Below are 43,425 nucleotides of genomic sequence, written 5' to 3'. Positions count from 1 at the left end.
CAGGCCCAGGAGGAAAAAATCACAAATCTACATTCCTATAACCGCGTTTCAAAGACGGATTGGTTGCTGAGTCAAACAGGGAAAAATAATTGTCGTCGAGGGGGAAGAATAATTGTCGCTTGACAGACGTACTTATAATCGGCATATTCCTTTCCATATCCTGTTTCCGGGTAATATTTGTTTCCATCGTAATTAATATTGTGATCACCCGTTGCGCCATCAATATCTTTGAAATGATCTTCCGCATTGTAAAAGGCGTGAAGAGTTTTAGTACTATCAGACAGAGCCATTGATCGAACAGAAGAGATTCCTACCCAATGATCGTCGAAATTTCTCGAAGAGTCTCCGCTTGGTTTAAGTACGGCAATGGCATTACCGGCCGCATCCTTCTGTAAATAACCTTGAATCTGGCTAACGGAAGCGCTATTTAGTTTAAGAGTCGATTCTGTGCAAAAATCGATAACTCTTGAACAAGCGCCATAGACAGAATCTTCGGATATTGCAGATGCAGCATCAATATAACCATAGGCCCCATGATCCGTATGGCCATCCCATCGCCGCGCCGTCAAATAGCAGACGTAACGGGCTGCAACATTATGTTGACCTTGACCATCCGTGTACGAATACGCGGGAATCTGTTCAGAGCATAATGGAAAATCGCTGGGATTTGCCAAATATCCATGAGAAGACTGCGATCCGTCGAGTACGGTTTCAAGAGTATTCGTTGTTAAATCGATTGTCGCATTGCTTATTAGCGGTTTATTAATGCCTTGTGAAGATGTTCTACCAACTCGCTTTCCAGGTTGGACAGTTCCGGGAGAGGGGTTTTCTTCTTCCATTTTCCCCAGCGTCACCTTAAACGTGCAGGCCATAAGCTCGGCGGAGAAAATATTCGCCGAGATTTCCGACGGATCCCAGCGTTCGGCGGTGCCTACTTTCGTGTAGGACGGTTCGATGCTTAGGACAAGGGAGAGGCGCACTTCCTGGCCTGCCCATTGCGTCAAATCTTCCATGAACCAGCACGAGCCGGGACTGACGGCGTGGTTGGAATCGAGTCCGCGGGCGGGGAAGGCGGCGTCAGCCTGCCAGGGGCTGCCGGCATCCTTGCGCGTTTCGACCAGGAGATGGAAATCGACGGGATATTGCGCTCCGCTGAGGATTTCAGCTCCCCCTTGGAACTGGATGTATTTCCGGTTGGGTATCTGGACGATGCGCTGGCCGAACACGCCGTAGTTCCCCTTTCCCGCCACGGGCTGAGCTTTCATGTAGAGCGCGGCGCCCATGACGACGCCGATCTTGGGATCGCCGGTGCGCATGACGGCGGGACGCATCTTGACGACGCTTTGGTTTTCGTCCTCGGCATCAAGGGCTACCAGGGAGCGCTCCAAGTTGAGCCATTCGGTTTGGTCTTTATTCTCGACGAAATCAAAGACCTTTTCAATAGCTTTTTCCTGTGAATTAGCGGCGAGTGCGAATATGGTCATAGAGAGAGAGAGAGAGAGAGAGAGAGAGAATAGCGGATTTTTTCAACATGATTTCCTCCTTTTTCCCCCATCGCCGATGCGAGAGGAATGCGTAATGCGTTTGTTATATTTGTTTATGCGAATTATTATATGGTTAGCATTGCGGAGAGAAGAGAGATCACCCCCTATATAAACAAAAATATATATTAATTATCTATAATACGCCGTTCACCAATACAATAGCCCAATATGCGACATCTGTCAAGATAAAATGATTAAAATTTCATTATGCTTAAAAAAGATAGGCAAGTAATAATAATCGGAACGAAGGTAAGTTGTTTTATGAAGAACCCTTAAATTGCTTAAACCATGATAGAATAGGAATGAATCGTTGAAGAGATTATCGTCTATCTATAAAAATATGATCGTGGGAATGATAAAAGATATGAACGAACCCTCCATTCTTATTACCGGAGCCTCTACCGGCATCGGACGGGAGTGCGCCTTGCAGCTTGACGGCATGGGGTATCGCGTTTATGCCGGCGTGCGCCAACCAAGCGATTATAAAGCGTTGGGACAAGGAATGTCCCCCCGGTTTTCCCCCATCTTTCTCGATGTCGCGAAGCCGGAACAGATCGCCGAGGCGGTAGGAATCGTCAAATCCCAATCGGGCGGATTCGGTTTGTCGGGATTGGTGAATAACGCGGGGATCGGCGTAGTAGGGCCGATTGAGTTGGTTCCCATCGATATGTGGCGCCGTCAGTTCGAGGTCAACGTTTTCGGCGCCGCCGCCGTGACGCAAGCGTTTTTGCCACTATTGCGCCAGGGAAGAGGGCGCATCGTTAACATCGGTTCCATTGCCGGAAAAAGCTCCATGCCTTTCGGAGGTCCCTATAACGCATCCAAGTTCGCGTTGGAGGCGCTGACCGATTCCTTAAGAGTTGAACTCAGGCCGTGGAGAATTTCGGTGTCCATCGTGGAGCCGGGGGCGGTAAAGACGCCGATTTGGGAGAAGTCGCAAAAGGAAGCGGAAGCCTTCTTCGCCCAGGTGGACGAAGAAAAAATGCAATTATACAAAGATCCGCTGGCGGTTTTTTTGCGTTTGGCGAAAGAGGCGGAGAAAAACGCCGTCCCCCCCGCCATCGTCGCGAACGCGGTTATTCATGCTCTCACGGCGCGGCGCCCCAAGGCCCGCTATCTCATTGGGGCCGATGCGAAAAAGCGAACCCTATTGGAACGTCTGCCGACATCCTGGCGCGACCGCTTTTTGGAACGCTATTTCCGTTAAGAAAATCCCAAGGAAGGCCAAAAGGGAAAGATGCGATAAATCCCCCCGGTGATTTTATACCAGCATGCGCTAGGATTATTGCTTATATATTCCCTCGCCCTCTGGGAGAGGGTTAGGGTGAGTGAATAATAAGTCTAATAATATCAACCCTCACCTAACCTCTCCCCATCTTGGGAGAGGAATTTGAAAAGCGACAATCTCAAAGCAGATTGGTATTATTCGTCGCTGGTGCACTTATCGTAAAATTCTACGAATTTGTCCTTCTTGTCTCCCGCGCGCGCGGCGATAGCGGTGCGAGGATGCTGATTCATTTGGCCGGTAACGATGTATTGCGGGAAAGGACCCCAATCCAGATTTTCGCTCAGTTTGAGGAAATGATCCTGCAACAGTTGCCATACGGGACGGCGGTCGAATTTGGGATTGCGCAGGAAACCAAGCAGCAGCTCCATCGGGCAATTGCCCGCTCCGCGTCCCATGCCCGCCATCGTGGCGTCGATGCGGTTCACGCCGTCGATAATGGCTTCGATGGTGTTGGCGAAAGCCAGTTGTTGATTGTTGTGAGCGTGAATGCCGATCTCTTTTCCCGTTCCTTCCAAGGCTTTTTGATATTTTTTAACCAGAATTTTGATCTGTTCGGAATAGAGTGCGCCGAAACTGTCGACGATTACGATGGTCGAGGCGGGCGTTTGAGCGAGCACTTCCAGCGCCTGGTCGATTTCGGCGTCCTGCGCCACGGATATGGCCATAATGTTGCAGGTCGTCTCGTATCCTTTTTGATGGGCGTCCTTAATCATCTCGACAGCTTCCGGAATCTGGTTGACGTAACACGCCACCCGGATCATATCGAGCACGCTCTCATTTTTGGGGAGAATATCGGTCTGCCAATCGCTTTTGCCGCCAGCGTCGGCCATGGCGGACAATTTCAACGGCGTTTTGTTTTCGCCGACGATGCGGCGCATGTCGCTCTCATCGCAATGCCGCCACGGACCGAATTTTTCGCGGGGAAATACGCGCTTGGAATTCTTATAGCCGATTTCCATGTAATCGATGCCTGCCGCCAGGCAAGTTTCATAGACGGCGCGCACGAGGGCGTCATCGAATTTGGAATCGTTAATCAATCCGCCGTCGCGGATCGTGCAATCCATTACTTTAATTTCCGGACGAAACGTTACCCAGGGCGCTTGATTTTGCATAATAGTACTCTTTCCAAGGAGAAATGGGATCCAACGCGCTCATGAAGTTTGGCAAGCCAGGTGTGGATTCGATAGAACGCGGGTCTGTTATGGGCGCAAATCCGTAAGCGGAATGGATAACTCCCGCCTACGGTTGCGCGGTAAAACACTTTATCTCAAGCCTTAAATTAGAGCAATACCTTGAGAAGATTCTAATGAGCCTCTTGCAAAACTCTATTATTCCTCCCCCAAGCTTGGGGAAGGTTAGGAGGGGATTGTTTTAAGTCTAACTAAATCAACCCCCCTCTAACTCCCCCCAAGCTTGGGGGGAGAATTTTAAAGCGGAAATTATGAATTTTGCACAAACCTCTAATGGATAGGATTGAAATTCGAGCAACGGCATTATCCATAATCGGTTGTTAACGCCATTCAATAAAGAAGGCGGCCAAACATTGACCGCCTTCTTTGAAATCGGCAAGCTGTTGGGATTGGAGAGCCGGGAGAACCGCTCCCGTTCGGCGCGTTATTAATTATCGCCTGCTTCGAATCCTCTTGGCAATCGAGGAAGGATGGGAGCCGATTAGCTCTCCCCACCTCCGCAGCCACCTACGCGATACGACCTACATTCATCTATCATAAGTGGACCACCTCCTTTCCGCGTTAGTGTCAATATAATTAAAACGATCGGCTTGTCAAGGAATTGATTGGGCTTATCCCATCTTTTTTTGAGGAGAATAACGATAACAATGGCGGGTCAAACGCCATTGCCTAAAAAAACGGAAAGGGTTGCGTCTTCTCTTTTAATCTTCTCTATCAACGCGTCTAGTTTCCATAAGCGCATGATGGAACGATGCACCAAATATACGCCCAGCACTACCAATCCAAGACAAAGAATCAACAAGGGAATTAGAAAATAGTAATTTTCCAAAAACGAATAATAACGCGATGTGGCGATCAAGACAGTTATAACGGATAAAGGCAGAGTAAACACGGCGATGCCCGTACGCATAACCGCTAAACTCGTTCGCTTTTCCGCAAGGATCAATTGGATGCGCGGGATATCCACGGATTCCTGAATAGAAGAAATCGAAGACGATATCTCATCGAACTCGTGCGTAAGGGTGCGCGGTTGCAATCCTTTTTTTTCATTCGTCATAGAAGGCGCCGTTTTTTTTCTCGTAATACTGGATAGGTTATGGAATATCTATATTATAGTAAAAACCGATGTCAATGAGAAATGATCTTCTCAATTGTTTGAGGAAAAAAACGCAGAGAGGAAAAAAGAAACTACGCTCCCCCCGCCGATAGTCTTCTACTATCGGAATGCAGCGCAACCGGAACCCATAATGACCTCTCGCGATTTCCTCAACCATTTTCGCCGCAAAGCGCTCTTCTGTCCCAAGTGCCATTCGCCCATGCGCCGGGCGGAGCGCGGCGGACGCGCCTTCGCCGAATGCGTTCGCGCTCCCGAATGCCCCGGCGCCCGCGGCCTTCCCGTCGAGTATGTAGAAGACCGTCAGGAATGGCGCCGGGAATACGGCGATATTCTCTCCCGGCTTGGAGAAATCCATCAAAAATTCGCGCTCGTTAACGAATACCAACCGCTAAACGATCCCACTCCCCAGCGCGTTCTCGATATGGGTTGCGCTTACGGCCACTACCTGCGGATTTTAAGAATACTGAATCCGAAAATGGAATGTTTCGCCGCCGATCTCTCGCGAGACGCTTGCGAATCGATCGAACGGGAAGGGTTGGTACAAAAGGCGTTTTGGCAGGATATTGGCGCGCCGATTCCTTTGGAAGACGGCGGCCTCGATTGGATGTACTGCTTCGACGTCATCGAACACGTCCCCCTGGAAGAATCGCTTTGCGCTCTTTTCCAGGAAGCGCGGCGGTTGTTGAAGCCGGGCGGGAGGTTCTTTCTTTTCTTCCCCAATTTCAACCAGCAGACGAAATTGGCGCTTCTTTTTCTCGGCGGCTCCGAGGGAAACATCGGCGGGGATCATTGCAACATGTTGACGGCGGGGGACGCCATGCGTTTGGCCTCGCCCCTCCTCGCCGTCGAACATGTCCGCTTCGTCAACCCTATTCTCAACCAACGCCGAGCCATCCCGCTGCTGCATGGGTTGTTTTCGCCGCATCTGCGCCTCGCCTATAACGTATTTATGGTTTTGCGCAAGAATCCCGCTACGCCACCAGGTTCTTGACTTTGCGATAAGCGCGCAACACGGGCGATCTCTCCGCTTGCGCCAGCCGCCAGCGCAATTGTTGAATATATTGATCCTTATTGATGACCGAATTGCCATCCAGGTACGTGGCGTTGTAGAGATTGACTACAATCTCCTCCAAAATGGCGGGATTCTCGCGCAGATACTGGTCGTTGACCAGTCCCATCACCTTTTCTTTGGTGAATCCTTCGAAATGCCCGAGGGTATGGATGAATTCCCAGAAAACCATGATGGGCGTGATCTTCGCCTGCCAGGCGTGCACGCCTTTGGGACGCTCCAGCTGATCCATGATGCCTTCTTCTTGCGCGATCTTCGTCAACCGGTAATTGTCGTAAAACGCCATCGGATTGAATTTGATGATTCCCCACGGCTTGGGAATGTCGCAGATGAGATCCAGCGTTTCGATGTTGTCTTCATTGTTAATTAAGGGATTGTAGCCGATGAAATCGCATAGCAGTTTAATGCCCGCGTCGAGAATATTCTGCGCCGTCTGAATCGTGCGCTCCTTGGTATGGCGCCGGTCGTAATATTTATGGAGCACTCGCTGGCTGCCCGATTGCACGCCCATGATAAGATAGCTGATCCCCGCTTCCTTGAGCAAGCGCAGGTTTTCCGGTTCGCCTACGTTGGGATGCGTATATCCGAAGAATGGCAGCGCGATTTCCGTGGAATAGACCGGCGCGAATTCCCTCAGCCATTTATTGTTGACCGGCAGCACGTCGTCGTACAATTCGATGCGATCCAATCGCCAAGGCCATGTTTTCAGCCGGTATTTCAATTCAGCGACGACGTTATCCACCGAACGGCGGCGCAATGGACGGTCACCCTTGTAAATGTCGTGGTAATGCCCGCTGCAGCAATAGGTACAGGTAAAGGGACATCCCCGCGACGCCATAATCATGTAATTCGTATAAAGATGGGTCATGGGGGGATAGGGGGCATCGAGAATCTTATCCCGGAAAATCACTGTTTTACGATCGAGTTCGTAATCCGGGAAAGGATAGTTATCCAGATGCTGTTCCAATTGCATGACGCCGTTCTTATATACGCGTCCGTCTTGCCGCACCCAGATGCTGGGGATATGGGTTATGTCTTCCCCGCGGTCCATGGCGTTGACTAGCGCCTGCATGGGATATTCTCCTTCTCCAATGCAGAGCATATCGGCGACTTGAATGTTTTCATCGGGATTGACGGTCGAATCGACGCCGCCCCAGATCACGGGAACCTTCAAAGTTTCCTGGATTTTTTTCGTCAAAAAACTAGCCAGTCCGAAACTCACGGATGTGAAAGACATTCCTACCAAGTGAGGATCCTGCTCTTTGAGCGTCTCTAAAAGCAGATCCAGTTCCTTCTCCGTCGTATAGGTGCACATGCTGTAATAACCGCCGTCGTCCTGCTTCTCCGGCGGGGGAACATCGGTGGGACTGATGTAGGAAACGCCTTTGAAAATAACAATATTCGCCTCGTGTCCATCCTGCTTCAAAATCGAGGACATGTAACGGACGCCGATGCAATATTCGTCATAGACCGCTATCATGGATACTCTTTGCATTTTCCACACCTCGCAATCCATCTAATGGAGCCTTCGTCTCGCTCCTTCGGGGGCATTATAAACGCCTCCGGCGCCGCCGTCGAAAGAAGGACGGCGCACAGCCTGTTCGTCTTGAACTATTTCGCGTCCGGAGTAACCAGAAAGCGGTGCTGCATCGGCGGAGGCGGAATCTCCTTCGCCAAAACATTGTAATTCATATACGTATTTAAATAAAAGCCGGGATTCTTGCTTTCGGGATAAACCTGTTTCAATCCGGCAATTCGCCGCAACGATATGTTATGCGTATAAGTCAAATAGGCGCATAATTGGAAGAAGGATTTTTCCTGCTCCTTATTCACCAATAGATGGTCGTAGTCGCCCAGAAATGCGATGACGATATAACCGTCCAAATTCTTCGCTGGATTCTTGAGCCAAGCCAGCCGCGTTTCCATCAATGATAGTTTTTCCATGGGAGGCCGAAACAGAAATGGATCGCCCTCGTGCAACTCCGCCGGAATGGAGGTTTCCCGCCCGGCGTATACGATGCCTTCTCCATCGATCAAAAAATGAAAAGGAATATCTCCCGACCGTCTTTTCGTTGCGTAACGTTCCAACAAATTCTGCGCGTAGGTCAACGAAACCTCGCCGTTATAGTCCGCTCCCGTATCCATCACCAGAATCCCGCCTGGCTTCTGGCTGGGAAACGGCCCCCCCGGCAGCGGTCCCAGCAAGGAGCGAAGAACCATCCGCGGCGGTTTTGGCCGTCCATGAAACATATCCACCGATCCAAAACGGTCTTCCGTATTTCCGCAAGAATAAAACAATCCCGCCGCCAAGAAAAACCCTATCGCCAATGGCATCTTTAAATTTTTATTTATCATTGCGCGTTCCATTTTATATTGTATTGACGGCCCAGGCCGTCCGAATTTTCAGTTGGACGATTCCAACCAGCCGCTTCGAATCCTATAGTATAAAATCGATCGGAGAAAGCGGCGAGCAGCATAAAGGCAGCCTCAAACCGCGCTGCGATCCGTTTCAATGCTGCGAATGGATTCCCACGTTGAATAGATCAAGCGAAAACAGCTTCCTTGGCCGGGAACGCTCTCCACCTCCACGCTGCCGCCCTGGCTGGAAACGCTCTGATGCACCAGCGACAATCCCAGACCCGTGCCGTTGTCTTTCGACGTGTAAAAGGGATCGAAAATCTGATCCAGCATTTCGGGATGAATCCCAACGCCTTGATCCACGACTTCGAACGCCACTTCCCGGCTGGATCGCGCAAAAGCCCGCAGCGTAATCGTTCCGCCGTCCGGCATGGCTTGCTGCGCATTGATCAGCAAATTCAAAAAGGATTCCCGCGTCAATCCCGGATCCGCCGCCACGGCGGGCAGTTCCGGCTCCACATCCAATTTCACATCGAATCCCTTTTCCGCCGGCGCATAGGCAAGAACCTGTTGCAGCAGCGTTTCCGGCGCCATCTCCTCCAGGTTGGGCGATGGCGGACGCGCGAACATGAGAAAATCGTTTAATACGCGCGAAAGCCGGTTGACCTCCTCGATGATGAATACCGATAAACCCTCTTCCCCTTGCATTCCGCCGAACCGCTTATTCAGCAGCTGCGCCGACCCCCGGATGATGCCCAACGGATTGCGGATTTCATGGGCCACGCCCGCCGCCATGCGCCCCAAAGCCGCCAGACGGTCCTGCCGGCGCACCTGCTCTTCCAGCCGTCGGATATCGGACAGATCGTGAAACGTAACGACCAATCCCGTCAACGCCGATTCTTCCATCAATGGAACGGCGCTGACTTGCAGCGACAAGGTCTCTCCCTCCCGGCAGCGGCAGGGAATCTCCTGTTGATAAACCGACCGAACGTTCTTCAACGCGCCGCTTACCAGGCGCAACAATTCCGGAGACGAGATCGCTTCTTCCACCTGGCTGCCTTTCCACTCCGATAGATGCAGCATTTCGACGCCGACCCTGTTGATGTGGCTGATGCGTCCTTGCCGGTCCACGCTCATCACGCCGCTGCGAATGTTGGCCAGAATGTTCTGCAGGAAATGTTGCGTTTGATCCAGCTCCCGGTTACTTTCTTCTAATTCCCGCGTCTTCTGCCTGACTTGTTCGAATTGCCGTTGAATCCTGTCCGCCATGGAGTTGAACGTCAATCGGAGCACTTGCTGCTCCTCTGTTCCCGTCACATTGACCCGCGCGTCGAAATCTCCTTGCGACATGCGGCGGGCGGCGTCCGCCAGTTCGTAAATCGGCTTCACCAGCGATCTCGCCACCAAAACCGCCAAAAATACGATGGCTAAGAGGACGCTCAATGAACCATACGCCATCTTCATAACGAGAATATCCCACACCTTCAGCGTTTGCACGCCTAGAATCATATAGGCGGCCGGCTCGCGGTTTTGGTTGAGGATGGGGATAATTCGTGCTTGCATGGGCGAGCCGGAATAGATGCCTTTAATCCTGATATCCGGTAGATTCGCAATCTCATAATACCCTTCGGCGTAATTCTCGCCGTCTTTTAAGTTGTACAGGCGCTTGTAAACGTCGCTTGGCAGATAGGGCCGCAAGATGCTCGGCGCGGGATGGATGACGATCGGTTTTACATCCAGGTTTTCATCGATGAAGATCGTCGCTTGATCTTCTCCGGAATTCTTTTCGATCAATTTGGTTTTGGCGAACAATCCCCCCACCAACTCCATATCGTCCGCCCGGCGGCCTCGAAACAATCCGCGATTGATCCAGGCGTAGATTTTATTGTCCTCCTCGTACATCAATCCCTTATCCACCCACGGCTTCATGGCTTCGTATTGTTTTTTGGGAATAATCTGTATATCCCCTTGAACGAATTTGTCTTTCAGCAGCGACTCTCCCACATAGCCTTGAACGATCTGGTCTTCGATAAATTTAATCTCTTTGAAGGATGTATCGTCGCGGCTTTCGCAGGTCGCCAAAATGTCCGCCCATTTCGGCTTTTCAAGAAACGTTTGATTTTTCAGGTGATCCGCCACTTTGAAGAGAATTTGCGTATCGATATCGTTCGTCAATTGGTAAATATATTTCTCGATCCGGTCTTGCGCGTCGTCCAGAATCTCCGCCTGTACGCTCTTCTGCGTCTCCGTCAACGTGTAATAAGGAATAAAAGCCAATGGGATCATGGCCATGAGCGCCACGGCGAGAAAAGCGATAATAAGCCGCGTCCGCAATTGCTTCATAACGCTCTCGATTCGGCGTCCTTATTCCCAGACGCCGGCGATCCTCTCTCCGCATTGAGGACAGGCGTCCTTATGCATGGAATTTTTTTTGATAAAATACCCGTTTCGTTCGATCAGCAAAGCGCCGCATTTGGGACAATAAGTATTTTCCCATTCCGGAGCATAGCCGGGAAGGTTTCCCACATAGACGAATTTCAATCCCGCTTCTTTGCCGATCCTCCCCGCCCGCAGCAGCGTCTCTCCCCGCGTACGCCCTATGCCGCGCATTTTATAATCTTCGTGAAATGCCGTAATATGCCAGGGGATGTTGCGGTCCACCGAAGCGATGAATTGCGCTATTTCCCGCATTTCCCCCTCCGAGTCGTTCAATCCCGGCACGCAGAGCGTTACGATCTCCACCCAAAACTCCATCTCCCGCAGCCGCCGGATCGAATCCAGCACGGTTTCCAACTTCCCTCCCAGTTTCCGGTATTCCTTATCGCGAAAACTCTTCAAATCCACTTTATACATATCCAACCAGGGGCGAAGGTATCGCAAAACTTCCGGCGTGGCGTTTCCGTTGGATACGTAAGAAGTGCGCAATCCTTTTTCCTTGGCCAGACGAAAAACCGAAACGGCCCATTCCGACGTAATCAGCGGCTCGTTATACGTGCTCGTAACGAAACGCGCTCCATATCGCAACGCCAAATCTACAATCTCCCGCGCTGAAATCGGGTGAAGAGACGCCGCCGCGTTTGAGTCGCGCAGAACTTGGGACGACAACCAATTCTGGCAGTATAAACAATGGAAATCGCATCCCATCATCCCAAAACTCATGGCGCTGGAGCCGGGCAGGGCGTGATAAAACGGCTTTTTCTCGATCGGATCGCATTGCAGTCCCGCCGCATATCCGAATGGAACTCTCAACTCGCCGCCTTCATTGAAACGCACCTTGCACACTCCTGGCCGTCCCTCCGGAATCAAACAGCGATGCCCGCACGCAAAACATCGCGCTTTCCCATTTGGAAGCGTTTCGTACAATTCCCCTTTTTGCGTATATTGAGCTAAAGCGCTTTCCAACGCTGTAGATTGGGCGTTCATAATCCCATCCCTTGCATCGATTGCGGCGGGCTAGCTTTCGCTCGGCGCCTTTCCTTATTTATTATATTTCCATAAACGTTTCCGTAAGAATGGACGTTTGATCTTGCATTGGATATAGTTAAAATTATTTTACATCGAAATGTTTGAGGATGCATCCGTCTTTCTTCGATCGCCTAAAGAATCCTTGGCTTTATATGGGAATGATTGGCGCGTAACATATTTTTACCCCTTTATCGGCGATATTCCGCATCCTCCTTCCCCCCAATAAAAATCGCCTGTCATTCTTCTCGCTTTTTTCATCCGCAACTATAATTTGAAAGAGCGTCGGCATTCGAAGCGGAGCGATTCCTAAAAATCCCGCTCCGATTTTCGATAGCAACGGCATCGCCATGCGTTGATGCGAATCGAAATAGGAATTCGTTATGGCGGCTGTGATTCGTTGGGTATCGCAATACGCAAACCATAGTCTCGGTTTTTCGCGTGGATTAACCGGAATTTACCCGCGCCGCCCAGTGAAGATAATTTATCTTCCATAGGGATTGCGAGCGGGATGCCAATGGGTGGACGATATGATCGATCTTATTAATCTAAAAAACTTTTCCGGGATGCTTCCTCTTTTTCCTCTTCCTAACGTAGTCCATTTTCCCCATACCTTGCTTCCTCTTCACATTTTCGAAAAACGCTACCGCATCATGCTGCGCGACGCCTTGAAAGGCGAAAAGTTGATCGGCATGTCCATTTTGAAGCCCGGTTGGGAAGAAAAATACGAAGGCAACCCCGAAATTTATCCTATAGCCTGCCTGGGAGCGATTTCCAAACACGAACCGATGAACGACGGACGCAGCAACATTCTCCTGCTGGGAATCAAGCGGGTAAGAATCAAAGACATCATCACTCCCCGCCCTTACCGCACGGCTTCCGTCGAGATTTTAGAAGATAAAAAAGACGACCTTTCTCCTCTCGAAATCAAACAACTGCGGCGCCATTTATATCAACTCTACAGCGACGTCGTCGTCGAATACGCCGGTTCCAACCAGGAATTTCCCACCTTGTCCACTCTGAATTTGAAACTCGGCTCCTTAACGGACGTTATGGCTTCCTTCCTCAGTCTGCCCGTCCCCGACCTTGTCCGGCTCCTTGAAGAAATCCGCATCGGCGCCCGCGCCGAATTTCTCATCAAACGCATGGAATCCATGCTGCAAAAAGGCGGACCTACCGTCGCCGACATTTCCCCAAGTCCCGATTATCCCAGCATAAGCCTCAATTAACGCCTCGGGCAGCGCTACAATATACGGCGCGGCGTTTATCCATCCCCGATCGTTTGCATCGTCGAGATGGACGGCGTCATTCGCCTTATCTGCCATTCCGGCGTAATGTCAAAGAGAACGAGCCTCCGAATATGATCGAAGCGTCCAACCTCGGCAAATGTTACCGCATCTATCGGCGCCCTATCCATCGCGTATGGGAAGCGCTCGGCCTGAAACGTACTCTTCACCGCCAATTTTGGGCTTTGCGCAGCGTCTATCTTTCGATCCCCGAAGGCTCCTCCTTCGGCATCGTCGGCCCTAACGGCGCGGGAAAATCGACCTTGCTCAAAATGCTTTCCGGCATCGCCCGCCCCACGGAAGGCGCTCTTAACGTCCAGGGTTCGGTGGCTTCCATCCTGGAGCTGGGCGCTGGATTCCATCGCGATTTCTCCGGGCGCAACAACATATTCCTAAACTGCGCTTTGCAAGGCTACACCCGCGAAGAGACGGAAAAACTCATCCCCGGCATCCTCGAATTTTCCGGCCTCAGCGATTTCATCGATATGCCGGTTCGCACCTATTCCACGGGAATGTACCTGCGGCTGGCCTTCGCCATCGCCACCGCCGTCGATCCCGATATCCTGATTATCGACGAAGCCCTATCCGTCGGCGACGAGCATTTCCGCAACAAGTGCCTCGACCGCATGAACGAATTCAAGGCGCAGGGAAAAACCGTCGTGTTAGTCTCGCACGATCTGGCCGCCATCCGCCATTTCTGCACCCAGGTCGCTCTTCTCGATCAGGGGCGCATCCTCGCGGCGGGAGCTCCGGAAGAAGTGCTCGACCGATATTTGGAAATGACCCACAAGAAAGACAACGTTCCCTCCATGAATCGGAATCAGGACTCCGGCAGCCCCCGCTGGGGTTCGGGAGAAATACATGTCGGACGCATAGAGATGAAAAACGCGGCGGGGGCTCCCGTCTCCATCTTCGATACGAACGATGAAGTCGTAATCGACGCCTATTTCGAAACGCGAGCTCCCGTAAAAGGCGCCGTTTTCGGCTATCAGATATTCCGTTCCGACGGCGCCTACGTGAACGGCTCCAACCATTTCTGGCATAAGCAGCCGCGCGCTTACGATTTCGACCAGGCGGGCGAAAAAGGAACGATTCGCTGCAAAATCCCATGTTTGCCCTTATTGCCGGGACAATATTACCTCACGCTTTGCTGCTACAATCGCTTCGACGGTTTTCCCCAGGCGGTCGATCATTGGGAGCGGGCTTACTCCTTTACGATCAGCAAGCGCATGACGGATCAACACGGAATCATGGCGATGGATACCAACTGGTCGCTTCATCGGCTTCCCCCAGCCTCCGCCGAAGAAGCGTCCAAGGAATAGGAGTAAAATGGCCAATCAAATCGACGCGAATGAACTCAGCCGCCTTTACGATGAAGGTTATTTTCACGGCTTGGGCAGCGGCTACGGCCAAGCCGGATACGAATGCGAACACGGCGATTGGACGCCGTGGCTGACGCTAGCCCAGGAACGCATCGCTAAGAACCTGCTCTGGTTGGATGCGGGTTGCGCCTACGGCTATCTCGTCCAGCAAGCGCAAAAACTCGGAATCGAAGCCGTTGGCGTCGACATTAGCGAGTATGCTCTGCGCCAACTGCCTGAACAGCGGGGCCAATTGCAGCAAGCCCTCTTGGAATCGCTGCCTTTCCGCGACGCCTCCTTCGACGCCGTCAGCCTTTTCGATTCCATCGAACATTCCGCCGATCCCGAATCCGTCTTGAATGAAGCGTCTCGCGTTCTCAAACCGCAAGGCTGGTTGTTTCTCTCCACGCCCGATCCGCTTTATTTCCATCGGGAGGAGCCGACCCACATTCACGAGCGCCCTCCCTCCTATTGGATCGCCCAATTACGGAAAAGGGGATACAGCGTCTGCCTGCGCTTCGGCGCCCAACCCTATGAATTGGAAATCCTCGCCGTCCGCCAACCGGACGAATCATGGGATCGCATCCAATGCGCTTTTCAAGGCCAGCGCAGCCGGCTGGCGGAGCGTCTGCGCATTCAAGGGGAAAATTTCCACCTCGCGCTGCGCAAGGGCGCCGTGGACGGTTCGTTGCAAGGCGATGCGATTTGTTATCTCCTCAATGCTTCCTCCCAACCCTTGCTATTGTCCCTCGAATTGCGCAACGGCGAAGAACGCCATCCCGATATCTTCCTAGGCGATTTAAAACTGCGATATAACGGAAACTTCCGCCAGGAAGAGGGATTTCTTCATCGTTGGAACGCCGTTCCCATCCCTCCCGGCGGCTGCGATCTGACCATCCGGATCGAAGGCGCCCCGCTCCCCATCGAACGATTGTCGGCGGCGGCGATTCCTTTGGAACGCGAAGAGTACTTGAAGAAACTCCCCTTCGATCATTTTCAACGCTGCCGCTTCGCCGCCCATATCGTAGAAGCTGCCGGTAAAAGCGAAGCGTCCATTCTCGACGTCGGCGGCGCCCGCGGCCTGCTCCCTTTATTTCTGCCCGAAGCGGATGTCTCCGTCATCGACGTAGTATGGGAAGACGCGCCCCAATCCTTGCGCTATGGCGGCGAAACGCTTCCCTTCGCGGATCGATCCTTCGACGTCGTTGTTTCGCTCGATACGTTGGAACATATCCCGCTAGACCGGCGCCAACGATTTCTCGACGAACTCTGCCGAGTGACGAACGACATGCTGATTCTCAGCGGTCCCTATAACGAATCCCATGTCTCCGAGGCGGAAACGGTTCTGCGGGAATTCATCGCGGGAAAGTTGAATGGTGAAGATCGATTTTTGGAGGAACACGCCCTCTATACGCTGCCCGACCGCGCGGAAACGCTGGACGTCATCCGCAGCCACGGTTTTTCCGCCTTCGAATTTCCCAACGGTTTTCTTCCTCGCTGGCTCTCTCTCCAACTCGCCAACTACGCGCTCGGCGTTGCTCCGGAATTGGCGGAAGGCAAAGCCAATCTAAATGCGCTTTACAATTCCCACTATTACGCCTTGGACAATCGCTATCCCGCCTACCGCATCGCCGCCGCCGCCTGCCGGGGAGAATGGTCTCCCTCGTTCAAAAAAAATTTTCAACCTCTTCTCTCCGCGCCGAAAAAAGAAACCTCGACGGATATTTGGAGCGCCGCCTCTCTTCTCGTCTCGCTCTCTTATTACGGTCTCTTGTTTGAGAAAGAATCGTTTCTTAACGCCCAAGGAATCCGTATCGACCGTTTGTTGGATCATTCCAGCCATTTGGAGACAAAAAGAGACCAATGGGACGAGCATTGTCAACGTCTTCTCGACCATATCGCCAATTTGGATAAAAGCCTCCAGGAAGAGCTCGGAGAGAGAAAACAACTGCTATCCCATTCCGAAAATCTCGACGCCGCTTTGATCCGCCAACAGGAGCAATCGCGATCCTTGCAGGAGCACGGCGGCAATCTCGCCCGCCTGCTCGAAGAATATAAAAAGGAAACCCATAATTATCTCGATCTTCATCGGGAATTGCAAAAACAAAACAGCGATCTCCACGGCCACATCGCCAACCTCGACCGCCTCCACTCCGACCGTGAAGCCTTCTTCCAGCGCTTGCAAGATCACATCGCCAATCTCGACCGTCTCCATTCCGACCGCGAAACCTTTCTTCAACGCTTGCAAGATCACATCGCCAATCTGGAAAGCGGCGAAAAAGAAACTCGGCTGCACACTAAAAACTTGGATGAATTGATGGCGCAGTTGCAGAGTCATTTAACTTCGCTTTCCAGTCATATCGCCAATGTGGAAAAAAACGCCGAGGAATGGAAGAACCATGCCCAAAACCTGGAACAGATCGTCAGTTCTCAACAGGTTCACGCCCAAAACCTGGAACAGATCGTCTCAACCCAACAAGTTCACTCTAAAAATCTTGAAAACATGCTCGACGCCCAACGCGTCCAGATCGAAAACGAACAGACTCAGACTGCGCAACTAAGCGATCGCAACGAATCCCTGCAAAATCACGCCCGCAATCTCGAAGCTATGCTCTCTTCTCTGCAAACTCATGCGGGCAATTTGGAAAAGTTACTTGCCGCTTCGCAATTTCACGCGGGCAATCTGGAACATATACTCAAGGAGAAAGACTATCATTTATCCCAATTGACCCAGCTGATGGAAAACGCCCGCCAGCAGGCGCAAATCCTCATTAACCGAATTCGCCTCGTGGAAAGTTTAAACGCTCCGGATTACGTTTCAGCGAGCAATATTTACGAGGTTCTGGCGGCGGTTAACGATTTTGTCGATAAACTGGAATCGGAAAGCGCCGAATTGATTGCTTTGACGGATATCTCCTCCGACGTAGGCCGCATTCAATCTTTGCATAATCTCAGAAGAAAATGGCTGAGCGTCATAGATGAAAAAGAGCGTCTTCAATTTCAAATGGATTCGTTTCGTTCTTCAGTGGGATATAAAATCTGTACGCATATCGGCTTTTTGCCCAAGCCGGAGGATTTTTCCGAATCATGAAAATCCTCATGGTTATTCACGATTTTCTTCCCATCCACCAGGCGGGATCGGAGTTGTATTGCTTTCATCTGGGAAAGGCGCTTCAGCAGCTCGGCCACGATGTACGGCTCTTTTACAGCGAAATCGATCACGCGGCGCCCAATTACTCCACGCGCCGGGGAACTTGCGACGGCCTCCCCTTTCTGGAAATCGTCAACAACCATTCCTTCGCCTCCTTCGAAGAGACCTATTCCAATCCCGCCGTGGAAGCGGCTTTCGCAAGTTGGTTGGATGAATTCCAACCCAACGCCGCCCATTTCCATCACTTATGGAATCTCTCGTTCGGCTGCGTCCGGCTATGCCGTGAGTGGGGCGTTCCCGTCGTTTTTACGCTGCACGATTATTGGCTCACTTGTCCCCGCGGCGGCGGACAACGTTTTCGCGGCGAAGGACGCCTTTGTCATGATGTCGACGCCCATCTCTGCGCCGAATGCATCAGCCGCTACACTTTCCCCAGCGGCCTGGGTACGCGCCTTGTCAAGAAGATACTCGCCCCGTTCGAACGCCTGCGCGATCCAACGCTTCTTTCTCTGATGGAAAAAGGCCGCATCACCGCGCCGCAATCCGATTTCGTTCACCGTGGACCATGCATCATCAACGGCGACGCCCGCGAGGCGCTTTACGCCCATCCTCCCGCTCGAATCGCTATCCGCTGCGAAATTCCGCCAGGCGCCTCTCTATCTTTCGCCGTTGCTATGCACCCCAGCGTTTATAATGAGCCAGGCGACGGCGTTCGTTTCCGCGTTTCCTGCAACGGCGCGACGCTTTGTGAGATTATTCTTCATCCCAAACAGCGAGAAGACGATCGCGGCTGGCGCGAGGCGTTCGTCGACTTGGCGCCATGCGGCGCTGGAAGGCGCGAACTCGTCTTCGAAACATCCGCTCAGCCCACTGGCGACAACGATTTCTGCACCGCCTGTTGGGCCGAACCCCGCATCGTCGCGCCGGAAGGCGAACCGTTCCACCCCAGCCTCACCCGCCGCGTCCAGGAATTCGCCGAAAACGCTCTCACCCGCTTGCAGCGCAGCCGCTTGAAGAAAATGGTGGACCGCCGCACTCTCGGCGTTCGCGTTCTCTTTAATGAAGTCGATCTTTTTATCGCCCCATCGCCGTTTCTTCGCCAAAAGTTCATCGAGTACGGCCTGCCTCCCGATAAGATCGAGTTCTCCGATTACGGCATCGCCTCCGAGGCTTATGCCGCCGAACCGCGAGTCCCTCAGATCCCCATCCGATTTCTTTACGTTGGCACCATCGTCGAGCATAAGGGGCTGCATGTATTGATCGACGCCTTCAATCGCCTCCCCCTCGCCTCAGCGATACTCGACGTTTACGGCAATCTCGACGAGTTTACCGGCTACGTCAAACGCATTCAGGCCGCCGTCGCCCATCCCGGCATCCGCCTGCGCGGACGCGCCGAAAATCGCGATATCCCGCGCATTCTTTCAAACTCTGACGTTCTCGTCATCCCATCGATCTGGTTCGAGAATTCTCCCATCACCATCCACGAAGCCTTTCTTGCCCGCGTCCCCGTTATAACCTCCCGCCTCGGCGGCATGGCTGATTTAGTGCGAGACGGCGATAACGGCCTCTTGTTCGAAGTTGGCAACGACAACGATCTCTCTCGTTGTCTTAAACGCCTTGTGGACGATCCCGCGCAAATCGAACGTTTGCGTCCCAATCCCGCAGAGGTTAAATCCATACCCGCCGACGCCCAATGGACCGCCGCCAAATACGAGGAACTGATCGCCAATAAAAACCGATAAGCCTCTTTCCATTGTCTTCATTAATCGAGTATGGATAATGGAATCATAAGGGTGGGCTTAAAGCGAAGCGCAGCCCGCCAAAATATTCTAAAAGGGGAATAAGCCATGAATACTACTCAATCGGCGACGAAAAACGTCGTTTCAAGGCGCGATTTCGCGAAATGGACGATTGCCGCGCCCGCCCTACTGGGCTTGTCTGCCGCCTTAGCGGAAGAAAAAAAATCGCTCAAGATGTATAAAAACCTCGGCGTCGGCCATATCGGCGTCAACGCCGATCAAAAGCAAGCCATCGAATACGCCGCCCGCTTCGATTTTGGCGGAGTCAGCCCCAGCCTGGGCGAACTGGAAAAAATGACTCCCGATCAACGCAATAGCGTCGCTTCTTACCTTAAGGAAAAAGGACTTCAATTCGGCGCCAGCAGCTTGCCCGTGCAATTTCGAACATCGGAGAATGCATTCCGGCAAGATATGGCTTTGTTGCCCAAACGAGCGGAAATCCTGCAAAGTGTAGGCGTTTCCCGCATCTCCACCTGGATTCTTCCTTCGCATAGAGATTTGACTTACATCCAGAATTTCGAACAGCACCGAGCGCGCCTATCGGAGGTCGCCCGCATCCTGCAAAATTACGGCATCCGCCTGGGTTTGGAATTCGTCGGCCCGCAAACTTCGCTGCTGGCCAATCGTTTTCCTTTTATACATACGCAATTGGAAATGATGGACCTTATCGGCAAGATCGGATGCAGCAACGTTGGTCTATTGTTCGATTCGTGGCATTGGCATTCTTCTAAAGGAACGGTTGACGATCTTAACTTGTTAACCAATCTCGACATCGTCGAAGTCCACGTCAACGACGCCCCCCAAGGACTCTCGCTGGGCGAACTGGTGGATTCCTCCCGCGATCTTCCCACCGCTACCGGCGTCATCGACTTGAAACGCTTCATTAATTTTCTCTACAATATCAGTTATGACGGCCCTGTAACCTGCGAACCGTTCAACAAGCCGCTCAATGAGATGGATAACGAGGAGGCGCTGAAAACCGTCAGCGACCGCATGAACCGTCTTTTCGCGCTTATCGACGGCTGATAAATTAATTCGCCACGAACAGGAAGAAAATAAGATAGCCCAGGCCAACGGCCTGGGAGCAGGATCGACAAAAACTTAAGCCCTGAAAGGGCGAAATAATAAATTCGTATTTCTTCTCTTCATACGGCTAAATAGTTACGAAATCTTTAAATTGAGTAGGGAAACCGGTGGGAGAACGGGTCATTCGCAAGAAAAACCGCGTTTAGTTATTGCCTTTACGGTCGAAGTGTGTTGAAATAGGTTATACTTCATGTTATGCGAGCCGTCTTGGGACGGCGCGATAACGACGTTTGGGGGATAAATCGATGCGCCTGGTTAAAAAAGCCTTGGGCGATGCGGTGTTACTGCAAGTTTCCGGCTCCATTATGTTTGCGGATACTTCCACGCTGAAAACGGCGCTTCACCGGTTAGCCAAGGAAGGGAAAAAAAAGATTATCGTAGACATATCGGCAATGGATAGCCTGAACAGTCAAGCTTTGGCTTCCTTTTTGTCGGGGTACAAGATGCTGCGGGATGGCACCATCGCGTTTGCGGGCGCCAATCCTCATGTAGCGCGAGTTTTTCAAGTCGCCAAGCTGGACGACCTGTTTCCCATGTTCGATTCCGTGGAACAGGCGGCGACGAGTTTGAATGCGTAAGACCCCCCTTATTCCTCCTCCGCTTTACGCCGGTTGATGATGCAGAGGAACCATCCGCAAACGCATCCGAGAAGAAAACAAATCAGTGCGATAATAATCAGCGGCAGCTGGGGCTTCCAGCCGAATATCCATACGGGCGTGGGAGTGGAGTTCATTCCCAAAAAGATGCCGAAAAGCAAAAGGGCGGAGCAGATGGCGATTAACTTGTAACGATGAAGCGATTGTTCGTCTTTCAACATGGTTTCCTCAATTCCTGGCAGGCGTCCCTAGCCATCGAATTCTAAGGACGCAGCCAATGCCGCACCTTCCTTAATAGTACGTACTTCCCACCCCATTTATTTCACCAAAAGGAAGTTACTGCAACTCGCCTTTTTCATAAAGACTAGCTTCGCTTATTCCTCCGCCTTGTTCAGGTTTTTTAATGTTCTGCTGTAAAGGAATCGGGAAGCGGCGAGCATCCAGATGGTTTGGAATAGAAAGGCGGGAAGCCAAGAAGCGTCAGGGATCGTTTTGAAGCCTTTATGGGTTCCTATAAGGAAAAGCGGCGAAATATAGGCGGAAATAACAACGATGTCGCGATCGTTGCCCATCATAATGGCGTAGAAGATAAGTAAAAGATAAGGACCGATCACCAAACCTATGGCTAAGAAAAACGAAACGGCGTAGGCGGAAATCGTTTTGCGCATGGCGGCTGAACAATAGAGGGCGAAGGCGGAATAGAGGGCTGCCGAGACGTAACTGACGATGATGGAGACGATCCAATAAGTGGCTAGGACCATATTGGATGGAGAATGGGAATTTTCAAAAATCAGCGAACAAAGTCCAATCAAATAGAGAAGCGCGGCGGCCGACCAGAATTTCCAATGGAAAAGAAACCATCCGGATCGCGTCTTCCCCTGGAGAATTTTCGTGGAGGAAAGAGTAGTAGTTCGCAATAAATCCCAGGTATTTTTGTCTTTTTCGCCTCGGATGCCGTATGCCGCATAAGGTATGGACAGAAAGGGAACAAGCAGCGTCCATAAAAACAACGATGAACACCAAGCATTCTTTAGTTTCAATTCAATTCCTATTTCGATCCAACATAATCCAAGGAAGAAATAAAAAAGTGTGGTGCGAATTCTTTTGAAAACGGATCTACGCAGAGGACGTAATTCTTTATGAATAATGGGATTCTTATCGCTGAAAAGAATCATAGGAACCGATTTTTTTGATGTGAAAATGGGACGTTGAAGATGGCGCCAGAATGCTATTTTGCTCCATCGCGAGGGGCGAGGTTCGGTCGAACGGCGTATAAGCGTAACACCAAGAAGAAAGAGGAAGACGATAAGGCCAAAGGCCCAAGCGGCGTGGACGGCGGTGAGATGAGAGCGCAGCCAGGGACTGAGTTCGTTGAATTGGGGAACCGCTAATAAATATTCGACGACGAGAACGACGGGAGAAGCCGCCATCTCCGGGCAATGGCGGGCGTTGTACATTCCTTCGCGAATGAAGGGCATAACAGCGAAATAAAAGAAACCGATGAAATAAGCGGCGGCGATGGATTCCAGCGGACGTTTCCAGAAAAGGGAGCAGCAAAGACCGATCAGCGCCATAATGATGGCAGCTTCCGATAAAAGGAGAAAAAGAACGACGACTTCTTTGGGGGAAACAGCGCCTAGAAAGAAAAAAAGGCCATAGAACGCCGCATGGGAAAGGAAAAGAAGCCATACGAAAAGCATGGAAGAGAGAAATTTTCCCATAAATAAGCTGGAGGCGTTGATAGGCGTCGAACGCAGCAAGTCCCAGGTGTCGCGTTCGCGCTCCAGGTTGAAAGCGGAACCGCTTATTAAGGGAACCAACAGGCTGATGAAAGCGCCCTCGGCGATGCTGAAGACGAGGAAAAATTGGCGGATTCTAATTTCCTTTCCTGGCGCATAGATGGCTCCGGAACGGTTCATGTCAAAAAAAAGAAAAAGAAAGATAAGCGCGCCGAAGGCAAGAAAGAGGAAGAGATAAAGGAAAGAACTTTTTTTGCGCAAATGGGCGACGAGTTCACGCAGGATGACGGGATTGTTGAAGAGTCGGGGACGGCTGCGCCATAAAGCAGGAGCCAAGGATGAAGGGCCGAACGCTTTGTTGATTCCCATTACAAAGGCCGCCCTCCCTTCGGCTTCTCGATGCTTTCATCCAAACGCGAGACATTGCCCAGCGTATCGTGATAAAGCAATCCCAGGCTGCGCAGGCCGTTGGTGGGCGCGTAAAGATTTTGGCGCAGCAGGATGCTCTCGTAAGGAACGAGCCGCAACGCCCGGATGCTGTATTGCGGCGGCAGATTGAGCGACGGCCCCACGCTGAGCGCTCCCCAGGCGATGTGTACGTAATCTGTGGGACTATCCAAGGAAGAACCGGCGATTTTTACCCAATGCAGTACGGCGGCGGAGCTATTCTTCCTTTTCCCAGAAACCCTGTCCATAAAGGGATCGGAGGGGATGCGGTCGAGATAAGGCGCAGGCGTCGTGAGAAAATATAACAAAGTGGGATCGTTGTCCCGTATAGGGCAGAGAAAGAATCCGGGTTCATAACTATTGGGATCGGGAGGGAATACGCGGCTGGCGGGATGATCGCAAGTATAGAGATGAAGCGCTTCGACGAGTAGTTCCAGGTTTTGATAGGATTCGGCCAACCGAGCGCGCGCTCGGCTTTTTTCGTAACCGGGCAAGAAAAGCAGTAACAACAGCAGAGCAAGGCCGCTAAAGGTGAAGATTTCCACCAAATATTCGAAAACGAAGCGCTCCCATCGTTTCCAAGGAGAGTCGAATGGATCGTTCATAAGAAAATTATAACGCAGGCGCCAACGCCAAGGATTTTTAAAGTTCTTCTTGTTAACGATAATAACGTTTCTCCCCTCTTTTGTCTTACTCTTGACGGTCATTTAATCTGATTTTATGGCATTATTTGAGAAATGTAAAAACGTAGGATGGGTCATGTCTTTTGACCCATCGATAATTGAGACATGGAGCAGTTGATGGGTCAAACAACATGACCCATCCTACGATTAAGAATTATTTTTTTTTGTCGATCGCGGATGGGCGTTTTGGTAGACTTCCTGTATGCGGCTGAGGGTGACGTGCGTATATTGCTGTGTCGTGGAAAGGCGGCTATGGCCGAGTATTTCCTGGACAAAGCGCAAATCGGCCCCGTTTTCCAACAGATGGGTAGCGCAGGAATGGCGCAGAGAATGCGGCGTGGTTTTGCCCAAACCGAGGGCGAGGGCGTATTTCTTCAAGCGCAATTGTACGCCGCGCGCGGTTAGGCGTTCACCGAAGCGGCCAAGAAAGAGGGCTTGCGGATCTTTGCATTGATTTTCCACGGCGGGAGCGAGCAACAGTTTTTTGCGTACTTTCAAATACTGGTTCAACGCCTCCATCGCCGGACCGCCGAGGGGGAGAGTTTGTTCCTTATTTCTCTTGGCGTGGATGCGTAAGGCCCCCGCTTGCAGATCGATGTCGGAGAGATTGAGGCCGACCAACGAAGAGACTCGCATTCCAGAGGCGTAGAGTACTTCCAACATGGCGTGGTCGCGCAGAGCGATTTCGGGGGAATCCTCAGAGATAGGATAGGGGTACTCGACCAGTTCTTCCGCTTTCGTCTGATCGAGAAAAACAGGAAGCGTCTTTTTCTGTTTCATGGATGACAGAGCGGCGGAAGGATCGGCGCCGAGCGCTCCGCGCCGGATAAGATAATCGAAGAACATGCGCAGAGCGGAGAGTCGGCGGTTGATGGAACGGGGCGAATTGCCCCGGCTCAGCAAGTATGACAAAAATCCGCGCAGCGCGAGAGCGTCGATTTGTTCGATGGCGTAATCTAGTTCTCCCTCGGCGTTAACTGCGGCTTCATAACCCGATTCGCGCAAATAATCCTGCAATAAAGAAAGGTCGCGCCCGTAATTTTCGACGGTCTTTGGAGAGCGCCTTTCCCTGGCTGTTAAATTATCGAGAAATTGCGTTATGGCATGGCTCAAGTACATAAATTACGATTGTCCTCAATCCCGTCATTAAAATACATTATCGTCAAAGGCTCTTGCAAAATTAATAAAATCCGCTTTTTAAATTCTCCCCTCAAGCTTGGGGGGAGTTAGAGGGGGGGTGATTTTATTATACTTAAGACAACCCCCTCCTAACCTCCCTCAGGCTTGGGGGAGGAATTATAGAGTTTTGCAAGAGGCTCGTCAAAGGATTTTATTTCCTAAATTCGCCTAACTGAGCGGGGTAGTAATACCCCATCGTCTGAGCGGCGATTCCAAGGCGGTATTGACGATCCTGCAACAGGCAAGTACGGCGTTCTTTGGTTGGAATCGTGGTGGAATAGATGCGTATTTCGCCTTTAAGGGAGGTTACGAGTTCCTCGCGGGCATCGCCCAGGCAATCGACGGCGGCGATGACGGTTCCTTCCACTTTTTGTTGAGCATCGCCGTCCCAATCGCGAATGGCGCCGTCCCAGACGACCTCTTTCTGGGGATCGGCGTCCCACCAAAGAGCGCGGGGAGTCAATGTTGTTTTTTCGTAGAGTTTAATCAATTCGCCCTTGGCGTTGTAGAACCAGCGTTTGTCGTAATCCCGCTCGCCGCCGTAAACCTCCATTCCCGGATATTGCGCCAGCACGTCGGCGGCCATGCCTTGGCCGTGGATATGAAACGTCGGATCTGGATGCGCCCATAGTTTGCGCCCGGTTTTGGCATCCACGACGCAAAGGCCGTCTTTTGGCTGACGGGTTTCGAAGCCGTAGAAGATTTCCAAGCCGGGATTGCTGGGATCGATATCGGCGACGTAAGTAAAATCGGGATGTCCCATTTTCAACGTCCATAAATTTTTGCCATTATCGTCGATGACGGCGGCGCCAATGACCAATTCATCGCGTCCATCGCCGTCTACGTCCGCCGCGATCAGACCATGCGAACCTTGGCCTTGATAATCCTTATTGTCTGCGTCGGCTTGCCAGAGCCATAGTTCCTTGAAATCTTTGTCCAATGCTTTTGTTCGGATCAGGCGATAGGTACCGCGCTGCATGATAAGGGAGGGCGTTTTGCCGTCGAGATAGGCGACGGCGAGAAAGTTGCGGCAGTAGCGGTTGTAATCCTGATAGCCGTCGCGGGGCAGCCAATCGGTTTTGGCAACGACTTTTCCCGTTTGTCCATCGATTTTAACCAGATATTCCGGCCCGGACATGACCTGTCCCGTTGGCTCGCGGGGATCGCCCTCGCCCGCCTTGCAGTAGACCTCCGCTTTGCCGTCGCCGTCAACATCGTAGACGATCCAGGGCGAATACCAGATTCCTTCCTCGATAGCCCAACCCATGTCGTAGCGCCATATCAAAGTTCCATCGCGTTTGTAGGCTTCGATTTTGTAAGTATCCTCGCTGCGCTTCCAATAGCCAGGCTGTTGATAGGGATCAGTGTTGAAATTTGGCTGCTTGACGAGATATTCCAATTCACCGTCGCCATCGAGATCGGCCACGGTGAATTTTTGGAAATCGTAATCGCCTTGAAGGGGGATGCTGATATAATTTTTGGCTTCGCCCGTAACAGTAATTTCGCATTGGGCAAGTACTTTTTCCTTCGTGGTTAGTAATTTGTATAGATATTTTTTTCCTTTTTCCGTTTTGGCGTCAATATAATTCGTTGAATTGTCCGTCAATGTTAGGCGTTTGGGAGTATTCGCCTCTTCATTTTCACGAGTTAGATCGAACTTCATATCCGGCGGATCGCTAATCAGACTGCGCCAGCCGATATAGACGCCATCAGGACGTTCCAGGGCAATCATGCCGCGATCAAGGTTTTCTTCCGTCCATCCCGAAATCGCAAACATGGATAAAAAAATGGATAATTGGAAAAACGAACGAGCGTTCATGCTGGATTCTCCAAACGAAAAAAAAATGCTTTCTTGACCGATTAAACTTCTCTTATACTATGCCAACCGGTATAAATTGATAAGTGAACGAAATGAAAAACCAAGAGGAATCGATTGTTAATTTTAGATAAAAAAAAGCGTTTTTTTGAATTTATTGATTGCATTTATGAAATGTCCAATGGTATCTTAAGGGAATGGGCGAAATCCGTTCGCGATTCGGAGACGATGCAAAATCGCCGATAGCCGATGCGAGTGGATAAGAACGCCCAAACGACTGAAAAGATGCCGAAAGGATTTGGATTGATGAATTATTGCAGAAATTACGTTTTCTTTATCGCCGCCGTTCTTCTATTATTTGCTTCCCCGTTTTCTTTCAGCGAAGTAAAAACATCGTGGACGGCTTATTCGCAAGAAAAGCATGATATTCATATCCCCGATCTTCCCGGTTATATAACCTTAAAATGCGATTTTCATATGCACACGGTTTTTTCTGATGGGACGGTATGGCCGACGGTGCGCGTGGATGAAGCCTGGCGCGAGGGTTTGGACGCCATCGCCATTTCCGATCATATCGAATATCAACCGCATAAAGACTACATCCCTACAAATCATGAAGCTTCTAATGATATCGCCGCGCCTTACGCCAAAACGAAAAACATTTTACTGCCCCGCGCGGTTGAGATTACCCAGGATACGCCTCCAGGGCATTTCAACGCGCTTTTTTTGACAGATAACGCGGCGTTGGATACGAAGGACGTTTTGGACCAAGCGCGCATCGCCAACGAACAGGGCGCTTTTCTTTTTTGGGATCATCCCGGCTGGAAAGGATTGGAACTAGGACGCTGGATGGAAACGCATTCGGCGATGTATGAGAAAAAATGGCTGCACGGCATCGAAATCTGCAACGGCGATACGTTGTATCCCGAAGCTTTCCAATGGGCGGTGGAAAAGAACCTGACAATGATCGGCAATTCCGATATGCACGAACCTATTCTCGATAAACCCCGCACGCCGGAAAATCATAGGACAATTACCCTGGTTTTTGCGCAGGATAAAACCCTGCCCGCTCTCAAAGAAGCCTTGTTTGCGGGACGAACGGTTGTTTGGAGTATGAACCGGCTCTTCGGCCAGGAAAAATACCTAAAACCGTTGTTCGACGCTAGCGTGAAAATGTCTAATCCTTATTTATGGGATAAAAAGTCGATTTGGGTGCAAGTCGATAACTCCTCCGATATCGCTTTCGAGTTAGAAAAGACGGGAACGTATGGACCGCAGACGTTATTGATTCCCGCCAATGCCTCGATTCAACTGAAAGCGGAAATCAAAAAGGAAGAATTTGACCCTGATGTCAAGGAGATTCGCTTGTCATATATCGTGAAAAACTTATTGACGGCTCCGGAAAAACCACTGCCTGTGGAATTTGTTATATCGATGCCATGAATTGGCGCAGAATAAACAACAAGCATAAGGCATATGACGCATAACCCGATGAATCCATTCACCTTCCCCAAATGGCTAGACCGCATCCGTCCTGCGCTGGGATTAACGTTGGCTGCGGCGCCGCTTTATCTCCTCTTCGTTGCTTATTACGGCGGATCGCCGCGCACGACCGATGTGGGATATCAGCCGGAGCAGCCGCTGGCCTATAGCCATGCGCTTCATGCGGGGGATTTGGGCATCGACTGCCGTTATTGCCATAACACCGTGGAAACAACGGCGCGGGCGGCGCTTCCCTCCACCCAGACCTGCATGAATTGCCATACGAAAATCAAGGCGGAAAGCCCAAAACTGGCGCTGGTGCGGGAAAGCGTAGAGACCGGAATGCCGTTGGCCTGGGTGCGGGTGCATGATTTGCCCGATTATGCTTATTTCAATCACAGCGCCCATGTGCGGCGAGGCGTAAGCTGCGTTTCGTGTCATGGCCGGGTGGATAAAATGGAAGTCGTATCGCAAGTCAATACGCTCAGCATGGGATGGTGCCTAGATTGCCATCGCCAGCCGGATAAATATCTGCGGGAGCCGGATATGGTTACCGTAATGGATTATGTTCCCCAAGAAGATCAACTCATCGTGGGGAAGCGAATTCGCGAAAAATATAACCTGAATCCCTCGACGGATTGTTCGACATGCCATCGATAGAAAAAGAACCTAAATGGCCCGAAAGCCAAGGGCGAACCTATTGGCGCAGCCTCCGCGAGTTAGCCGCCTCTTCCGAATATCGGCAATATGTGGAGCGGGCGTTTCCCCCTCATGCGGCGGAAAAACTGGACGGCCCCTCGCGGCGGGAATTTTTGCGCGTGATAGCCGCATCGCTGGCGCTGGCGGGCGCAACGGGCTGCCGCTGGCCGAAAGAGACTATTGTTCCTTACGGCAAGCGCCCCGACAACCGCATTCCTGGCGTTCCCGCCCACTTCGCCACGGCGATGGAACTGGGCGGCGTCGCAAGTGGATTATTGGTTACTAGTTACGATGGGCGTCCCATAAAAATAGAAGGCAATCCTTCCCATCCCATCAACCAAGGCGCGGCGAGCGCTATCGAACAAGCCAGCGTGCTGGAATTGTACGATCCCGACCGCAGCCGCCGTCCCTCGCAGCGAGATAAAGATCAAACTACCGATCGCAGTTGGGATGAATTCGCAACCTACGCCAAGGAACGCATGACGGCGTGGCGCGCCCAAAAAGGCAAGGGAGTATATGTTCTAAGCGAAGCCTCTTCCTCGCCCAGCCTGTCGGATATGCGCCAATGTTGGCTGGAAGCATTGCCGGAAACGAAATGGCTGGAATATGAGCCAGTCTCTAATGATAACGAAAGGGAAGGAACGCGCCTCGCAACGGGAACGCCATTGCTGGCTCATCCCAAGTTGGATAGGGCGGAGATTATTTTGTCGCTGGAAGCGGATCCGCTGGGACGGCATCCGGCGGCGCTGAAACTGGCGCGTGATTTTATCGTGGGACGGAATCCTGACGGCGAGAGCGTTAACCGGCTGTACGCTGTGGAGAGTTATTATACCACCACGGGAGCCATGGCCGATCATCGCTTGATTATGCCATCCGGCTCTATCGAATTATTCGCGCTTTATATATGCGCGGAATTGTTCCATAAGCAAAATCTGGAGATTCCCGAAAACCTGCAACCGATCAAAGTCGCCTTAGAACCGTTCTTAGATCACAAGATATATCCTAAATATATTCCGATCATTGCGAAAGAACTTACTTCTCATAAAGGTCGCTCGGTGATCCTTGCCGGCCCGCAACAATCCGAGATCGTTCACGCTTTAGTTTATTTGATGAATTGGCTGTTGGATAGTATAGGAAAAACGATAACGTATACCGAAGCGCCCGATCCTAAGCGTGCAACGCATTTAGACGCGATTCGTTCTCTGAAAGAGGATATGAATGCAGGGATCGTCCAGGCGCTGATCATCCTAGGCGGCAATCCCGCTTATGACAGTCCAGTAGATTTGAACCTGCCTGGCGAATTGGCAAACCTCGAGCATACCATCCATCTTAGCCTGTATGAGAATGAAACCTCGCAGCGTTGCCGCTGGCGGCTGCCCCGCGCCCATTTTCTGGAATCGTGGGGCGATGCGCGGGCGTACGACGGGACGATCTGCGCTATACAACCATTGATTGCGCCATTGTACGAAGGCAAAAGCGCCATCGAGTTGCTGTCGTCGATGCTGGAAGAGAAGCCGCAGAGTGGATACGAAATCGTGCGCCGCGTTATGAAAATCCAGATGGGGGAAGCGAATTTCGAAGCCCGCTGGCAGACATTCTTGCATGATGGAATCTTGTCCGATAGCCGATATAACGAAATAACGCCGGACGTAACGAGCGCCGCCCTGCTGGATGTCATCGCCAATACAAGTAATGAACCGATTCCATTCGGAAAAGATAAGTTGGAATTGGTTTTCGTCCCCGACTCGAAGATTTACGATGGGCGCTTCTCTAATAACGGCTGGCTGCAGGAATTGCCCGATTATCATACCAAATTGACTTGGGATAACGCGGCGATGATTTCCCCGGCGTTGGCGGAGGAACTAAGCGTTCGCAATGGCGAAATGATCCTTTTGCGGTATGAAGATAGACGGGAACTGGAGATTGCGGCTTATATCATGCCAGGCCAGGCGCAATATTCTATTATGTTGCCGCTGGGCTATGGCCGTACAGCCGCCGGACGCGCAGGGAATGGCGTAGGATTCAATACTTACCAGTTGCGTACTACCAGCGCCATGAATTGCAGAACCGGCTTGTACATCGAACCGCTTGGATATGCTTATCCCTTGGCGATGACTCAGGATCATCATTTCATCGATCTCGTAGGGATGCGCGAACGGGAGCGGCGGATTGGCGAGTTGATCAGGGAAGCCGATCTGGACGAATATAAAAAGAATCCCGATTTTCTGCATCAGGAAGAAGCGCATCACACCGTCCATCCTTTATGGAAAGAACAGGAATATCCCAACCATAAATGGGGTATGGCTATCGATTTAAACTCCTGCATCGGATGCAATGCCTGCGTCGCTGCTTGCCAGGCGGAAAATAATATTCCCGTAGTAGGTAAAAAGCAGGTGAAAAACGGGCGGGAGATGCACTGGATCCGCATCGACCGCTATTTCAAGGGCGATGCCAACGAACCGGAAATAGCGCATCAGCCGGTAGCGTGCGTTCAATGCGAGAACGCGCCCTGCGAACAGGTTTGCCCGGTGGCGGCGACGACGCATGACCATGAAGGCTTGAATGCAATGGTATATAACCGCTGCATCGGAACGCGCTATTGTTCCAATAACTGCCCTTATAAAGTGCGGCGCTTCAACTTTTTCAATTATCAAAAAGATTTGCAAGACATGGAGAAGATGCAATACAATCCCGACGTAACCGTCCGCAGCCGGGGCGTGATGGAAAAATGCACTTATTGCACTCAGCGGATCGAAGCAGTGAAGATCGCCGCCAAAAATGATGGACGAGCTATCGCGGATGGAGAGATTATCCCCGCTTGCGCCCAGACCTGCCCCACGAAAGCCATTGTTTTCGGCGATCTGAACAATAAGCAAAGCCGGGCGGCTCAACTGCATGCTAAATCTCGAAGCTACTTTATGCTTGGAGAGTTAAATATAAAACCGAGAACGGCTTACCTAGCTAAGATCAGGAATCCTAATCCCGAATTAGCCGTTGAAGAAGACGTCTGATGAATTCAACCGTCATGCAAGAAATTGACAATACCTACAACGATCCTGCGCGCCGGGCGGAATTGGTTGTGGGAGGTAATGATTTTGCTACGCTGACCGACAAGGTTTGCAGCCTAGTAGAGCGTCCCCAGCCTCCCCGCGAGTGGTATATCGCGTTGGCGGTATCCAGTTCGTTGACTTTGGTGATGTTCGCCATGATCGGGTATCTGATCCTAACTGGCGTCGGCGTATGGGGATTGAATATCCCGGTGGCGTGGGGTTGGGCTATCGTCAATTTCGTCTTCTGGGTGGGCATCGGCCATGCGGGGACGCTGATTTCCGCCATCCTCTTTTTGTTTAGGCAGAAATGGCGCACGAGCATTAACCGCTTCGCGGAAGCGATGACCATCTTCGCCGTATGCTGCGCCGGGATTTTTCCAGGGATTCACGTGGGGCGCGTTTGGGTAACATACTGGCTGGCGCCTTATCCCAACCAGATGCAAATGTGGCCCAATTTCCGCAGTCCGCTGTTATGGGACGTTTTCGCCGTGAGCACCTACGCCATCGTGTCGGTTATGTTCTGGTACGTGGGCATGATTCCTGACCTGGCGACGCTTCGAGACCGCGCAAAGACCAAAACGCGTAAGATTTTCTACGGCCTGGCGGCGCTGGGCTGGCGGGGATCGCATCGGCATTGGCACCGGCACGAATGCGCTTATTTGATCCTGGCGGCGCTGGCGACGCCATTGGTTCTCAGCGTGCATTCCGTGGTCAGTTTCGATTTCGCCGTAGCGCAGCTGCCTGGCTGGCATTCGACCATTTTCCCGCCTTATTTCGTGGCGGGCGCGATTTTCAGCGGCTTCGCTATGGTCATTACGCTGATCGTTCCCGCGCGCAAGTTCTTCGGTTTGAAAGAGATCGTTACTCTGCGGCATTTGGAGAATATGTGCAAAATCATCCTGCTGACGGGTTCGATCGTAGGCTATTCTTACGCTATCGAGTTCTTCATCGCCTGGTACGGCGGCAATCCTAACGAAACCTTCGCTTTTATCAACCGCGCTTTCGGCCCTTACGCTTGGGCTTATTGGACGATGATTTCCTGCAACGTAATTGCGCCGCAGGTTTTCTGGTTCAAAAAATTCCGCACGACGCCGTGGATGATGTTGATCGTAGCCATCTTCGTTAATATCGGCATGTGGTTCGAGCGCTTCGTGATCGTGGTTACCTCGCTCAGCCGCGATTATCTGCCTTCCAGCTGGGGATATTATTCGCCGACATGGGTGGATATATTGACATTCGCCGGTAGTTTTGGATTGTTTTTTACCTTATTTCTATTCTTTCTCCGCTTTTTGCCCATGATCGCTATGGCGGAAGTGAAGACGGTGATGCCGCAGGCCAGCTTGCTATATGGCAAGCATCGCGGCGTGGGCGATTATCACGGCGATATTCCGCACGCCCATGAGCCGAAATATTGGGGAGAAAAGACATGAATCGGGAAATGTCCGTGGAAGAGAAAACCCTATACGGTTTCCTGGTAGAATTCGAAAGCGCCGAATCGCTGCGGGAAGCCTGCGCCAAAGTGCGGGACGCAGGATATACGAAGTGGGACGCGCATAGCCCCCTGCCGCTGCATGGAATGGATGAAGCGATGGGCATCCGCCCCACCATATTGCCCTATTTTGTATTGATCGCGGGACTCGCGGGATTGGGAGGCGCGATCCTATTGCAATGGTGGACGAACGCGCATGACTATCCTTTTATGATAAGCGGGAAACCTTTTTTCAGCCTTCCGGCGAACATTCCCATCGTTTTCGAATTGACGGTTTTGTTGAGCGCCATCGCCGCCGTGGTTTCGATTTTCGCTTTGAATGGATTGCCGCAATGGAATCATCCTCTATTCAGCCATGAACGGTTTCAGCGAGCTACTACCGACCGTTTTTTCATTGTCGTGGAAGCGGATGATCCGCAATTCGATCGGGAAAAAACCCAAACCTTTCTCAATGCGCTGGGCGGAGCAGCGGTTGATGCAGTGGAGGTTCGATGATACGGAAAGGGATCGTGGCGATAGTTTTTCTGCTGGCGTTGTTAGCCTTAACGCCTATCTTGATGATGACGATGGCGCGCATGGTGAAATCGGATACTCCGCGCTTTCATTTGATTCAGGATATGGACAATCAGCCTAAATTCCATACGCAAAGCGCCAATCCCTTTTTTGTGGATCAACGATCCATGCGTCCGCAAGTCACCGGAACGGTGGAGCGGGAACGTAAGGTTAACGACGATCATTTTAATTTGGGAAAAATCAACAATGAATGGGCGAATACCTTTCCTTTGCCGTTGACTAAAGAGTTCGTGCAGCGTGGGCAAAATCGATTCGCCATCCATTGCGCTCCATGTCATGGTCAAGCAGGCTATGGCGATGGGATTATCCACAAACGAGCGGAAAAACTGAACGAAGGAACCTGGGTGCAACCGACTTCTTATCATAGCGACGAATTACGCAAGCAGCCGGTAGGACAGATATTCCATACGATAACCAACGGCATACGCAATATGGCCGCTTACGGTCATCAAATATCGACGGAAGACCGTTGGGCGATAACGGCCTATGTTAAAGCCTTGCAACGCAGCCAAAATGCAAGAATAGAGGACGTCCCCGAAGAATTGCGCGGAGATTTGAAATAGCCGCAAAATTCCCTCGCCCCTTGGGAGAGAGCAGGGTGAGGGACTCGTAGGGTGATGGACTCGTAGGGTGGGCTCAAAGCGAAGCGTAGCCCACCAAATAACTGGCGGTGGGATGAAATACAATCCGGGAGACGACGATCTTGTCCGACGTGGAAGCAGCCCAAAACATTCAAAAACACATTTATCTTGAGCGTCTGGGCCTGGATATTTATCTATGGGCCGGAATCGCGGGCGTGGCCGTTTTGGGAGTGAGCATCGCCCTCAGTTATTTTCTCGGCTGGGGCCAACGCTTTTTCTATTCCTACCTGGTCAATTACGTTTATTTTTTAAGCCTGTCGCTCGGAGCGCTCTTTTTTGTGTCATTGCAACATTTGACGCGCTCGGGCTGGAGCGTCACGGTGCGGCGCATCGCGGAAATCTTCGCGGCGAATTCGGCGCTGATGGCGGTATTGTTCATCCCTATTTTTATCGGAATGAGTTCCTTGTATCCATGGACGAATCATGAACTCGTCGCTCATGACGCCTTGCTGCAAGGAAAACAGCCCTATCTCAACATCCCATTTTTCGTTATTCGCTGCTTGTTCTATTTCGCTTCGTGGATATATCTTTCTCAATATTTTCTGAACCGTTCGCTAGAACAGGACAAAACGGGAGACGCGAATCTAACGCTGCGCATGGAGCGATTGAGCGCCCCCGGCATGGCTTTATTCGCTTTGACAATAACGTTCGCCGCCTTCGATTGGCTGATGTCTTTGGATCCGCGTTGGTTCAGCACCATTTATGGAGTTTACTTTTTTACAGGCTGCGTTGTGGGATTTATAGCACTCTTAGCGGTAACGGCGTTTTTGCTGCAAAGCAGCGGACGCTTGACGGGCGCCATAACTATCGAGCATTACCACGATTTAGGCAAACTGCTCTTCGGCTTTATTTTCTTTTGGGGCTATATCGCTTTTTCCCAGTACATGCTGATCTGGTACGCCAATCTACCCGAAGAGACGGGATGGATTTTCCGGCGCACGGATATTCATGAAGGCCAATGGGGATGGGTGGGATTAATTTTATTCTTCGGACATTTCATTATCCCCTTTTTGGGTTTGATATCCCGCTATCCCAAACGTCGGAAACGATTGTTGGTATTCTGGGCCGTCTGGGCGCTTATTGCTCATTGGTTGGATTTGTATTGGTTAGTAATGCCCGAATACAGCCCGCAGCTCGCATCTCTCCATCTTCTTGATATAACCTGCTTCATTGGAATCGGAGGGTTGTATTTCGCCTTGGCGGCGCGCATCGCTAAAGGAAGAGCATTGCTTCCTATTCGAGACCCGCGTTTGGAAGAATCGCTGAATTTCGAAAATGCGTAACAATAGGAAGGGTGGCAAGGGCAAGGTTGTTTCTGCCCTTGATAAATCCGAATGCGAAAGAATTGAACTTCGCAACATAAGTTATAAGAAAATGGAAAAGAAAAACGAACTTCGCATTTCGTTCTTAATGCTGATCGGCATAGCGGCGATGTTGATTTTACTGACAATCGCGCTGGCAACACAAACGTTTTCTTTGACGATTCAACAAGGAGAAACGCAAAAATTCATCGAGCAAAAACCCGCTGAGTTGACTGCCCTCGTCAAAGAGCAGCAAGCAGCGCTGATCGGCTATCGCTGGATCGATAAAGAAAAGAAAATCGCCGCCATTCCCATCGAACGGGCGATGGAGTTGGTAGTTATAGATTCGCAAGCCAAATGATGCCATAATGATCCGTAATAAATGCCTATATTCATTTTTGGGGAGGAAAGAAGATGGATATTTCGCGGCGGATATTTCTGCAAGGTTCAGCGGCGGGGGCAGTGGGCGGATTAAGCATGATAAGTGCGAAGCAGGCTGTAGCGAATGCGCCTAGCGATCCTATAAAGATTAGAGTGATCTTTCTCGCCAAACCGGTTCCCACCTGGCCGACTCCCCATCTTGACGTACAAAAGGAAATCGGCAAACTCAACGGCGTTTTATCTGGATTGAAAAGAGATTTGCCCGATATTTCCTTCGAAGGCGGCGAGTTACTGCGCGTCGCAGAGGATGTTCCTAAAGCGCTGCCGGGCGTACAAGAGGCCGATGGAGTATTGATGTTCAACCTCACGTCGACCGTAGGACATCTGGTTCGCGCCATCGCCGATGCAGGCAAGCCTGCGCTTCTTTTCTCGCAGCCCTACAGCGGACACGATTGGAGCGCCATCGCGGATATGCAAAAAGAGGGCAAGCGTATCGACGCGATCGCCTCCAGCAACTACCGCGATCTCATCGCCGGAATACGGCCGCTGCGAACAGTGAAGCGTTTGTCCCAAAGCAAGATTCTAGTATTGAGAAAAGCCGAATCCGATGCAACGGAATCCGAAGAACGATTAGGCGTCCGCATCGTTCCCTTGCAGCATGATCTATTGATGCGTTGTTATGAAAGCGTTGATGGAAAAGAAGCGGAGAAGGAAGCCGACCGTTGGATAGAGGGCGCTGTCAAAGTCGTCGAGCCGACGCGGGAAGAAATCATCAAAAGTTCCCGTTTTTATCTGGCCATGAAAAAAGCGATGGAAGAAGAGAACGCTCAAGGAATCGCCATCAACTGCCTTGGATTATTCTATGCCAAGAAACTGCCCGCTTATCCCTGCTTGGGATTTTCCCGCTTGAACAGCGAAGGATTGGTTGGCGCCTGCGAAGCTGACGTTCAATCCGCCCTGACCATGCTGCTTTTCCAGTATCTCACCGGCAAACCCGGCTTCATCAGCGATCCCGTTATCGATACGGCGAATAATACCGTCATCCACGCCCATTGCGTAGCGGCGACGCGGATGGCGGGAACGAGGGGAAAAGAGGATCCGTATATCCTGCGCAGCCATCTCGAAGACGACAAAGGCGCCGCCTTGCAAGTGAAAATGCAAATAGGACGCAAGGTCACAATGGCGAAGGTCGTCAGCGACGATCTAATGTTGCTGTCGACGGGCGAAATCACCGGCAATCCCGACGTAGATCGCGGCTGCCGCACGAAGATCGCGACGAAAGTCGCCGACGCCCGCAAAGTGCTGCAACAATACTCGCACGGCCTGCATCGCGTGATCTTCTACGACGACCATTGCCGCGACGTGGAGAGTTTGAGCAAGTATCTCGGATTCAAGATTGTCTATGAGACGTAGTTCAATTGATGGATTGAACTACTTTCCCCATTCACAAAAGCATAAAAAAACGTTATGGTAAAAGAGTAAAGGCGTCCGTATTTTTATGAGAATACGTTCGTTTAAGTATTTAATTTATGTAGGGATAGCGATTGAGGTTCTATATGGTTAGAAAAGCGCATCATCAAAACTATCCACGTATTAATGATGAGAAGAATAAATATTTTGGATATTTGGATGAGACAAAATTAAAAAAACATATTTATAAGATAACATCCGATGAATTGATAAGAATTATCAACGAGGGAATTCATTATGCCAATAATAAAGCAAGCCGTTCTATTTTATGTATAGATGATAATTTCGCAGATGATGATTTGAAGAAATATTTAAAAAAACAAGGCAAAGAACTCTTCTCCTATTTTCTTAAATACTTCGATGATCCCGCTTCAACAGCCCATGCTTGCTTAAAACGGCATTATAAGGATGTTGGAAAAGAACAATTCCGAAATCGAACCCTCCAAAAGCAAAGAATGAATTCTGGATGGCGATATCAATATATCGCCAAAGAGACAGCCAGCGCTTCCAAACGTTTTTTATCCGTATCCGATTTGGGTTCCGAAGAAGCTGATTTCAATGCGACGATTAACATGGAGAATCAACCTGAGATATTGAATATTTACGTATCCGTAAAAAATAGAACGAATACTATGGGAGGACAAGATTGGCCCAAAGCCATATCCGCATTGGAGAATGTAGCTATTCATGATAGAAATCGACAGGGACCGTATCTATGCGTATTTGGAATTGTTATGGAAAAGGGGCAAAGGCTCATTAAAACCCGTCAAAAAAGTAAAATTCCTCATTCCATGAATACCGAAGTATGGAAATCGGATTTTTTTTGGCCTTTTTTTTCGAACCATTCCTATGAAGAAATTATGAATGCCGTTCTGGAAGTTTTGATTACTTTCAGTAGTCAAGATAATTGGGATATAGAAGTGCCAAACGATTTGTTAGAGAGTTTTGGGGAGTGCTGTTATGAATGCGAGCTATTGGATAAGGAAGGAAACTTCAATGATGCTTTTAAATTAGTTGGACTTTTTTGCCATCGATGGAGTAAAGGGAAGTGAACAAACTGAAAACCGAAATATTTTTAGGCGATTCACGAATCGTTCTAAAAAATTTTCCTGACGGCTATTTCCATCTTATCGTTACGTCGCCACCTTACGCCGATGCGAGAAAAAGACATTACGACAGCATTAAACCGGATAATTATGCGGAATTCATCATCAGCTTTCACGAAGAACTCTGGCGCGTTCTTGCTGATAATGGTTCTTTTATATTGAATATTAAAGATAAAGTTGTAAATGGCGTACGTCATCGTTTTGTATGGCAAACCATCGAGGCTTTAAGTAAAAAAGGATGGTTGAGCATTGACGATTATCTGTGGGTAAAGACGAATGCAATGCCTGGTTATTGGAAAAATCGACTTCGGGACGAATGGGAATATTGTTTCCAATTAACAAAGCATAGAAATTTTGTAATGTATCAAGATGCAGTGATGAAGCCGATAGGGAACTGGGTTGAAAAAAGACTGGCAAAACTCAATGGTAAAAGTAACGAACGGCACAACAGCGAAAATAACAGCGGTTTCGGAAGAGATTTGCGCAATTGGAAAAATAAAAATACGGTGCTGCCTGGGAATACTATTATTGCTCCTTTGGTTGGAAAAAATATGGGGCATCCTGCCGCTTTTCCCGAGGCGATCCCGGAATTTTTCATGAAATTGTTTACGAAAGAGGGCGATAATGTGCTCGATCCTTTTGCTGGGAGTGGAACGACAGGAGTCGTAGCCGATAAATTGAATAGAAATGCCGTACTTATAGATAACAAGATAGAATACGTTAACGTTATTCGAAAACGATTAAAGCTAGACGAAAAAGATGAAAACGTCTTGTTTGATTGCAAATTAAGAGAGTATTCGATTCATTTATAAAACAAATGAATATCTTATCTTTTCTCGCATAACAACTCCTTAACCATACCAGGAACCGCTTCGAGGGCTTCTTTCAATTGGCTGGCGTTGGCGGAGCCGCCTTGAGCCATGTCCTTGCGTCCTCCGCCGCTGCCGCCCGTTTTTTGGGCGACGCCGCGGATGATTTTGTTGGCGTCCATGCCGCGGTTCAGGGCTTCCACGCCAATCCTTACAATGAAATTCACCCGCCCTTTGGAACGCGCCGCCAGTACGGCTACCGCGGCGGGACTCTCGCGCAAGACGATGTCGTCGCCCAGATCGCGCAGGATGGGGGCGGCGTTTCCGTCCACCTCGCCCAAATCAATGGCGACGACTTTGACGCCATCTACATCTTTGGCGCTGTCAAGCATGGAGTGAACTCGCGTCTTGGCGGATTCGCGCAGCAGTTTTTCGTTCTGGGCGGAAAGTTGCTTGCGTTCGTCCAACAGGCGGTTCACGCCGGGCAGCAATTCGTTCTCTCCTACGTTGAGCGCGTTTTGCATATCTCGCAGCGATTGGAATGCGCCGCAAGCGCGGGCGTAAGCGGCGGCTCCGGCGACGGCTTCGATGCGGCGCACGCCAGTGGAAATGGCGCTTTCCTTCACGATGAAGAAAGCGCCGATATCGCCCGCCGCTTTGACGTGAGTTCCGCCGCAGAATTCCTTGCTGAAATCCCCAACGCCGACGACGCGCACGACGTCGCCATACTTGTCACCGAAAAAGGCGAGCGCACCCTCTTCCTTTGCTTCCTCAATCTTCATCACGCGCGCGGCGACCGGTTGATTGCTGCGAATCAAGGCGTTAACCATTTCTTCCACTTGCTTCAGCTGCTCTTTGCTGGGGGCTTCGTAATGCGTGAAGTCGAAGCGCAAATAGTCCGGCGTGACCAACGAGCCGGATTGCTTGACATGGCCGCCCAGAACTTGGCGCAGGGCGTAGTTCATGAGATGGGTGGCGGTATGGTGATGGGCGGCGTTGGCGCGGCGTTCGGCGTCGACGCAGGCGCGGATTTCGGCGCCGGTCTCCATCTTGCCGGAAACGACCTTGCCGATATGGAGAACGATTTGCTTTCCCAGAGATTGCGTATCGGATACTTCGAACTTTCCCATATCAGAGAGAATAACGCCCGCGTCGCCGATCTGGCCGCCGCTTTCGGCGTAGAAGGGAGTACGGTCGAGGACGATGGTTCCGGTTTCGCCTTTGTAGAGATGGGGAACTTCCTCATTGCCTTTCAGGCAGTGGACAATGCGTCCGCGATCTTCTAAGTGGTCGTAGCCGGTGAAGCGCGTCGCTTCTTCATCCGCCAAGATAGCGCCAAGTTCAGCGCCGCCGTCTTTGGCCTTGCGCGCTTGGCGGGCGCGGGCGCGCTGTTCTTGCATCAACGCTTCGTAGCCCTGGCGGTCAATCTTCAAGCCGCGCGCCGGAGCGATTTCCTCCTCGATAAAGTCAATGGGTACGCCGTAGGTATCGGCGAGGCGGAAAACCACGTCGCCGGGCAATACTTTTTCGCCCTTGCCGATGGAGGCCATCTCCTCATCGAGCGTCCGCAAACCAGTATGAAGGGCGGAATGAAAACGCTCTTCCTCGCTGGTTACGACTTTTTTAATCACTTCTTCCTGATCGGTCAAATAGGGATAAGCCTCTTTCATCACGGCGATGATGTGAGGAATTAGTGAAGCGATAAAAGTGGATTCGAAGCCGAGGTTGCGTCCATGCAGCACCGAGCGGCGCAGCACTTTGCGCAAGACGTAGCCGCGTCCGTCGTTGGCGGGCATGATCCCGTCGGCGATAAGGAAGGAGAGCGCTCGCACATGATCGCAAAGCACGCGGAAAGCGATGCGCTTTTGTTCTTCCGCCGATTCGTACTTGATGCCTGATAACGATTCGATCGACCGGATGACGGGCGTGAAAAGATCGGTATCGTAGTTGGAGCGGGTTCCCTGAAGCAGGCAAACCAGGCGTTCCAATCCGAGACCTGTATCGACGAAGAGATTTTTCAACGGGACGAGCGAGCCGTTGTTTTGCCGTTCGTATTGAATGAAAACCAGATTCCATAGCTCGACGTGGCGGTTGCAGTGGGTGCAGTTGACTTCGCATTCGGGCCGCCCGCAGCCCCGGTCTTCGCCGATGTCGATATGGATTTCGCTGCATGGGCCGCATGGGCCGGTTTCGCCCATTTCCCAAAAGTTCTCTTTTTCGCCGAAGCGGCGGATGCGGCTGGGGACGACGTCCGTATTGTCTTTCCATAACATTTCGGCTTCGTCGTCTTCGCGGAAGATAGTTACCCACAGTTTTTCTTTGGGCAGGCCGCAACCTTTGGTGAGATAATCCCAAGCCCAGACGATGCTCTCTTTCTTGCCGTAATCGGCGATGGACCAGTTGCCCATCATCTCGAAGAGGGTGTGATGCGTATGATCCACGCCCACTTCCAAAAGATCGTTGTGTTTGCCGCTGACGCGCATACAGCGCTGATAATTGACGATGCGCGAATGCTTTGAGACAGTCGTTCCTTTGAAATAATCTACGAATTGATTCATGCCCGCGTTGGTGAAAAGCAGCGTGGAATCCGGCGGTGGAACCAGTGAAGCGCCCGCCACGTAAGCGTGTCCGCGCTCTTTGAAAAATTCGACGAAACTATTGCGAATTTCCGTGGATGACAACATGAAAAAATCCAATCTATTTTGAATTGATCGTTATTATCTCATTCATGATACGCAGCCTGGGAGTGCGGGCATCTTGCCCGCAAATCGGGAAGATCGTTCCAGAGCGGCGCATGGATTTCATTTCCGTTGCGTTTTCGAATCACGAAAACACAAAAAGGCTCGAATTCCACGAAATTTTCGAATCACGGATATCTCGGATTCTATTGGATATCGCGGAAAATCTCATTCGCAACGCAATCCCTTGCACTAACCGTTTTTCTTTTCGTGTTTTTCTTTTTCATTTCGAGTCTTCGTGATTCAAACGATGGTAGTATGAGATTCCTTTAATTTCCTATTATACATAATAGGAGAGGCTACTGCAAAATTAAAGAAATCAATCTTTAAATTCTCCCCCCATGCTTGGGGGGAGTTAGAGGGGGGGTGATTTTAACGGACTTACGTTAACCCCCTCCTAACCCAATGTCGTTAAGTTAAGGATAGACTAATTCCTTAATCGAAAATATCAACAAATCTAATAGCATGAATTTGTTGAATTTAAAATCCCTCACCCTAACCCTCTCCCAGAGGGC

33 protein-coding genes are annotated in these 43,425 nt (G+C 50.8%); 20 read left to right on the top strand and 13 right to left on the bottom strand.

The window, feature by feature from the left end:
* Nucleotides 1–71: 71 nt before the first annotated feature.
* Nucleotides 72–1,013, bottom strand: a complete 942-nt coding sequence (locus AB1656_09415; protein MEW6235591.1) for a hypothetical protein — start codon at nt 1,011–1,013, stop codon at nt 72–74.
* Nucleotides 1,014–1,040: 27 nt separating this feature from the next.
* Between AB1656_09415 and AB1656_09410 the strand changes: the two genes are divergently transcribed.
* Both AB1656_09410 and AB1656_09405 read left to right on the top strand, forming a co-directional pair.
* A complete protein-coding gene (locus AB1656_09410) occupies nt 1,041–1,457 on the top strand; it encodes a hypothetical protein (protein MEW6235590.1) in 417 nt (138 codons plus the stop codon).
* A gap of 451 nt (nt 1,458–1,908) precedes the next feature.
* On the top strand, nt 1,909–2,751 hold the full coding sequence (locus tag AB1656_09405) for an SDR family oxidoreductase (protein MEW6235589.1): 843 nt from the start codon (nt 1,909–1,911) through the stop codon (nt 2,749–2,751).
* Nucleotides 2,752–2,966: 215 nt separating this feature from the next.
* On the opposite strand, the gene AB1656_09400 is transcribed toward AB1656_09405, so the two are convergent.
* Both AB1656_09400 and AB1656_09395 read right to left on the bottom strand, forming a co-directional pair.
* Nucleotides 2,967–3,944: an aldolase catalytic domain-containing protein gene (locus AB1656_09400; protein MEW6235588.1), complete on the bottom strand. Its 978-nt coding sequence runs from the start codon at nt 3,942–3,944 to the stop codon at nt 2,967–2,969.
* Between the two features lie 733 nt (nt 3,945–4,677).
* Nucleotides 4,678–5,079 carry a hypothetical protein gene (locus AB1656_09395; GenBank protein MEW6235587.1) on the bottom strand — a complete coding sequence of 134 codons (402 nt, stop codon included), beginning with the start codon at nt 5,077–5,079 and terminating at the stop codon, nt 4,678–4,680.
* A 190-nt stretch (nt 5,080–5,269) separates the two neighbouring features.
* On the opposite strand from AB1656_09395, the gene AB1656_09390 reads away from it, so the two are divergent.
* The gene (locus AB1656_09390) at nt 5,270–6,130 is read left to right on the top strand and encodes a class I SAM-dependent methyltransferase (GenBank protein ID MEW6235586.1); all 861 of its coding nucleotides are present in this window, start codon (nt 5,270–5,272) and stop codon (nt 6,128–6,130) included.
* Here AB1656_09390 and AB1656_09385 read toward each other — a convergent pair.
* From AB1656_09385 to amrS, 4 genes are all read right to left on the bottom strand, one after another.
* Entirely contained in the window at nt 6,111–7,703 is a 1,593-nt protein-coding gene (locus AB1656_09385; protein MEW6235585.1) for a radical SAM protein, read from the bottom strand. The genes AB1656_09390 and AB1656_09385 overlap by 20 nt on opposite strands.
* Before the next feature lie 116 nt (nt 7,704–7,819).
* Nucleotides 7,820–8,563 carry a peptidoglycan recognition family protein gene (locus tag AB1656_09380; protein MEW6235584.1) on the bottom strand — a complete coding sequence of 248 codons (744 nt, stop codon included), beginning with the start codon at nt 8,561–8,563 and terminating at the stop codon, nt 7,820–7,822.
* 132 nt (nt 8,564–8,695) lie between these two features.
* Entirely contained in the window at nt 8,696–10,909 is a 2,214-nt protein-coding gene (locus AB1656_09375; protein MEW6235583.1) for an ATP-binding protein, read from the bottom strand.
* A gap of 21 nt (nt 10,910–10,930) precedes the next feature.
* Nucleotides 10,931–11,989, bottom strand: coding sequence for an AmmeMemoRadiSam system radical SAM enzyme (gene amrS / locus AB1656_09370; GenBank protein ID MEW6235582.1), 1,059 nt, complete (start codon nt 11,987–11,989; stop codon nt 10,931–10,933).
* Nucleotides 11,990–12,558: 569 nt separating this feature from the next.
* Here amrS and AB1656_09365 point away from each other — a divergent pair.
* The 6 genes from AB1656_09365 to AB1656_09340 all read left to right on the top strand — a co-directional run bounded on the left by AB1656_09365 (nt 12,559) and on the right by AB1656_09340 (nt 21,289).
* The gene (locus AB1656_09365) at nt 12,559–13,257 is read left to right on the top strand and encodes an LON peptidase substrate-binding domain-containing protein (GenBank protein MEW6235581.1); all 699 of its coding nucleotides are present in this window, start codon (nt 12,559–12,561) and stop codon (nt 13,255–13,257) included.
* A gap of 131 nt (nt 13,258–13,388) precedes the next feature.
* Nucleotides 13,389–14,636, top strand: coding sequence for an ABC transporter ATP-binding protein (locus AB1656_09360; protein MEW6235580.1), 1,248 nt, complete (start codon nt 13,389–13,391; stop codon nt 14,634–14,636).
* 7 nt (nt 14,637–14,643) lie between these two features.
* Nucleotides 14,644–17,766 (top strand): methyltransferase domain-containing protein, encoded by a 3,123-nt coding sequence (locus AB1656_09355; protein MEW6235579.1) that lies wholly within the window; start codon nt 14,644–14,646, stop codon nt 17,764–17,766.
* Complete coding sequence (locus AB1656_09350; protein MEW6235578.1) at nt 17,763–19,568, top strand: glycosyltransferase; 1,806 nt, start codon at nt 17,763–17,765, stop codon at nt 19,566–19,568. The genes AB1656_09355 and AB1656_09350 overlap by 4 nt, the downstream gene beginning before the upstream one ends.
* 105 nt (nt 19,569–19,673) lie before the next feature.
* The gene (locus AB1656_09345) at nt 19,674–20,651 is read left to right on the top strand and encodes a sugar phosphate isomerase/epimerase family protein (GenBank protein ID MEW6235577.1); all 978 of its coding nucleotides are present in this window, start codon (nt 19,674–19,676) and stop codon (nt 20,649–20,651) included.
* 305 nt (nt 20,652–20,956) lie between these two features.
* On the top strand, nt 20,957–21,289 hold the full coding sequence (locus AB1656_09340) for an STAS domain-containing protein (GenBank protein ID MEW6235576.1): 333 nt from the start codon (nt 20,957–20,959) through the stop codon (nt 21,287–21,289).
* 8 nt (nt 21,290–21,297) lie between these two features.
* On the opposite strand, the gene AB1656_09335 is transcribed toward AB1656_09340, so the two are convergent.
* The 5 genes from AB1656_09335 to AB1656_09315 all read right to left on the bottom strand — a co-directional run bounded on the left by AB1656_09335 (nt 21,298) and on the right by AB1656_09315 (nt 27,174).
* Nucleotides 21,298–21,528 carry a LapA family protein gene (locus tag AB1656_09335; GenBank protein MEW6235575.1) on the bottom strand — a complete coding sequence of 77 codons (231 nt, stop codon included), beginning with the start codon at nt 21,526–21,528 and terminating at the stop codon, nt 21,298–21,300.
* Between the two features lie 153 nt (nt 21,529–21,681).
* Nucleotides 21,682–23,415 (bottom strand): ABC transporter permease, encoded by a 1,734-nt coding sequence (locus AB1656_09330; GenBank protein ID MEW6235574.1) that lies wholly within the window; start codon nt 23,413–23,415, stop codon nt 21,682–21,684.
* The gene (locus AB1656_09325; protein MEW6235573.1) at nt 23,415–24,098 is read right to left on the bottom strand and encodes a hypothetical protein; all 684 of its coding nucleotides are present in this window, start codon (nt 24,096–24,098) and stop codon (nt 23,415–23,417) included. Before AB1656_09325 ends, AB1656_09330 begins: the two co-directional genes overlap by 1 nt.
* 225 nt (nt 24,099–24,323) lie before the next feature.
* Entirely contained in the window at nt 24,324–25,295 is a 972-nt protein-coding gene (locus AB1656_09320) for a tyrosine recombinase XerC (GenBank protein ID MEW6235572.1), read from the bottom strand.
* Nucleotides 25,296–25,506: 211 nt separating this feature from the next.
* Nucleotides 25,507–27,174 carry a silent information regulator protein Sir2 gene (locus AB1656_09315; GenBank protein ID MEW6235571.1) on the bottom strand — a complete coding sequence of 556 codons (1,668 nt, stop codon included), beginning with the start codon at nt 27,172–27,174 and terminating at the stop codon, nt 25,507–25,509.
* A 303-nt stretch (nt 27,175–27,477) separates the two neighbouring features.
* Between AB1656_09315 and AB1656_09310 the strand changes: the two genes are divergently transcribed.
* The 11 genes from AB1656_09310 (at nt 27,478) to AB1656_09260 (ending at nt 40,175) form a co-directional block, all read left to right on the top strand.
* Nucleotides 27,478–28,614 (top strand): Sb-PDE family phosphodiesterase, encoded by a 1,137-nt coding sequence (locus AB1656_09310; GenBank protein ID MEW6235570.1) that lies wholly within the window; start codon nt 27,478–27,480, stop codon nt 28,612–28,614.
* Between the two features lie 48 nt (nt 28,615–28,662).
* Nucleotides 28,663–29,313 carry a cytochrome c3 family protein gene (locus tag AB1656_09305; protein ID MEW6235569.1) on the top strand — a complete coding sequence of 217 codons (651 nt, stop codon included), beginning with the start codon at nt 28,663–28,665 and terminating at the stop codon, nt 29,311–29,313.
* Nucleotides 29,301–32,363, top strand: a complete 3,063-nt coding sequence (locus AB1656_09300; protein MEW6235568.1) for a TAT-variant-translocated molybdopterin oxidoreductase — start codon at nt 29,301–29,303, stop codon at nt 32,361–32,363. The genes AB1656_09305 and AB1656_09300 overlap by 13 nt, the downstream gene beginning before the upstream one ends.
* Nucleotides 32,363–33,832, top strand: a complete 1,470-nt coding sequence (gene nrfD / locus AB1656_09295) for an NrfD/PsrC family molybdoenzyme membrane anchor subunit (GenBank protein ID MEW6235567.1) — start codon at nt 32,363–32,365, stop codon at nt 33,830–33,832. Before AB1656_09300 ends, nrfD begins: the two co-directional genes overlap by 1 nt.
* The gene (locus tag AB1656_09290) at nt 33,829–34,386 is read left to right on the top strand and encodes a DUF3341 domain-containing protein (protein MEW6235566.1); all 558 of its coding nucleotides are present in this window, start codon (nt 33,829–33,831) and stop codon (nt 34,384–34,386) included. Before nrfD ends, AB1656_09290 begins: the two co-directional genes overlap by 4 nt.
* A complete protein-coding gene (locus AB1656_09285) occupies nt 34,383–35,027 on the top strand; it encodes a cytochrome c (GenBank protein ID MEW6235565.1) in 645 nt (214 codons plus the stop codon). Before AB1656_09290 ends, AB1656_09285 begins: the two co-directional genes overlap by 4 nt.
* Before the next feature lie 140 nt (nt 35,028–35,167).
* Entirely contained in the window at nt 35,168–36,388 is a 1,221-nt protein-coding gene (locus AB1656_09280; protein ID MEW6235564.1) for a quinol:cytochrome C oxidoreductase, read from the top strand.
* Nucleotides 36,389–36,479: 91 nt separating this feature from the next.
* Entirely contained in the window at nt 36,480–36,767 is a 288-nt protein-coding gene (locus AB1656_09275) for a hypothetical protein (GenBank protein ID MEW6235563.1), read from the top strand.
* Nucleotides 36,768–36,820: 53 nt separating this feature from the next.
* The gene (locus tag AB1656_09270; protein MEW6235562.1) at nt 36,821–38,200 is read left to right on the top strand and encodes a hypothetical protein; all 1,380 of its coding nucleotides are present in this window, start codon (nt 36,821–36,823) and stop codon (nt 38,198–38,200) included.
* Nucleotides 38,201–38,343: 143 nt separating this feature from the next.
* Complete coding sequence (locus AB1656_09265) at nt 38,344–39,309, top strand: hypothetical protein (protein ID MEW6235561.1); 966 nt, start codon at nt 38,344–38,346, stop codon at nt 39,307–39,309.
* Nucleotides 39,306–40,175 (top strand): site-specific DNA-methyltransferase, encoded by an 870-nt coding sequence (locus tag AB1656_09260; GenBank protein ID MEW6235560.1) that lies wholly within the window; start codon nt 39,306–39,308, stop codon nt 40,173–40,175. The genes AB1656_09265 and AB1656_09260 overlap by 4 nt, the downstream gene beginning before the upstream one ends.
* Before the next feature lie 14 nt (nt 40,176–40,189).
* Here AB1656_09260 and alaS read toward each other — a convergent pair whose 3' ends face one another.
* Nucleotides 40,190–42,856, bottom strand: coding sequence for an alanine--tRNA ligase (alaS, locus tag AB1656_09255; protein ID MEW6235559.1), 2,667 nt, complete (start codon nt 42,854–42,856; stop codon nt 40,190–40,192).
* Nucleotides 42,857–43,425 lie beyond the last annotated feature (569 nt).

Source organism: Candidatus Omnitrophota bacterium, from assembly GCA_040755155.1.
In the GTDB taxonomy this organism is placed as follows: Bacteria; Hinthialibacterota; Hinthialibacteria; order Hinthialibacterales; family Hinthialibacteraceae; genus JBFMBP01.
Note: the sequence above shows the minus strand (reverse complement) of the source record. Positions and strands in the feature narration are given on the sequence as shown.

Excerpts from the sequence above, each read along its gene's own strand:
- AB1656_09345 (MEW6235577.1), top strand. The coding sequence starts at position 19,674 with ATGAATACTACTCAATCGGCGACGAAAAACGTCGTTTCAAGGCGCGAT.
- amrS (MEW6235582.1), bottom strand. The coding sequence starts at position 11,989 with ATGAACGCCCAATCTACAGCGTTGGAAAGCGCTTTAGCTCAATATACG.
- AB1656_09415 (MEW6235591.1), bottom strand. The coding sequence starts at position 1,013 with ATGGAAGATTTGACGCAATGGGCAGGCCAGGAAGTGCGCCTCTCCCTT.
- AB1656_09325 (MEW6235573.1), bottom strand. The coding sequence starts at position 24,098 with ATGAACGATCCATTCGACTCTCCTTGGAAACGATGGGAGCGCTTCGTT.
- AB1656_09335 (MEW6235575.1), bottom strand. The coding sequence starts at position 21,528 with ATGTTGAAAGACGAACAATCGCTTCATCGTTACAAGTTAATCGCCATC.
- AB1656_09375 (MEW6235583.1), bottom strand. The coding sequence starts at position 10,909 with ATGAAGCAATTGCGGACGCGGCTTATTATCGCTTTTCTCGCCGTGGCG.
- AB1656_09275 (MEW6235563.1), top strand. The coding sequence starts at position 36,480 with ATGGAAAAGAAAAACGAACTTCGCATTTCGTTCTTAATGCTGATCGGC.
- AB1656_09330 (MEW6235574.1), bottom strand. The coding sequence starts at position 23,415 with ATGGGAATCAACAAAGCGTTCGGCCCTTCATCCTTGGCTCCTGCTTTA.
- AB1656_09405 (MEW6235589.1), top strand. The coding sequence starts at position 1,909 with ATGAACGAACCCTCCATTCTTATTACCGGAGCCTCTACCGGCATCGGA.
- AB1656_09285 (MEW6235565.1), top strand. The coding sequence starts at position 34,383 with ATGATACGGAAAGGGATCGTGGCGATAGTTTTTCTGCTGGCGTTGTTA.
- alaS (MEW6235559.1), bottom strand. The coding sequence starts at position 42,856 with ATGTTGTCATCCACGGAAATTCGCAATAGTTTCGTCGAATTTTTCAAA.
- AB1656_09380 (MEW6235584.1), bottom strand. The coding sequence starts at position 8,563 with ATGATAAATAAAAATTTAAAGATGCCATTGGCGATAGGGTTTTTCTTG.
- AB1656_09305 (MEW6235569.1), top strand. The coding sequence starts at position 28,663 with ATGAATCCATTCACCTTCCCCAAATGGCTAGACCGCATCCGTCCTGCG.
- AB1656_09390 (MEW6235586.1), top strand. The coding sequence starts at position 5,270 with ATGACCTCTCGCGATTTCCTCAACCATTTTCGCCGCAAAGCGCTCTTC.
- AB1656_09400 (MEW6235588.1), bottom strand. The coding sequence starts at position 3,944 with ATGCAAAATCAAGCGCCCTGGGTAACGTTTCGTCCGGAAATTAAAGTA.
- AB1656_09320 (MEW6235572.1), bottom strand. The coding sequence starts at position 25,295 with ATGTACTTGAGCCATGCCATAACGCAATTTCTCGATAATTTAACAGCC.
- AB1656_09315 (MEW6235571.1), bottom strand. The coding sequence starts at position 27,174 with ATGAACGCTCGTTCGTTTTTCCAATTATCCATTTTTTTATCCATGTTT.
- AB1656_09300 (MEW6235568.1), top strand. The coding sequence starts at position 29,301 with ATGCCATCGATAGAAAAAGAACCTAAATGGCCCGAAAGCCAAGGGCGA.
- AB1656_09290 (MEW6235566.1), top strand. The coding sequence starts at position 33,829 with ATGAATCGGGAAATGTCCGTGGAAGAGAAAACCCTATACGGTTTCCTG.
- AB1656_09385 (MEW6235585.1), bottom strand. The coding sequence starts at position 7,703 with ATGCAAAGAGTATCCATGATAGCGGTCTATGACGAATATTGCATCGGC.
- nrfD (MEW6235567.1), top strand. The coding sequence starts at position 32,363 with ATGAATTCAACCGTCATGCAAGAAATTGACAATACCTACAACGATCCT.
- AB1656_09365 (MEW6235581.1), top strand. The coding sequence starts at position 12,559 with ATGATCGATCTTATTAATCTAAAAAACTTTTCCGGGATGCTTCCTCTT.
- AB1656_09355 (MEW6235579.1), top strand. The coding sequence starts at position 14,644 with ATGGCCAATCAAATCGACGCGAATGAACTCAGCCGCCTTTACGATGAA.
- AB1656_09350 (MEW6235578.1), top strand. The coding sequence starts at position 17,763 with ATGAAAATCCTCATGGTTATTCACGATTTTCTTCCCATCCACCAGGCG.
- AB1656_09360 (MEW6235580.1), top strand. The coding sequence starts at position 13,389 with ATGATCGAAGCGTCCAACCTCGGCAAATGTTACCGCATCTATCGGCGC.
- AB1656_09265 (MEW6235561.1), top strand. The coding sequence starts at position 38,344 with ATGGTTAGAAAAGCGCATCATCAAAACTATCCACGTATTAATGATGAG.
- AB1656_09340 (MEW6235576.1), top strand. The coding sequence starts at position 20,957 with ATGCGCCTGGTTAAAAAAGCCTTGGGCGATGCGGTGTTACTGCAAGTT.
- AB1656_09395 (MEW6235587.1), bottom strand. The coding sequence starts at position 5,079 with ATGACGAATGAAAAAAAAGGATTGCAACCGCGCACCCTTACGCACGAG.
- AB1656_09310 (MEW6235570.1), top strand. The coding sequence starts at position 27,478 with ATGAATTATTGCAGAAATTACGTTTTCTTTATCGCCGCCGTTCTTCTA.
- AB1656_09270 (MEW6235562.1), top strand. The coding sequence starts at position 36,821 with ATGGATATTTCGCGGCGGATATTTCTGCAAGGTTCAGCGGCGGGGGCA.